This window comes from Variovorax sp. RCC_210 (assembly GCF_041355175.1).
GTDB lineage: Bacteria > Pseudomonadota > Gammaproteobacteria > Burkholderiales > Burkholderiaceae_C > Variovorax.
Map to the genome: position 1 here is coordinate 168900 of NZ_JBFUPJ010000003.1, position 55625 is coordinate 224524.

The window sequence follows — 55625 nt, forward strand, 5'->3', positions numbered from 1 at the left end:
GGTCAACCACCGCGAGCGCATGCAGCTCGGGGTGCTTCTGGAAGATGGCCGACACCTCGTCGATGGGCGTGTGCGGCGCCAGCGCGGGTGCCTGGATGACCGACAGGCTGCGCAGCACGTGCGGCTGCGAAGGCTGCGTGGCATGCGGCATCACCGCGATGCGCGTGTCGCGGATGAGCTGGGCCACGCTCGCGGGCAGGGCCGGCTGCAGCGTGGGCGCCGGCTGCCCCAGCAGGAAGCCCTGGCCGTGGGCAATGCCCAGGTCGCGCAGCACGCGCAGGTCCTTGGCGTCTTCCACGCCCTCGGCCACCAGCTCGGTGCCCATGGCGTGGCCGAAGGCGACCACCGCGCGTACCAGTTCCACGCTCTGCGGGCAGCTCGCGATGCCGCGCGTGAGCTGCTTGTCGAGCTTCACGAAGTCGGGTTTCAGCTCGCGCCAGCGCCGCAGGTTGGAATGCCCCTCGCCGAAGTCGTCGAGCGCCAGCCGCGCGCCCATGGCGTGCAGCGCCTGCACCGCGCGCGGCAAGGCTTCGGGGTTGCCGTTGGCCGGGTGCTCGGTGAGCTCGACCGTGACGTCGCGCGCCGGAATGTCGTGCTGCGCCAGCAGGCGCGCGAGCCAGCAGGCCGAGCCCACGCCGCCCATGGCCGCGGTGAGCGCGTCGGGGCTCAGGTTGACGAACAGGCGGCCGGGGGCTTTCAGGCGGCCCCACTCGGCCAGCACGATTTCCACGCACTGCAGCTCGAACTCGGTCAGCCTCGACTCGCTGGCCGCCAGCGCCAGCAGCGCCTCGGGGTGGTGCAGCGCCGTGCTGGCGGGGCCGCGAATGAGTGCCTCGTGACCGAAGATCGTGCCCTGCCGCAGGTCCACGATGGGCTGGAAGAAGGGGAGTATGGCGGGGTGCGATGCGTTCGCGTCGCTGGGCCGAGGTTGCCGGGGCATGCTGGGGAGTGGGTTCAACGGTGGCGGTTCCGCGCAAGACTCGTGGCCCATCCGGGGTGCAGCATGACGGGGTTATATGACAGTGGCGGCCTGGGGGGCAGGGCGGCTGGGCGCGGGGCGCTCGCCGCTCAGGCCAGCAGCGCCTTCACCAGGTCGAGCTGCCGGTCGGGCTTGCCGGTTTCCAGCGCCAGGCTGGCCTCGATGCGCAGCAGGTGCTCGTTCATGTGGGCCACGGCGCCTTCCACCTCGCCCTTGCGGCACAGGCGCAGGAACTCGGCGTGCTCGTCCGACGAGCAGTGCGGGTCGTTCGACGAGTGGTACAGCATGGCGATCAGCGAGCTGCGCGCCACCAGCTCGCGCACCAGCTCGGCCAGCGTGTGGTTGCCGGTGGCCTCGGCCAGCGCCACGTGGAAGTCGCCCAGCAGCTTCTCGCGCACCGTGCCCATGGTGGTGGACTGGCGCAGCGCGGTGCGCTCGAACTTGATGTGCTGCTCCAGCGCCTGGTAGTCGCGCGGCCGCGCCGCGGCGATGAACAGGCGCACCACCTCGCTCTCGAGAATGCGGCGCACCGCGAACACCTCGCGCGCTTCTTCCACCGAGGGCTGGCACACGAAGGCGCCCTTGTCGGGAATCATCTCGATGAGCTTGTCCTTCGACAGCATCAGCAGCGCGGCGCGCACCTTGGTGCGGCTCACCGAATACACCCGGCCCAGCGCCTCTTCGCGCAGCCAGGTGCCGGGGGGCAGGCGCTTTTCGACGATTGCCGTGGCAATGTCGTTGGCGATGCTTTCGATGGACGTGTTCCTGTCGGCCGGCGCCCCGGTCTCTGCCGGGGCGGCATCTGCGGGGCCGCCTGGGCCGACGGAACCGGAAGGGAGGGAAGATTTGGAACTTGCGCGGGGCATGCGCGGATTGTGGCCTAGCCCTGGGGCGGCGCGAGCGTGAAGCCCTCCAGCGCACCGATCATCCGCTTGGGCAGCGGCCGGGCGAGCTCGCCGCGCTTGCTGGTGCGCAGCCGCAGCGTGACCAGCGACTCGATCAGCTTGGTGCCCGCCGCCACGCCGTCGATCACCGGCACGCCGAGCACGCTCTCGATGTGCGCGCACAGGTCGGTCATGCCGGCGCAGCCGAGCACGATGCAGTCGGAGCCGTCTTCTTCGAGCGCGCGCCGGCATTCCTCGACGATGCGTTCGCGGGCGTTGGAGCCCGGCTCTTCCAGCTCGAGCACCGGCAGCTCGCAGGCGCGCACGTTGGCGCAGAAGCGCTCCATGCCGTAGATCTCGGCCAGGTGCCAGGCCTGCCCGATGGTGCGGCCCAGCGTGGTCACCACGCTGAAGCGGCTGCCGATCATGCTGGCCAGGTGCATGGCCGCCTCGGCGATGCCCACCACGGGCCCACGCGCGAGCTCGCGCGCCGCCTTCAGGCCCGGGTCGCCGAAGCAGGCGATCACGTAGCCGTCGACACCGTCGCGCTCGCCCGCCGCAATTTCCTGCAGCAGGCCCGGCACGGCCAGCGCCTCGTCGTAGTGGCTCTCGATGGACACCGGCCCCATGGCCGGGCTGACCGCGACGATTTCCGTGCCGGCGTGCGCCACCGCGCGGGCGCAGGCACCGATCTTCTCGGTCATGCTCCAGGTGGTGTTGGGGTTGATGAGCTTGATGCGCACGGGGCGGCCCTTTCTGTTTCAGTTCAAAGCTTGTTGTTGCGGTTCAGCAGCACGTACAGGACGAAGCCCAGGCCCATGCCGATGAACCATGCGTAGTTGGCGGCGCCGCGCAGCGTCGGCACCATCACGCAGAGGATGGGCACCAGCGCGGCCGGCACCAGCGCCATGATCGCCTTCGGGTTGTAGCCGCCGCTGTACCAGTACTCGCCCTTCGGGCTCATGGTGTACAGCGCGTCCACGTCGATGCGCTGCTTGCGCACGATGTAGTAGTCGGCAATCAGGATGCCGAACAGCGGGCCGATGAACGAACCCAGCACGTCCAGCGTGTAGTGGATGACTTCGGGGCTGTTGTAGAGGTTCCATGGCGTGAGAAACACCGAACCCACAGCAGCAATCATGCCGCCCGTGCGCCAGCTGATGTGCTGGGGCGCCACGTTGGAGAAGTCGAAGGCCGGCGAGACGAAGTTGGCCACGATGTTGATGCCGATGGTGGCGATCATGAAGGTCAGCGCGCCCAGCACCACGGCGGTGGTGCTGTCGATCTTGCCCACGGTATGCACCGGGTCGGTGATGAGTTCACCGAAAACAGGCAGCGTGGCCGCCGTGGTGATGACCGTCAGCAGCGAGAAGAAGACGAAGTTGACGGGCAGGCCCCAGAAGTTGCCCTTCTTCACCGCGTCGAAGCTCTTGCCGTAGCGCGAGAAGTCGCCGAAGTTGAGCATCGGGCCGCTGAAGTAGCTCACCACCAGCGCAATGGCCGAGAGCATGACCGGCAGCGCGTCCCAGCCCTGGAACTTGATGCCGCCCAGGTTCAGGTCGATCTTGCTCCAGCCCGCCTTCCACACCAGCCAGCCGCACAGCACCGCCATGACCACGTACACGGCCGGGCCGGCCCAGTCGATGAACTTGCGGATGGCTTCCATGCCGTGCCAGAACACGAAGGCCTGCAGCACCCACATGACCATGAACGCCACCCAGCCCAGCGTCGACAGGCCCACGAAGCCGTGCTGCGCCACGTCGGCGTACGGTGCCAGGCCCGGGAACATGTGCAGCGCCAGCACCATGAAGGCGGCAGACGCGAGGTACGTCTGCACGCCGTACCAGGCCACCGCGATCAGCCCGCGGATGATGGCCGGAATGTTCGCGCCCAGCACGCCGAAAGGCGCGCGGCACACCACCGGGTAGGGCACGCCGGTCACCTGGCTGGGCTTGGCCACCAGGTTGCAGAAGAACTGCACGATCACGATGCCCACCAGCAGCGACACCAGCACTTGCCAGCTCGACAGCCCGAGCGCGAACAGGCTGCCGGCGGTGATGTAGCCGCCCACGCTGTGCACGTCGGACATCCAGAACGCAAAGATGTTGTATTGACCCCAGGTCTGCTTCTTCAGCGGCGCGAGGTCCTCGTTGGTCAGGCGCGGGTGGTAGCCGGGCTTGATGAGGGCGTTCGATTCCGCGTGCGGCGCAATGCCGGCTTCGCTTGCCCCCGCGGGGGCCTGGCTGACGACTGTGCTCATGGTCTTTCCTCGTGCGAGTAGGTAGGGATCGGAACCCGTTTCGACGCGAATTCGGCGCCTTCTTTCGAGTGCGTTATTTGTATACAAAAACTGCACGCAATCAAGACCATTCGGGGAATCATATATCCGTAGATTCCCTGATTGCCGGGCGCCTGAGCAGGCTCGCCACGCTCCCCGCCAACGCTGCCGCCGCCGCTGTCGCCAACCCCCAATGCACCGCGCTGTGCGACGGCAGCAGCCCGAACATCAGGCTCATCAACAGGCTGCCGAGCGTCAACCCGGTGAGTCGCGCGGTGCCTTGCGCGCCGCCGGCCGCGCCGCTGCGCTCCCTGGGCGCGGAGAGCAGCATGTTCTGGTTGTTCGGCGTCTGGAAGAAGCCGAAGCCCAGGCCGGCGAGGCTGGTGAACAAGGCGATCGGCAGGGCGGAGTCGCCGTGCAGCGGCCACAGCGCGCACAGGGCCAGGCCGGCAGCGAAGCAGGCGCTGCCGGCCGCGCACAGCCAGGCGCTCGGCAGGCGCTGGGCCAGGCGCGCCGACAGCGGCGCGGCCAGCATCACCGCCAGGGGCCAGGGCGTCATCAGGAGGCCGGCCGTCACGGCGCTTTGCCCGAGCTCGTGCTGGATGTAGAACGGCAGCGCCACAAGGGCTGCCATCTGGCCGGTGAAGCAGCACACCGAGGCAATGACCGAGATGCGGAACGAATGCACGCGCAGCAGGTCGAGCGGGATCAACGGCGCCGCCTTCGGCAGCTCGCGCCGGACCAGCAACACCAGGCTGGCCACCGACCCCGCGAGCAACGCGCCGCCCTGCAACGGGTGCGCCACGACCCGGTCGGCTCCGAGCACGAAGGCTGCGAACATGCCCGCGTTGAGCGCGATGCTCCATGCATCGATGGGGCGCGCTGAACGCGCCGAGCGCGGCGCGAGCGTCGGGCCGGGCAAGCCCGCGCAGGCCGCGAGCACGAGCAGGCCGATGGGCAGGTTCACCGCGAAGAGCCACGGCCAGCTTGTCGCGGAGAGGATGAAGGCGCCCAGCGTGGGCCCCGCCGCCGAAGCGGCCGCGACGGCGAGCGCGTTCCAGGCGATGGAGCGCGCGAGCAACCGGCGCGGGTAGGTGAAGCGCAACAACGCCAGCCCGAGCGGCATCACCGCCGCGCTGCCCAGGCCCTGCAGGCACCGCGCGGCCACGAGCCACGGCAGCGAAGGCGACAACGCGCACAACACCGACGCCGCGGTGAACAGCGCGACGCCGCCGGCGAACACGCGCCGATATCCGAACCGCTCGCCGACCGCGGAAGCAGGCAACAGGAACATGACCACCGCCAGCTGGTAGGCGGTGACGATCCAGACCGCATCGGCGGGCGCTGCCTGCAACTGCCGGGCGATGCTGGGCAGCGCGATGTTGGCGATGGCGCCGTCGAGCACCACCAGCACGCCCGCGCCCAGGATCGCGGCGACGGCCGCGAAGCGTCGCGGCAACGGCAGGCCGTCGGCGTCGTGCACCGCGTTCGTGCCGTTCGGGGTGGTCCGGGAGATGGGGGAGATGGGAGGAGAAGGGTCAGGTCGAAGCGTGGATGTCAGCATGTTGGGAGTCCTGGAAGGCTGGAAGGAGCACGCTCTATGGCGCGAGTCCAGCTTAGGACTGGGCCCCGGGCTTGCACAGCGCGTGGCGCGCAACGTGTCCCTGCATGCGGCGCCTGTCGAAACCGTTGCGGCCGTGCTAGGTTCGGGCATGCCGACGGAAGCCGACCTGAACCTGCTGTTTGCGTTGAACGCACTTCTTGCCGAGGGCAGCGTCGCGAAAGCCGCCGAGCGCCTGGGCCTGAGCGAATCGGCGATGAGCCGGGCGCTCGCGCGGTTGCGGGACGCCACCGGCGACGAGCTGCTCGTGCGCGCGGGCCGGGCCATGGTGCTGACGCCGCACGCGCTCGCGCTGCGCGAGCGCGTGGGAGACCTGCTGCAGGCATCTCGCGCGGTGCTCCAGCCCGGCGACGCGCGCGTCGACCCGCGCGCGCTCCAGCAGTTGTTCACGGTACGGGCCAACGACGGCTTCATCGAAGCCTTCGCGCACCGCCTGGTGGCGCGCGCCGCGAGCGACGCGCCCGGCGTTCGCCTGCGCTTCGCGCCCAAGCCCGACAAGGACGTTCGCCCGCTGCGCGAGGGGCTGCTCGACCTGGACATCGGCGTGCTCGGCGAGTCGGGGCCGGAGGTGCGCGTGCAGATGCTCTTTCGCGACCGCTTCGTCGGCGTCGTGCGCCAGGGCCATCCCCTGCTCGACGAGCCCGGCATCAGTGCCGAGCGCTACGCCGCCTGCGACCACGTGGTCACCTCACGCAGTGGCCGCAACGGGGGACCGGTGGACGATGCGCTCGCGGCGATGGGCCTGGTGCGCAACACCGCGGCCGTGGTGCCCAGCTTCGGCACCGCCTTGTCGATCGCGGCGGCGACCGACCTGGTCGCCCTGATACCGTCCTCCTACTTCGAACACCTGCGCTCGCAGGGCACGCTGCGCGCGTTTGCGCTGCCCGTGGCCACGCAGCAGATCACCGTGTCGCAGATGTGGCATCCGCGGCTGGACCGGGATCCCGCGCACCGGTGGCTGCGGGGGCTGGTGCTGGAGGTTTGCCGGCCGCTGAACGAGCAAGCGAGGGCGTGACTTCGTTGCTGGGCAGGTTGTTCACCGTCTTCCTCCTGTAGCCGTTGCATCGACGATGGCGTCGACCACGTCGTAGCCGGCCAGCACCCCGCCCCGGTTCGTCAGCCAGGCAGCTTCGCCGCCAGCAAGTCGATCTTTTCGATGTTCGGCGGCGTGCTGAGCAAGGCCGCGGCGTTCGCCATCAACGCTGCGGCGATGGGCCCGTTCAGGTGAGCCTGGCGACCGGCCTCGTCGGCAAAGGCGTCGAACACGCCGAAGGTCGAGGGGCCGAACTTCAATGCGAACCACGCGGTGGTGCCCGATTCGGCATTGGCGAGCGGCAGCGCGCCGGCCAGGAAATCGGCGACGGCGCTCTCCTGGCCGGGCTTGGCTTCGAGACGGACGAACAGTGCGAACTTGGTCATGGAAATTTCCTTTGAATGGAACGGGTGGACGTTGATGCGAGTCCACAGTGTCGAGGCCGCCCGCCCCAGCTGCGAGTGGCAGGAACGCCAATATTGATACCATTCATGCCATGAGATTGCATGTTCTCGTCCTCGACGGCGTGTTTGACCTGGGCCTTGCAGCGCTGACCGATACGCTGAGCACCGCCAACGAACTGGCCGGCACGCTGGCGCAGGCGCCGCCGCCCATCGCGGTCACGTGCGTGGGCGTGCGGCGCCAGGTGCGCACGGCGCAGGGGCTCACGGTGCCGGTGGTGCCCGTGCACAGCGTGCAGACCCCCGACGTTGTGCTCGTCCCCGCGCTGGGCGTGAAGATGCCCGAGACGCTCGCGGCGCGGCTGGCGCGCGCTGACGTGGCCGATGCGGTCGCCGCGCTACAGCAGTGGTCCGGCAACGGCGCGGTCGCCGGCGCCGCTTGCACCGGAACCTTTCTGCTGGCGGAGAGCGCGTTGCTCGACGGCCACCGCGCCACGACGTCGTGGTGGCTGGCGCCGATGTTCCGGCAGCGCTATCCGCGCGTGGCGCTGGACGAGTCCCGCATGCTCGTGAACTCGGCCTCCTTCACCACCGCGGGCGCCGCCTTGGCCCATATCGACCTTGCGTTGAGCGTGGTGCGCAGCAGCAGCCCCGCGCTGGCCGCGCTCGCGGCGCGCTACCTGCTGGTCGAGGCGCGGGGCTCGCAAGCCGAGTTCGTGATTCCCGATCACCTCGCGCATTCCGACCCCGTGGTCGAGCGCTTCGAGGGCTGGGCCCGGCTGCAGCTGCAGCAAGGTTTCTCGCTCGCCGAGGCGGCCGCTGCGGTGGGCGCCAGCGAACGCACCTTGGCGCGGCGCCTGCACACCGTGCTCGGCAAGACACCGCTGTCTTATTTTCAGGACCTTCGCGTCGAGCGGGCGGTGCAGTTGCTGCGCACCGGCACAGAGAGCGTGGACCAGATCGCCGCGCAGGTCGGCTACTCCGACGGAGTGACCTTGCGCGCCTTGTTGCGACGCAAGCTGGGTCGCGGCGTCAAGGAGCTGCGCGCGCGCACGTGAGCGGTTGCGGGCCACCCGAGCGGTCCGAAGACACCTTTGTCTGCGCACGACCCTCATCGCGAGCAGCGGCCCGCACAATCCGCCAGCGCACCGTGTCGCTCACTTGCCGCCGGTGACATCGAGGAACGCGCCGGTGCTGAAAGAAGCCTCGGCGCTGGCCAGCCACAGGATCGCGCGCGCAACCTCTTCGGGTTGCCCGCCTCTTCCCATGGGAATGGAGTCCTTGACGCGGTCCACCCGCCCCGGCTCGCCGCCGCTGGCGTGCATGTCGGTGTAGATGTGGCCGGGGCGAATGCAGTTGACGCGTATGCCTTCGCGCGCCACCTCCTTGGCGAAGCCCGTCGTGAATGTCTCGACGGCGCCCTTGGACGCGGCGTAGTCGACGTACTCGTTCGGACTGCCGAGCCGCGCCGATGCCGACGAGACATTGATGACGACGCCGCCACGCCCCCCGTGCCGATGCGCCATGCGCTTGATCGCCTGCTGCGCGCAGAGGATAGGGCCGATCGAGTTGACCGCGAAGATGCGCTGCATGCGCGCGAAGTCGAGATCTTCCAGCCGCGATTGCGGCGCGAGCATTGCGGCGTTGTTCACCAGCACATCGATCCGGCCGAAGCGCCGGTCGATGGCGGCGAACAACTGCGCGACCTGCGCGGGATCCGCGTTGTCCGCGCGCACCGCCAGGGCCTGGCGCCCCGCAGCTTCCACATCGGCGACGACCGCGACGGCGGCAGGCTCGTTGCCCACGTAGCTGATCGCCACGTCGTAGCCCTGTGCGGCGGCAAGCCGTGCAGTTGCCGCGCCTACGCCGCGGCTTCCTCCGGTGACCAGAATCAGCGGCGGCTGCGAGACGGTGTCCATGGGTGGCCCTTCATGTGTGGTTGAGTGATCGGTAGAAGCCGGAGGCGGCGCGATGAATTGCGCCCGTGGCCTGCGTTCAGGGCTTGCCGGGGACCAGGTGCGCGCGCAGAGCGATGGCCAGCGGGTAGATGGCCAAGGCGGTCAGCGCCGCGGCCAGGGTGGCGCCTTGCACCCCGATGTGGTCGCCGAGAAAACCGTAGATCACCGGCGCGATCGCGCCCGCGCCGATGGTGCCCGTGTAGAACAGCGCGAACGCTTTCTCGGTGCCCATGCCGGTGTGGTCGGCGGGTGCCAGCTCGGGCACCGTGCCGTAGAGCACTGAAGACGTTCCATTGAGCATGACGCCGAGCAGCGGAAGCAGCACCAGCGCCGGCACGAGCGGGCACAGCATCACCGCGACGATCAGAACCGCGGTGCAGCCTTCGGTGGCCAGCACGGTGCCGATCACGCCCACGCGCGCGCCGAGCCAGCCGCAGGCGAACTTGCCTGCCGCGCCGCCGATGAACACCAGCGCCAGCGCCGTGCCGATGACCGGCGTGGAGGCGCCCTTGGCCGTCAACAGGAACGGCAGGAACATCAGCAAGCCCATGCGCACCGCGGTGTCGAGCACGCCGATGGCGAACAGCAGGTTGAAGCCTGTGCGCGCGTTGTTGCCGGTCGCGCTGGTCCCGCTGGTTTCGCGACGCTTGCGGTCTTGTCCCGATGCCGGTCCTTTCGCCGGTGCGTTGCCGGGCGCAATCGAAGGCATCCACAGCGCAAGGGCTGCCGCCACCACGCAACCCAGCGCCGCAATCACCCACAACGCATGGCGCCATGGCATGAAAGCCACCAGCAGCGAGACGGCCGCCGGCAACGCCGCCTTGCCCAGGTCGCCCGAAAAGTTGTAGATGCCCAAGGCATTGCGCGCACGGCGTGCGTCCAGCCCATAGGCCCTGGACACCGCGCCCGAAGCCAGCGGATGCTGTGTGCTCGAGCCGCTGCCCGACAACGCCAGCGCCAGGCACAGGCCAACCAGGCTGCCCGACGCGCCCGCCGCCGCGTACCCGATGGCCGCCAGCAAGGTGCCCGAGGCCAGCACGGCCTTGTGGCCGAACCGTTGCGCCAGCCACCCCGCGGGAAGCTGCAGGCTGGCCATCGTGCCCCCGTAGATGCCCCGCAACAGGGCCAGCGCGCCGTAGCTCAAGCCGAACTCGGCCTGCCACATCGGCAGCAGCACGTAGATCATGTCGGTGTAGCCGTCGTGCAGCGCATGCGCCACGCACGAGAACCACAGCACGCGCGAGCGCGACCTAGGCGTCGGCTGCCCGGCTTGTTCCGCTTGTGGACGGCTAGAAAGGGTCGACGACGGGCTTCTCGTTGCGCTCATCGCGCGGGGTTCGGTCACGGGCATGGGGCAACTCTAGGTGCGCGCTTCAGGGCCAGCAACAGACCAAAAATCGGGCGGGCCGAGAGATAAAGTCACGCCATGGTCACCAACGACACCCCCACCGCCCCCCGCGACAGGCTCCCGCCGCTCAATGCGCTGCGCAACTTCGAGGCGGTGGCGCGCCGGGGCAGCTTCGCCGCCGCGGCCGCCGACCTGCACGTGACCCACTGGGCGGTGGGCAAGCAGATCAGGCTGCTGGAAGACTGGTTCGGCGTGCCCCTGTTCGAGCGCCAGGCGCGTGGCGTGGTGCTGACCGACGAAGGCGCCGCCTTGCTGCACGACGTGTCCCACGCCTTTGACCGCCTGGCGGCCGGGGCCGGCCGGCTGGGCCATCGCGATGCGGTTCGCCGCGTGTCGGGCATCGTGCGCGTGAACGCGATGCCCAGCTTCGCGCTGTGCTGGCTGCTGCCGCGGCTGTGCGATTTTCAGGCGCGCTACCCCGACATCGACGTGCGCGTGACGACCACATCGCGCAAGCTGCGCTACGTGGGCGATGCCTTCGATGTCGGCGTGCGTTCCGGCAGCGAAGAGGGTGCGGGCGTGGTGTCGCGCCCGCTCATGCCCGACCAGCGCCTGCCCGCCTGCAGCCCCGCGCTGTTGCGCCGCAGCCCGGTGCACAGCGTGGACGACCTGCGCCATCACACGCTGCTGCACTCCACCACCACGCGCACCGCCTGGGCGCAGTGGCTGCAAGGCGCCGGCGCGGCGGACTTGCGGCCGGCCCGGCACGCCGAGTACGACCACACCTACCTGCAGCTTGCCGCGGCCGTCGAAGGGCTGGGCGTGACGCTGGCGTCGCTGCCGCTGATCGAACGGGACCTTGCCGCGGGGCGGCTGGTGTGCCCGATTGCGGCGCCCGCCTGGCGCGCGCTCGACTACACGCTGGTGGTGAACGCGGACCGGGCCGAAGACGGCGCGGTGTCGGCGTTCGAGCGCTGGATCACGGGCATGGCGGGCCAGGCGAGCGGCAGTTCAGACGCGTTTCAGCGCAGCTAGCGCAGCCCATCGACGTGCAGCGCGACCAACCGCTTCGCTTCTCCGGGCCGCGACGCGCTGGCCGACATGCACAAGGTTGCAGCGGCGTCGAGCAAGTCGTCGGAACACGGCCGCAATCAAATCGGCTCGCTGCGGAAAGTGTCTGTACACGGTGATTGCCGTCCACGGCGGTGGCTATCTAAGCGCCCCGAGGCACATACCTGCCTGCGCCCGCCGAGCGACTATCTTCGGCACATCTGGCGCGCACCATGCGTTACCTCATCGAGGTCCATGGCGCCTCGCAGCTGCTCGTGGGCACGGACTGTCCATTCGGCATGGGCATGGAAGATGTTCATGCGCCATCTCGGCCATTCCAGACATCAGCGATGAGGAGCGCCGGGCGATCCTGGGTGGCAACGCGTTGCGGCCGCTCAGCCTCGAGAGCCTGTTCGATCTGGCGCAGGCAAGGAGCGGTTCGTCGGCGTGATGACCACTGCGTGCGCCGGGGCCTGCCAGCCCAAAGTGATGGTGCAACGGCCCGAGCAGGTCGCCGGCAAGAGCCTTGCCGAAGTCACCGCGCATTTCGCCGAGCTGATCGCACGGCTGCCGGCGCCACCCGTCATCGTCGGTCACTCCTTCGGCGGGTTGATTGCGCAGAAGCTGCTGGGCGAGGGCATCGGCCGCGCGGCCGTCGCCATCGATCCGGCGCAGATCAAGGGCGTGTTCCGGCTGCCGCTGGCGCAGTTGCGCGCGGGCTTGCCGGGGCTGGGCAACCCGATGAATGTGGGCAAGGCCATCTCGTTGACGAAGGCGCAGTTCCGCTACGGTTTCGGCAACGCCATCGAGCAGGCGGAGTCCGATGCGCTGTTCGAGAAGTGGTGCATCCCGTCGCCGGTGCGCGGCCTGTTCGAAGTCGCGTTCGCGAACTTCACCGGCAACCAGGCCTCGCAGGTGGCGACCGCGAACGACGGGCGCGGCCCGCTGTTGATGATCTCGGGCACGGCGGACCACACCGTGCCCGACGTGACCACGCAGGCGGCCTTTCGCATGTACCGGCATTCGAAGTCGCTGACCGAGCTGCGGCAGTTCGAAGGCCGCGGCCACTCGCTGACGGTGGACCATGGCTGGCGCGACGTGGCGCAGCTGTGCCTGAACTGGCTCGAGCGGCAGGGCATGGGCGCGGAAGCCGGCGTGAGCCGCATGGTGGCCTGAGCACACTTTCGGCGGCGAAGCCCGGGCGACACCGGTGCCGGTGCGCGCTCAGCGCGCGTGAAAGGGCGACGCGGTGCTAGGCGGCGTGCGAAAACGCCTCAGCTCGGCTTCAGCCCCGCCGCCTTGATCAACCGCCCCCACTTCTGCTTCTCCGTCTCGGCAAAGGCCTTGAGTTCTTCGCGCGACCGCGTCTGCGGCTCGATGCCGAGCTCCATCAGCCTGTCGCGCACATCGGTTCGGGCCAAGGCGCTTTCCAGCGCGGTGGACAGCGCGCGTAGCGTGTCGGGCGGCGTTCCCTTGGGTGCGTAGAACACGGTCCAGCCCACCAGCTCGTAGTCGGCGATGCCCTGTTCCGCCAGGGACTTCACGCCCGGCAGCAACGGGCTCGACCTGCTGGACGTGACGCCCAGCGCCTTCACCTGCCCGTTCTGGATGGCGCCGTGCAGCGAGGCGATGGTGTCCACCATGAACTCGACCTGCGTCCCCATCACGGCCGTCAGCGCCTGCGCGCTGCCCTTGAAGTCGACTGGGTACATGGCGGCGCCGGAGCGCGCCTTGAAGAGTTCATGCGCCATGCGGCAGGTGGTGGTCGACACGGCGACGTTCAGCGCATCGGGCTTGGCGCGCGCGGCGCGCACCAGGTCCTGCATGGTGTTGACGTTGCTGGTGGGCTGCGTCACGTACACCAGCGGCAGGATGCCGACCATGGCGATGGGCTCGAAGTCGGCCTGCGGGTCGTAGCCGGGGTTGGCATAGAGGAACACGTTCGCCGCATGCGTGGCGTTGGTACCGATCATGATCGTGTAGCCGTCGGGCGCCGCGCGCGCCGCCAGCTGCGTGCCGACGTTGCCGCCCGCGCCCGGGCGGTTGTCCACGATGATGGGCTGCTTCAGCTCCTTGCCGAGCTGGTCCGAGATGTAGCGCGCCGCAATGTCGGTGCCCTGGCCGACCGCGTACGGCACGATGAGCCGGACCGGCTTGGTCGGCCAGGCCGGTGCCTGCGCCCGGGCAGGGCCGGCGGCGAAAACGGCGGCGGCCAGCCATGCGGCAAGGGCCAGGATCGACGGGCGCATCGGAGTTCCCCAGTGGTGTCAATATTGGTATGCTAGCAAACCTTCTTGTAGCAAACCAATTGGCGAACCCCGTACATCCCCTATGAACGAGCTTCCTCTTGATGGCATTCGCGTGCTCGACCTGTCGAAGGTGCTGGCCGGCCCGCTGTGCGCGCAGTACCTCGGCGACATGGGCGCGGACGTCGTCAAGGTCGAGGCGCAGGGCGCCGGCGACGAAACGCGCGGCTGGCCGCCGTTTCGCGAAGCGGCCGGCGAGCGCGTGGGCGCTGTGTTCCTGAGCGCCAACCGCAACAAGCGCAGCGTGGCGCTCGACCTGGCCAGCGACGAAGGGCGCGAGGCCGTGCACCGGCTCGCGGCCAAGGCCGACGTGGTCATCGCCAGCTTCGGCCCGGGCGTGGCGCGCAAGCTGGGCGTGGATGCGCAGGCCCTGTTCGCCGCCAACCCGCGCCTGGTGTACTGCGACATCTCGGGCTTCGGCAGCACCGGGCCGATGCGCGAAGGCAAGGGCTACGACGTGATCCTGCAGGCCTTCTGCGGCATGCTGGCCATCACGGGCGAGCAGGAGGGCCCGCCGGTGCGCAGCCCCTTCTCGCCGGTGGACCAGGCCACGGGGCTGCACGCGCTCATCGGCATCCTCACGGCGCTTTTCCGGCGCGAGAGAACCGGTCGAGGCGGCACTGTGGAAGCGTCGCTGTTCGACAGTGCCACGGGGTTCCTCGGCTACTTCCTGCAGAGCTTCTGGGAGCGCGGCACCGAGCCGCAGCGCCCGGGCTCGGGCCACGAGTCGCTGTGCCCCTACCAGGCCTTCGACACGCAGGACGCGCCGCTGATCCTGGGCGTGGCCAACGATGCGCTGTGGCGCCGCTTCTGCGCGATAGCCGATCTGCAGGACGTGGTGGACGACCCGCGTTTTCGGACCAACGCAGACCGCGTGCGCCACCGCACGGAGACGGTCGAGCTGGTGGCCGCGACGATGCGCTCGCGCCCGCGCGATGCATGGCTGAAGGCGCTCGAAGAGGCGGGTATTCCGAGCTCGCCGCTGCACACGCTGGGCGAGCTGTCAGAGCACCCGCACACGCGCGCAAGCGGCATGCGCTTCGACTACGAACACCCGACGCTGGGCGCGCTCAGCGGCATCGCGCAGCCGCTGCGCTTCGATGGCGAACGCATGGCGCTTCGCCGGCCGCCGCCGCTGCACGGCGAGCACAGCGCCGAGGTGTTGCGGGAAATCGGCTACAGCGAAGAAGAGATTGCTCGCTTGCTGGGTGGCGCGAACAAGGAGGCATAGGCGGCACAGGCGGTCGCCATCCTCGGTCGATCAGCGCGCCGGTGTTCAGCGCGCGTTGCCGGCGGGTGCGCCGGGCTTGAGGCTGTCGCGCAACTCGCGCCGCAGCACCTTGCCGGTCGCGGTGCGCGGCAGGCTGTCGATGACGTGGATCTCGTCGGGCTGCTTCATGCGGCCCAGCCGCTGGCCGTTGTGCGCCCGCACGCGCGCGAGCAGCGCGGCCGTGTCGTGCGCCGCATCGCGCGCCGGCACGACGAAAGCCACCGGCCGCTCGCCGAAGCGTTCGTCGGGCACGCCGACCACGCTGCATTCCCACACGCCGGGCACCTCGAGCATCGCGGCCTCGATCTCCTGCGGGTAGATGTTCACGCCGCCGGAAATGATCATGTCGTCCTGCCGGTCGGTAAGAAACAGCCAGCCCTCGTCGTCAACGTGGCCCATGTCGCCGAAGGTCTGCCAGCCCAGCGCATGCGTGCGTGCCAAGGTCTTCTCCGGTGCCTTGTAGTACGCAAAGGGCTTCACGCCCGAGAAGTAGACGATGCCGGTCTGGCCGGCCGGCAGCTCGGCCCCTTCGGCGTCCACGATGTGCAGCACACCCTTGCGCGCGCGGCCGACGGAGCCTGGCTTGGCCAGCGCCTCGCGCGAGTCGATGAGGGTCAGGCCGACGCCTTCGCTGCCCGAGTAGTACTCCAGCAGGATGGGGCCCCACCAGTCGATCATGGCGCGCTTCAGTGCCGCGGGGCAGGGCGCGGCGCCATGCACGGCGATGCGGTGCGCCGGCGCCGAGAAGGCCGCGCGGCGCTCGGCCGGAAGGGCCAGCAGCCGCTGGAACATGGCGGGCACCCACTGGCTGTGCGTGATGCCTTCGTGCGCGATGAGGCGCAGCGCCTCTTCGGCATCGAAGCGCTCCATCACGTACACGGTGCCGCCGCCGGCGGTCACGGCCAGCGCCACGCGCAGCGGCGCCGCGTGGTACAGCGGCGCGGTCGACAGGTAGCGCACGTCGACTCCGCCGACCTGGAAGAGGTCGAGCAAGTCGGCCGCGAACGGCGGTGTGCCGCGCCATTCGGGCGGCAACAGCGGCCGGATCACGCCCTTGGGCGCGCCGGTAGTTCCCGACGTGTACATCATCAACGCGCCCGGTGGTTCGTCGGCGTGCGGCGCCGGCGAGGCGGCTTCCAGCAACGGCTCCAACGCAGCGAAGCCCTCGACATTGCCGCCCAGCGACAGCCAGTGCACGGGCCGAGCGATGGCACCCGGCAGCGTGGCGACCAGCTCGCGCAGCTGCGCATCGACCAGCACCGCCTTCGTGTCGCAGTCTTCCACCAGGTAGCGCAGCTCGGGCGTTGCGAGCGCTGTGGACATGGGCGTCAGGTACAGCCCCGACCGCCAGGCGGCCCAGGCCGCTGCCAGCCCCTCGGGCCGGTTGCTCAGCAGCGTGGCGACATGATCGCCGCGCACCAGCCCGAGCTGGCGGAACACTTCGGCGAAGCGGTTGGCCAGTGCTTCGAGCTCGCCGTAGCTGAGCCGCACGTCGCCGCACACGATGGCGGGCCGCTCGGGCGCGGTGGTGGCGTGCACGCGCAGGTCCAGGGCCGGCGGCGATGTCGGCGTCGGTGTGAAAGAACTCGACACGCTCACTCCTTCTTCAGCAGGCCGAGCCGTGCCAGCGTGGTGCGCTCGGTGGCGACCGTGCGGCGCGCGAAGGCCTCGTACTCGGCGGGGTTCATGGGAATCATCGGCAGCATGAAGCGCGCGTAGACCGACTTCACCATCGGGTCGTCCAGCGATGCGCGAAAGGCGTCGTGCAGCGTGCGCACCACCGAGGCATCGGTGCCGCGCGGCGCGCCGATGCCGAAGGGCGATTCGTTCACGATGTCCACGCCCGATTCGCGCAGCGTCGGCACATCGGGGAACGCCGCGGCGCGCTGGGCGCCCAGCGTGGCCAGCACGCGCAGCTTGCCCGACTGCACATGCGGCGCGAACTCGGTGGTGCCGCTCATCACGGAGATCTGTCCGCCGAGCAGGGCCGCCAGCGCCTCGTTCGAGCCCTTGTAGGGCACGGCGGTGAACTGCACGCCGGTCTTCTGCGCCAGCTCTTCCACCGCGAGGTGCGGCGTGGAGCCGATGCCGGCATGGCCGTAGCTCACCTCGCCCGGGTGCTGGCGCGCGTGGGCGATCAGCTCGGCCAGGCTGCGGAAGGGGCCGTCGGCTTTCACGGCCAGCCCGAACACGAAGCCGCCCAGGCCCGCCACGTAGGCGATGTCGCGCAGCGGATCGAACGCCATCTTCTGCATCAGCGGCATGCGGAAGGTGGCCAGCGGCAAGAGCGCCACCGTGTAGCCATCGGGCCTTGCGGAAGCCAGCGCCAGCCCGCCCAGCGAGCCGCCGGCACCGGCCTTGTTTTCCACCACCACGGCCACGCCGAGGCGCCGGCCGACCGACTCGGCCATCGCGCGGCAGACCACGTCGGTCGAGCCGCCCACCACCGAAGGCGCGATCAGCGTGATCGGCCGCGATGGAAAGCCCTGTGCGCGAACGATGCCCGAGGGCAGGGCCGATGCAAGCGCCATCGCGCCGAGAAGGCTTCTCCTTCTGTTCACGGTGCGGCGCCGCTCAGCCCGCGCTGCGTTGCGCCTTTTCCTGCTCGGCGCGGCCGCGCACGATGCGCTTGGCCTCGGCCCAGTCGTCGGGCGTCATCGCGTTCATCTCGGCGAAGGTGCTTGGCGCGGCCAGGTGGTGGCCGCCGTCGATGGCGATGTTCTGGCCGGTGATGTAGTCGCAGCCGTCGGACTGCAGGAACATCAGCAGGTTGCACAGCTCGTTCATCTTGCCGAAACGGCCCATGGGCACCTTCTCGGACGAGGCCGCGCCCACGTTGGCCTTTGGAATGGGGGCGAGCTTTTCCCAGGCGCTTTCGGTCGGAAAGGGGCCGGGCGCCACCGCGTTCACGCGGATGTTGTGGCGGCCCCATTCCACGGCCAGCGACATCGTCATCGCATGCACGGCCGTCTTGGCCATGACAGAAGGCAGCACGTAGGGCGAGCCGGTCCACACCCAGGTCACGAGCATGCTCACGACCGAGCCGGGCAGGCCTTGCGCGATCCAGCGCCGGCCGCAGGCCAGCGTGGCATACAGCGCGCCGTCCATCACGGTGGAGCGCACCGCCTCGAAGCCGCGCGGGCTGATGTCGATGGAAGGCGAGATGAAGTTGGCCGCGGCGTTGTTCACCAGCCCGGTGAGCGGCCCGCCCTCCCAGATCCTGTCGACCATGGCCTCCATCTGCTCGGCGCTGCGCACGTCGCAGATGTGGTGTTCGATGGTGCCGCCCTGCGCCGCCTGCCCGGCGTGCTCGCGCAGCTCGGCCACAGTCTCCTGCAGCACGCCTTCGCGCCGGCCGCAGATGTGCACCGACGCGCCGTGCGCCACGAAGCTGCGCGCCAGCTCCTTGCCCAGGCCGGTGCCGCCGCCGGTGATGAGAATGCGCTTGCCCGCAAGGGCGTCGTCGCGGATCGGTCCGCTGGCCATGGTCGTCATGGAATCGTTCCTTCGAATGCCGGGCGCGCGCGCCTCAGGCGGGGTTGATGCCGGCAACGCCGTTGTAGCGGTCGCCGCCCTTCTGGTAGCTGGAGAACATCTGGCGCCCGATGATGTGCTTCATCACCTCGATCGAGCCGCCCGCGATCTTCACGATGCGCGCGTCGGCATAGGCCCGCGCGATGGGATATTCCCACATATACCCCCAGCCGCCGAACAGCTGCAGGCACTCGTCGACGATCTTGCAGTGCGTGTTAGACAGCCACATCTTGGCCATGGCGGCGTCCACCGCGTCGAGCTCGCCCTGCATGAAGCTCTCGATGCACTTGTCGGTGAACTGGCGCCCGACCACGGCCTCGGTCTTCAGCTCGGCGAGCTTGAACTGCGTGTTCTGGAAGTCGCCGATGGTCTTGCCGAAGGCCTTGCGGTTGGCGACGTAGTCGACCGTCCACTCCACCACCGTCTCGGCCACCGTGGCCGAGCGAATGGCCTGCGCCAGGCGCTCCTGCGCAAGCTTGGTCATCATCAGCTCGAAGCCGCGGCCTTCTTCGCCCAGCATGGCCGAAGCGGGCACGCGCACCTCGTCGAAGAACAGCTCCGAGGTGTCCTGCCCCTTCATGCCCAGCTTCTGCAGGTTCTTGCCGCGGCGAAAACCCGGCAGGCTGGTGTCGACCAGGAACAGCGTGACGCCCTTGGCGCCGGCGGTGGAGTCGGTCTTGGTGGCCAGCACGATCACGTCGCACAGCTGGCCGTTGGAGATGAACACCTTCTGCCCAGAGATCACGAAGTCGTCGCCGTCGCGAACCGCCTTGGTGCGGATCGCCTTCAGGTCGGAGCCCGCGTGCGGCTCGGTCATGCCCAGCGAGCCGATGGCCTCGCCGCTTACCATCTTCGGAAGCCACTGCTTCTTCTGCGCCTCGCTGCCGAAAGACTTCACGTAGGTGGCCACCAGGTCGCAGTGGATCATGAAGCCGGGCCCGGTGTAGCCCGAGCGCGCCATTTCCTCGAACACCACCACGTCGAACAGGTAGTCGGCACCGGCGCCACCGTATTCCTCGGGCACGGTGCAGCACAGCATGCCGGCCGCGCCGGCCTTGCGCCACAGCTCGCGCGGCACGATGCCCTGGCCCTCCCACGCCGCGTGGTGCGGCGCGATCTCGTTCTCGATGAACTTTCGCACCATGTCGCGGAAGGCATCGTGCTCCTCGCTGAACAGTCCGCGTTTGATCACATTGGTTCCTTCACAAGGCAGTCGTTACGGTCAGTACGACTTGGGCAGGTCCAGCACCTTCTCGGCGATGAACGACAGGATGAGTTGCTCGGTGATGGGCGCGATGCGGGTGATGGTCACCTCGCGCAGCAGCCGCTCGACGTGGTATTCCTTCGCGTAGCCGAAGCCGCCGTGCGTGAGCACCGCCTGCAGGGCCGAGTCGTAGCCCGCGCGCGCGCCCAGGAACTTCGCGCTGTTGGCCTCGGCGCCGCAGGGGCGGTGGTTGTCGTAGAGCCAGGCGCCCTTCATCGTCATGGCCCAGGCGGCTTCCAGCGCCATCCAGCGTTCCGCGAGCGGATGCTGTATGCCCTGGTTCTGGCCGATGGGCCGGCCGAACACCACGCGGTCGCGGGCGTACTGCGTGGCGCGGCGCAAGGCGTCCTGCCCGATGGCGATGGCCTCGGCCGCCACCAGCAGGCGCTCGGGGTTCAGGCTGTGCAGGATGTAGCTGAAGCCCTTGCCTTCCTCGCCCACGCGGTCGGCGTCGGGAATGAACAGCCCGTCGATGAAGATGGCGTTGGAGTCCACCGCCTTGCGGCCCATCTTGGGAATGCGGCGCACCTCGATCTTGCTGCGGTCGAGGTCGGTGTAGAAGATGGTGATGCCGTCGGTGGGGCGCTTGCAGTCTTCGAGCTTCGTCGTGCGTGTGAGCAGCATGATCTTGTTGGCCACCTGCGCGGTCGATGTCCACACCTTCTGGCCGTGCACCACGTAGCCGCCGGGCACCTTCTCTGCGAAGGTCTTGATGGCGGTGGTGTTCAGGCCCGCGTCGGGTTCGGTGAAGCCGAAGCAGCACTGGTCCTTGCCCTCGACCAGCGGCGGCAGCCAGCGCTTGCGCTGCTCCTCGGTGCCGAACACCACGATGGGGTGCGGGCCGAACAGGTTGATGTGCACGGTCGATGCCGCCGCCATCGCGCCGCCATGGCTGGCCACCTCGTACAGCATGATCACGGCCTCGGTCACGCCGAGGCCGGCGCCGCCGTACTCCTGCGGCATCGTGATGCCGAGCCAGCCGGCATCGGCCATCGCGCGATGGAACTCGCGCGGAAATTCGCCGTCGTCGTCGCGTGCCAGCCAGTATTCGTCGTCGAACGACTTCACCACGGCGGCAACGCCGTCGCGGATGGCCGTGTGGTCCTCGGTGATCGAGAAGTCCATCTGCAGGGTCTCCGTTGCTTGTGGGGTGGTGCGCGGCGCGTCAGCCTTCGAGGCCGAGCGTGCGACGCGCCTGTTTCAGGTGGGGCATGTCGAGCATCGCGCCGTCGAGCCCGACGGTGCCCGCGTCGGGTTGCGCCGCAAAGGCCTCGACCACGCGGCGGGCGTGCGCCAGTTCGGCCTCGCTGGGCGAAAAGGCGTCGTTGATGACCGCCACCTGGTCGGGGTGGATCGCGATGCGGCCGCGAAACCCGCGGCGCCGCGCCACCGCGCACGAAGCGGCCAGGCCCGCGGGGTCGCGAAAGTCGGCGTACAGCGTGTCGATGGCCGGCACGCCGGCCGCGGCGGCGGCGCACAGGCACAGCGAGTTCGCCAGCGTGTACAGCGGCGACAGTTGCCCGTCCGCATCGCGGTTCGATATGGCGCCGATGGCCGCCGACAGGTCTTCCGCGCCCCAGGTGATGCCTGCCAGCCGCGGCACCTCGCGGGTGTAGCTGGCCATGGTGAGCATGGCGGGCGCGGTTTCGGTCGCGACCGGCACGATGCGCACGGTGCCGGGCGCCATGCCGGCGCGCGCTTCCAGCGCATCGAGGCAGAAGGCGACGCGGCGAATGTCGTCGGCGCTGTTCGTCTTGGGCAGCATGATGCCGGCCAGGCCGGGCGCGACGGCGGCGGCCAGGTCCTGCATGGCCATGCCCGAATCGAGCGGGTTGATGCGCACGTAGAGCTGCGCGCCGCCTCGTGCCTGCAAAGCCGCGGCATGCTCGGCGATGAACGCCGCCGCCGTGCCGCGCGCCGCCACCTTGTGCGCGGGCGCCACGGCGTCTTCGAGGTCGAGGATCAGCGCGTCGGCCGGGCTCGTCAGGCCCTTGGCGAGCTTGCGTTCGCTGTCGGCCGGCACGAAAAGCATCGAGCGCTGGGGCCTGGCGGCTGCCATCACGCGGCCTCCGGCTTGCGCAGCATCAGGGCCTGGCGTCGCAGCGTGGCCACTTCTTCGTCGCGCTGGTTGAAGCCCTGGTGCAGGAAGGTGACGATGCCAGCGTTGGGCCGCGACTTGCTCGCGCGCACCTCGAGCACCGTGGTGCGCGAGCGCAGCGTGTCGCCCGCGAACACCGGCGCCGGAAAGCGAACGTCTGTCATGCCCAGGTTGGCCACCGTGGTGCCCAGCGTGGTGTCCTGCACCGACAGGCCGATGACCAGGCCGAGCGTGAAGATGCTGTTCATCAGCGGCTTTCCAAACTCGGTACCTTTGGCGTACTCTGCGTCGATGTGGATGGCCGCCGGGTTGCAGGTGGCGTTGCTGAACCACATGTTGTCCGACTCGAGCACGGTGCGCCGTATCTCGTGGTCGAACTGCGCATCGACCACGAATTCCTCGAACCATTTTCCTGCCATCGAGTCGTCTCCTGTCCTGTGTCGTTGAGCGTATGGATGTACATCATACGCATGTGTACTATAGCGGATTTGAACCAGCGGCATACAGCCCGCACCCCCGGAGAAACCCACATGTCCCCAGCGTCCACGCTCGTCAACCGACAGGTTCTTCTTATCTCCAGGCCCCCGGGCATTCCACAGGCGGAACACTTCGAGATCGTCTCGGCTCCGGTGCCCGCGCTGCAGCCCGGCGAGGTGCTGGTGCGCAACCTGTACCTGTCGGTGGAGCCCGCGATGCGCGGCTGGGTGGCGGCGGTGGCGAACTACTCGGAGCCGGTCGCCATCGGCGCGGTGATGCGCTCTTTCGCGGCGGGCCGCGTGGAGGCCTCGCGCGACGCGGCATGGCCCGTCGGCACGAAGGTGACGGGCCTGTTCGGCTGGCAGGACTACGCGGTGGTGCAGGGCACGGCCATCGAGCGGCGCGTGGAAGAAGACGACCTGCCGCTGTCGACCGCGCTGGGCGTGATGGGCATCAACGGGGTCACCGCGCATTACGGCCTGCTCGAGCTGGGCCAGCCCAAGGCCGGCGACACCGTGGTCGTGTCGACCGCCGCCGGCGCCGTGGGCTCCTGCGTCGGGCAGATCGCGAAGCTGCACGGCTGTCGCACGGTCGGCATCGCGGGCGGGCCTGACAAGCGCGCGCTGTGCACAGAGCGCTTCGGCTTCGATGCCGCGGTCGACTACAAGGCACCCGACTTCACCGACCAGCTCGCCAAAGCCTGCGAGGGCGGTGTCGACGTGTACTACGACAACACCGCCGGCGCCATCAGCGACGCGGTGATGGCGCACCTGAACGTCGGCGCGCGCATCGTCATCTGCGGCACGGCATCGGTGGCCAGCTGGAACCCGCCGCCGCAGGGGCCGCGCGTGGAACGCCACATGCTGGTGAAGCGCGCGCGCATGCAGGGCTTCGTGATCTTCGACCACGCCGACCACTACCCCGCCGCGCGGCGCGACCTGGCGCAATGGCTGCGCGAGGGCAAGCTGGTGTACCAGGAAGAGGTGCTCGACGGCATCGAACGCGCGCCCGACGCCATCGCCGGTCTCTACCGCGGCGAGAACCTCGGCAAGCGCCTGATCCGCCTCGCCGGCGGCTGAGCGGGCTCAGTCGCGCTGCGGCATGCCCGGCAGCCGCAGCGCCTGGTCCCCTTCGGACTCGGCCAGCAACGGCCCGCGCCTGAAGACGCCGCTCACGCGCAGCACCGTCTCGCCGTCGGCCTGCACCAGGCCTTGCGAGAACACGAGGTTGCGCGTGACCTTCAGCACGTCGGCACGCCCCTGCACCCAGCTGCCCTTGGGCGCGATGGCCAGGAAGTCGGTCTGCAGGCTGATGGTGGGCAGGAACTGGCGCGGAATGTCGGCCTGGTACTGCGCCGCCGTGGACACCAGGATGTCCGCGAAGGTGCACAGCATGCCGCCATGGCAGCCGCCGCCCGGGTTCACGTGCTGCGGCCCCACGCGAAAGCCCATCAGCAGATGGTCGTCGTGCCAGCGCGCGTAGAACGGGCCGTTGTTCAGCGCGAACACGCCGCCCAGTTCGACGCGCTGGAAGCCTTCGGGCGGCGGTGCGATGTCTTGGTTCATGCGGTTCGGCGCAGGGCCGACCAGGCGGCCTGCAGGGTGTCGCGATGCTCGGGCGCCGCGATGGCGATCAGTGCCTCGGCGCGCGCGTCGAGCGACAGGCCACGCAGCTCGGCCACGCCGTGCTCCGTGACCACCGCGTCGGCCAGGTGGCGCGGCAGGGTGCACAGGCCCTGGTCCGTCAGCGCGGGCACGATGCGCGACACCGTGCCCTTGCGCGCGGTCGCGGCCAGGCAGATCAGCAGCCGGCCCCCGCGCGAAGCCTGCGCCCCCAGCGCGAAGGCGGGAAGGCCGCCCGCACCGGCCTGGATCACGCCGCCGGCGCGCTCCGCATTGACCTGGCCGAACAGGTCGACCTCGATCGCCGAGTTGATCGCCACGAAGCGCGGAATGGCCGCGAGCACGGCCGGGTTGTGGGTGTGGGCCACGTCGCGCACCGAGAGCGTCGGTAGCCGCGTGGCGAAGTCGTGGAAGGCCGCATCGCCGAGCACCACGCCGGTGGTGACGGGCGCGCTGGTGTCGAGCGCGCCCGCTTCCCACAGCGTGCGCAGCGCGCTCGACACCAGCCCGCCATGAAAGCGCAAGCGCCTGTGCGATGCCAGCGCCCGGCCCAGCGCGAGCGGCACCGAGCCGATGCCGAACTGCAGCGTGTCGCCGTCGCGCACCAGCGCCGCGGCATGCGCGCCGATGCGTTGCTCGGTGTCGCCGGCCGGAGCTTCGGTGAACTCGAGCAGCGGCGTGTCGGCCTCCACCGCCGCGTCGATCTTCGAGATGTGCACGCGAAAACCGCCCTGCGTGCGCGGCATGCGCGGGTTGATGTGCGCCACGCGGCGGGCGGCGCGCGACCACACCAGCGGCAGGAAGTCGCCCGTGAGCCCGGGGCTGCACCAGCCTCCGGCATCGGGCGGCGTGAGCTGCGCGATGGCCACGTCGGGCGGCGCGCTGTCGCGCAGGTGGCGGGTGATGCCGATGTAGTCCAGGCCCAGCAGCTCGGCCCGGCCCTGGGCGATGCCTTCGCGCACCGCGCGCGACATGAAGAACGCAGCCAGCCGCGCTTTCGGGTGAAGTGCAAGGTAGTCGGCGCGGTCGATGCCCGGAAACTGCACGCCCGTGAAGGTGACGCCGCTCGCGCGCTCGGGGTCTGCCTGCAGTTCGCTTTGCAGCAGTGCCGATTCATTGCTCAGCGTGGGCACGAACACGCGCAGGCCGGGGCGCAGCGCGTCGGTAAGGCGCGGGGCGCTCATGCGGCGCTCCAGCGCTCGATGCGTGCGGTGCCGGCCATCAGCTCGCCGCCGCCCTCGGCACGTGCGCTGAGGTCGTACACGGCCTGCGCGCCTTCCATCCGGGCCAGCCTGGCCTCGAGCTGCACGGTGTCGCCCAGCTTCGCCACGCCGGTGAAGCGGGTCTGCAACGCACGCACGCTGCCCGCGCCGAAGTGGCTGCTGCACAGGCGCGCCGTGTAGGCCATCGTGAGCATGCCGTGCACCACCGGGCGGTCGAAGCCCGCGGCCTGCGCGACGGTCGGGTCGAGGTGCAGCAGGTTGTGGTCGCCGGAAGCGGCGGCGAACAGTGCCAGGTCGAGCGAGCTGACGGGGCCGCACGTCAGTTCGATCTGCGCTGGGTAGGTGGCAAGGGTCATGACGGTTGCGGCGCGTTCACCGCGTTCACTGCATTCACCACATTCCGCACCAGGATGGTCTGCCGGCTGGTCGCGACAGGCGTGCCGCCGACGCGGTAGTGGGTGTCGACCACGATGAAAGTGAAGGCGCCCGCCTTCTTGTCATGGATGTCCGTGACGGTGCGGCTGACCTCCACGCTGTCGCCCACATGCACGGGCGCAAAGTGCTCGAAGGCCTGCTCCGCGTGCAGCACGCCGCGCAGCGGCACATCGAGCAGGTTCATCAGCTGCGCGCTGCTGAAGTGCTCGCCTTCGATCGCCTTCAGAAAGGTGGGTGGCACCGGGCATGCCGGGTGCCCGGCCGCGCGTGCGGCCTCGGCGTTCCAGTAGACCGCATCGGTCTCCCCGGTGGCCTCGCAGAACAGCTTCACGCGCCACGCGTCGACGGGCACCGTGGTGGGCGCGGTCTTCAAGCCGATGCGGCTGCGGTCGGTCATGCGCCGGCTTGCGAGAGCGCGGGTTGGAGGCGCGACCAGGCATTGCGCGCGTCGCTGTCGAAGGTCGGCACCAGCGTGTCGCGCTCGGCCCAGGCCTGCGTGAGCGGGCCGCCGCTCCATGCGGGCGTCACGCCTGCCAGGCAGGCCGCCACATCGATGAAGGCCGGATCGCCGGCGGCGGGCGACGCGGCATAGCGCACGGCGGCTTGCGCCTGCGCGGGCAGCGTCGCGCCACGCAGGCGTTGCAGCACGCTGGTTTCCTCGACGCTGCGCCAGGGCAGCGACCACAGGCGCGCGGCGAGGCTGGCCATCGCGGCGGCCGCTGCGTCGTCCGCATTCACGATCTCCAGCACGCGGCCGTACGGCCCAGCCGGCGACAGCACCGCCACCGGCAAGCCTCCGCTGTCAGGCGATGGCGCCTCGTCGAGCACGCGCAGCGCGATGCGCGTACGCCGGCCTTGCGTGTCGGTCAGCTCCAGCGTATCGGCCGGCAGGGCAAGGTCGGCCGCCTGCGGCAGCTTGACCTTGGCGAGCGCGTCGGTCCATGCACGGCGTGCCGCGCCGATGGCACCGACGCCGATGTGCTCGATGCGCAACTTTTCCGGCGCCGCCAGTTCGCGTTCGGCCCGCAGGCGCTCCAGGAACAACGTACGCACCATGTTGCCCGCCACCGGGTTGAACATGAGGCGCAGGAATTGCGTCATCTCCACATCCGTCGCTTCCGACAGCGGCAGCCGCGCGCCCTTGAGCACGCTGTCGACGATGGCGCTGTACGCGGGGTAGAGCGCGAAGTCCGCTTCGGCCACGCCGTGGCGCAGCGCAATGGCGCGCGCCGTGTCTTCGCTCCACGCCGGCACATCGGCCTGGGCGAGCCGCGCGAACTTGGCGTTGGCGTCGTAGGGCTTGCCATGCATCGCGCGTGCTTCGGCCTTGGCCTTGTCGAGCAACTGTGCCGCGGGCACCGCGCGCGCGAAGATGCCGAGCCGCACCGCGTCGGCGGGCGCAATCGAGCGGCCGCTCAGCAGCATGTCCATCGCCGGCTCGAAGCCTGCCAGCCGCGGCAGACGCTGCGTGCCGCCAGCGCCGGGCAGCAGGCCCCAGCGCACTTCGGGCACGCCCAGCTGGGTGCGCGGCTCGTCGGTCACGAGCCGCACGCGGCAGGCCAGTGCCAGCTCCAGCCCGCCGCCCAGCGCAATGCCGTTGACGGCCGCGACCCAGGGCTTGGCCGAGGCTTCGAGCCGCACGAACTGGCGGCCGAGCCGGCCGCACAACGCGAACATTTCCTCGCGTGTGCCGGTGCGCGCGCGGTCGGTAAAGCCGCGCACCATCACCAGGTCGGCACCTGCCAGGAAGCTGGTCTTGGCCGAGGTGACGACCACGCTGCGCACCGCGTCGTCGCTGTCGGCACGGTCCATCAGCGCATCGAGCGCGTCCATCAGTTCGGCCGAGAACACGTTCATCGAACGACCCGGCATGTCAAGCGTGGCGACGAGCACGCCGTCGGCGTCGAGCGCGGTCTGGATCAGCGTTTGCACGTAGGGGTCTCCTGCGGCGCGCTCAGACGAACTTCTTGAAGTCGGGCTTGCGGCGCTCGTTGAACGCCTTCACGCCTTCCTTCGATTCGTCGGACTGGTAGTAGTGCTTCACCGTCTGGATGCCCAGGAAGCCGATGCCGCGGATGTTCTCGGTGTCGGCATTGAACGAGCGCTTGGCGATGGTGAGCGCGGTCGGGCTCATCTCGTTGATTTCCTTGCACCACTGCGTGACCTCGGCGTCGAGCTGGTCGTGCGGCACCACCTTGTTGACCAGGCCCATCTTCTCGGCCTCGGCGGCGGTGTACTTGCGGCACAGGAACCAGATTTCGCGCGCCTTCTTCTCGCCCACGATGCGCGCGAGGTAGGCCGTGCCCCAGCCCGGATCGACCGAGCCGACCTTGGGGCCGACCTGGCCGAAGGTGGCCTTCTCGCTGGCAATCGTCAGGTCGCACATCGTCGCGAACACGTTGCCGCCGCCGATCGCGAAGCCCTGCACCTTGGCGATGGACACCTTGCGCAGGTCGCGCAGGGCGGTCTGCATTTCCTCGATGGGCATGCCGACCGTGCCGCGCGGGCCGTACAGGCCGTCTTCGCTCAGGTGCACCTTCTGGTCGCCGCCGGTGCAGAAGGCCTTGTCGCCGGCACCCGAGAGCACCATCACGTTGGCGCTCTTTTCCTCGTCGGCGCGGCGCAGGCCGTCGATGAGTTCTTCCAGCGTCTGGTTGCGAAAGGCGTTGTACACCTCGGGCCGGTTGATGGTGATGTTCACCACGCCGTCGCGCACTTCGTAGAGGATGTCCTTGTACTGCTTGCTCATGTCGCTTTGCTCCTGTGCTTTGTCTGTTGTTCGGTGAATGGATCAGCCGTGCATGCTCAGCCCGCCCGAGACGCTGATGGTCTGGCCGGTGATGAAGGCGGCGTCGTCGCTGGCCAGGAAGGCCACCAGGCCCGGGTAGTCGTCGGGCACGCCGATGCGCCCCAGCGGCACGCCGCGCACCATGGCGTCGCGAATCTTCTGGCCTTGCTCACCGGTGCCGACGAAGGCATCCATGGCCGGTGTGTCGGTCGGGCCGGGGCACACGGTGTTCACGGTGACGTTGCTGCGCGCCACCTCGCGCGCCAGCGCCTTCGCGAAAGCGATGGTCGCGCCCTTGCAGCCCGAATACACGACCTCGCCGGTGGAGCCCACGCGGCCCGCGTCGGACGCGATGTTGACCACGCGGCCGCTCTTGCGCGCAGCCATGCCCTGTGCCACGGCATGCGTCATGTGCAAGGGGCCGAACCAGTTGATGGCCGTCACCTTCTTCCAGAACGCCTCTTCGGTCTTCAGGAAGGGCATGGGCGTGTCCCAGCCGGCGTTGTTCACCAGGATGTCGGTGCCCGCGGCGGTCGTGTCCTCGAAGCGCTTCACCGCGGCGGTGACCGCGCCGTAGTCGGTGATGTCGCAGGCCACGGCCACGGCCTTGCCGTCGGCCGCCTCGATGGCCTTGACGGTGTCGCCGGCGCCGGCCTCGTTGATGTCGAACACGCCGACCGTCACGCCTTCGGCCGCCAGCCGCAGCGCAATGGCGCGGCCGATGCCGCTGCCCGCGCCCGTCACGATGGCGGTCTTGCCTTTGAGTCCTCGCATGGGGATGTCTCCTGTGGAAAAGGGAAAAACGAGAGAAGAAAAAGCGGTGCGGTCAGGCGCCGTGGCGCCCGATGATCGACACCGCGCAAACGTTCTGGTGCGGGTGGCCGCCCAGGTTCTCGGTGAGGCCGAGGTCGACATGCTTCAGCTGCCGCTCGCCCGCGCGGCCCTGCAGCTGCAGGTACACCTCGTAGACCATGCGCAGCCCCGAGGCGCCGATGGGGTGGCCGAAGCACTTCAGCCCGCCGTCGGTGCCGATGGGCAATGCGCCTTCGCGGTCGAACACGCCGTCGAGCACGTCGTGGATCACGCGGCCAGGCGCGCTGAAGCCCAGGTCTTCCATCGTCACGGCCTCGGCGATGGAGAAGCAGTCGTGCACCTCGGCCATCTGCAGTTGGCGCCGCGGCTCGGTGATGCCGGCAGCGGCGTAGGCGCGCGCGCCGGCCGTACGCGCAGTGGCGATGTGGGCGCCGTCCCAGTTGCTGAAGCTGGCCTCTTCGCCATTGCTTACGGAAACTTCCAGCGCCTTGATGGTGACCAGTTGCGCATCGGGCCGCAGCGCGCGCGCGATCTCCGGCGTCGTCAAAATGGCGCAGGCCGAACCATCGCTCACGCCGCTGCAGTCGTACAGGCCGAGCGGCGCGGCGATGGTCATCGCCTTCAACACGTCTTCTTCGGAGATCTTGTTGCGCAGGTGCGCCTTGGGGTTGAGCGCGGCGTTGGCGTGGCTCTTCACCGAGATGTGCGCCATCGCGCGCTTCAGGTCGGCCATGGGCGCGCCGTGCTTCGCGGCATAGGCGGAGGCCAGTTGCGCGAAGGCGCCGGGCGCCGTCGAGTTGGGCAGCCACAGGTCGTTGGCCACGCCGCGCGTGCGCACGGGCAGGCCGCCGTAACCGGTGTCCTTGAGCTTCTCGACGCCGAGCGCCAGCACGATGTCGTAGGCGCCCGACGCCACTGCGTACGCCGCGCCGCGCAGCGCCTCGGTGCCGGTGGCGCAGGCGTTTTCCACGCGGGTGGCGGCAATGCGTGGCAGGCGCAGCGCCTGCGCGAGCGGGCCGGCGGTCTTGCCGACGTTGTTCTCTTCGAGGCACACGCCGAACCAGGCGGCCTCGATCTGCTTGAAGTCGATGCCGGCGTCGGCCACGGCCTCGTTGAAGGCCTCGAGCATCAGGTCTTCGGGGCCGCAGTCCCAGCGCTCGCCGAAGCGGGAGCAGCCCATGCCGAGGATGGCGACCTTGTCGCGGATACCGGTGGCCATCAGCGTGCTCCCGTCGTCGAAAGCGAAAGCGAAGGCGAAGACGCAGTTGCACGCACCGGCGTCGCCTTCCAGAAATAGCGCCGGAACCCGCGCTGGTGGTCGAACTCCTTCACGCGGTAGACCATGCGCAGCGGCAGGCCCACTTCGAGCTCGCCCACGTCGGTGTCGGTGAACTCCATCAGCACGCGGCCGCCGCCCTCGAAGTCGATGTGGCCGAATTGGAAGGGCGGGTCGGGCGTGTAGCCCAGGAAGTCGGTGGTGTGCGACATGACGCGGGCCGGTGTGTCGGCGAGGTAGGTGGGTGCCTGCGTGTCCTGCGCGCGGCACTCGGGGTTCACGCACAGGCGCGCACGCGGAAACTGCACCGTGCCGCAGGCGCTGCAGCGGCCCGCCTCGAAGCGCGAGGCGCGCGCGTGGTCGCGCCAGGCGGCGGTGAGTGCGGTCTTGTTGTCCATCTCGGCGCGCATGCCCCAGGCAAGGTCGATCTGCCGGGTGAACGACAGGTACTTCATGTAGCTGGTTTCGGCGTGGCCTTCGTCGGGCACCGGGCCGGGGCACGGCACGCCGGTGCGGCGCAGCAGCAACGCGTCGCAGCCGCTGCCGAAGGCCGCGACCAGCACCAGCGCGCCGGGCGCCGCCGCGCGCAGGGCGATGTCCAGCATGGCGAGCGGCTGCGCGCAACCCAGGTCGCCCACGCTGTCGTGCTCGGCCGAGACCAACGCCGCGGGCGCGATGCCGAGCTTTTTCGCGACCGCATCGTTGATGCGCGCGAGCGGCGCGGGCATGGCGAACTGGCCGATGTCGCCGGCCGACACGCCGCCGTCCTTCAGGCATTGGCGCAGCGTGGCGACCGCGATCTTCATGTAGCCCTCGTCGCGCACCCAGCGTTCTTCCCAGCCGTATTCGTGGTCCTCGCCGGCCTGGCGAAAGTGGTCGACCAGGTCAGCGTGCGTGCTGGCGCTGGCCACCAGCGTCGCGATGGCGGCGCCGCTGCCGACCAGTGCACCGGCCGCGCCGTCGCCGAAGATCATTTCCTGCGTGCTGGCGGGGCGCGCGACGCGGCGCTCCGACGCCAACAGCATCTGCGCAGCGGTGTTCGCGGGCCGACGCAGCGCGGCAGCCAGCTCGGTGAGCGCGGCGCGTTGGCTCGAGGCGGTGTCGCGCAACACCGCGTCGGGGGCGATGCCGAGCGCGGAGGCCACGATGCCGGCGTTCAGGCGTTCGGCGAAGGGCAGGGTGGTGGAGGCAAGTGTCAACTCCGCGACAGCCGCATCGGGCGATGCGGCGCGAAGCTGGCGGGCGGCTTCGATGGCCATCGTCACGCTGTCTTCGTCCCAGTTGGCCATGGCGCGCCGGCCCTTGGCGAGCGACTTCAGGCCGGGTGCCATCCAGCGGTGCTGGGCCAGCACGTCGCCGCGCTCCAGGCGCAGCCGCGGCACGTAGCGCGTGGTTGCCAGCAGGCCGAATTCGTTGCGTTCTTCTGTCATGGATATTCGCTTCGGCGCGCCGGCCTGCTGTACATCATCATGTGGCACATGGTACGCTAGCGCACGATATTTCTGCAAGCCGGATTCGAGACGGTGGACAGGGGTTTACCCTCGACGGCGGCGAAAAAAGGAGACAGACGTGAGCAAGCTTCTGGAAGGCAAGGTGGCCCTGGTCACAGGCGGCGGCCGCGGGCTGGGGCGTGGCATTGCGCTGGCCATGGCGCAAGCCGGCGCCAAGGTGGTGGTGAACGACCTGGGCGCATCGCTCGACGGCCAGCTCGACCACGAGCGGCCCGCCGACGAGGTGGTGGCCGCCATCAAGTCGATGGGCGGCGAAGCCATCAGCGACGGCGGCTCGGTGAGCGACTGGAATGCTGCCGCGAAGATGGTGGAGGCGGCCGTCGATACCTTCGGGCGCATCGACATCGTGGTGAACAACGCGGGCATCCTGCGCGACGTGATGTTCCACCGCATGAGCGAGCCCGAGTTCGACGCAGTGATCGCTGTGCACCTGAAGGGCAGCTTCAATGTGAGCCGCGCGGCGGCGCCGCATTTCAAGGCGCAGGGCAGCGGCGCCTACGTGCATATGACGTCGACCTCGGGCCTGATCGGCAACTTCGGCCAGGCCAACTACAGCGCGGCCAAGCTGGGTATCGTCGCGCTGTCGAAATCGATCGCGCTCGACATGCAGAAGTTCGGCGTGCGCTCCAACGCCGTCGCGCCCTTTGCGTGGACCCGCATGATCGACTCCATTCCCAGCGAAACGCCCGAGCAGAAGAAGCGCGTAGAGGGGTTGAAGAAGCTGGTGCCCGAGCGCGTGGCGCCCTTCGTGGTCGGGCTGTGCGCCGATGCCGCGAGCGACGTGAGCGGCCAGGTCTTCGGCGTGCGCAACAACGAGATCTACCTGTTCAGCCAGCCGCGGCCGATTCGCAGCGCGCACTGCGGCGAAGGCTGGACGCCCGAAGGCGTGCTCGAAACCGCGCTGCCGATGCTGCGCGCCTCCTTCTTTCCGCTGGACCGCTCGGGTGACGTGTTCACCTGGGACCCGGTCTGAGCGGCATCCCTTCAAACGTTGTCCACACAGAGGAACCACGCATGTCCGCACAGAAGAAAGTGATCATCACCTGCGCCGTCACGGGCGCCATCCATACGCCGTCGATGTCGCCGCACCTGCCAATCACGGCGCAGGAAATCGCCGATGCCGCGGTGGGCGCGGTGGAGGCGGGCGCCGCCATCATCCACCTGCACGCGCGCGACCCGGTCACCGGCAAGCCCGACCAGCGGCCCGAGGCCTTCGTGCCGTTCCTGAAGGACATCAAGGCGCGCAGCGACGCCGTCATCAACCTCACCACGGGCGGCTCGCCCTACATGACGGTGCAGGAACGCATGATGCCGGCCAAGGTGCTCAAACCCGAGGTGGCGTCGATGAACATGGGCACCATGAACTTCGGCCTGTTCCCCATGCTGGAGCGTTTCAAGGAGTTCAAGCACGACTGGGAGCGGCCCTACCTGGAAGGCAGCAAGGACCTGATCTTTCGCAACACCTACGGTGACCTGGAAACGGTGCTGACCGAGCTGTCGGCCAACCAGACGCGCTACGAGTTCGAGTGCTACGACACCTCGCACCTGTACAACCTGGCGCACTTCGTCGACCGCGGGCTGGTGAAGGCGCCGTTCTTCGTGCAGACGGTGTTCGGCATCCTCGGGGGCATCGGCAGCCACCCGGACGACGTGATGCACATGAAGCGCACGGCCGACCGGCTCTTCGGCGCGGACTACCGCTGGTCGGTGCTGGGCGCCGGGCGCAGCCAGATGCCCATTGCCGCCATGTCGGCCGCCATGGGCGGCAATGTGCGTGTCGGGCTGGAAGACAGCCTGTGGATCGGCGCGGGCAAGCTCGCCGAATCGAACGCGCAACAGGTGCGCAAGGTGCGCGAGATCATCGAAGGCCTGGGCCTTGCGGTGGCCACGCCCGCGGAGGCGCGCGAAATCCTCGCGCTCAAGGGCAAGGACGCGGTGGCGTTCTAGTTCCGGTTGCGTCGAAGACGGCACGCCTTGCCCTCGGGTTCGCCATCCGAGGGCCTTTGGTGCTCGCCGCGCTTGCACCATTTGCGCCGGGCAGTTGGTGCGCCGCTAGAATGTACGCATCATTACAGTAAAAGGTCGTCGGCATACGGCGGCCCACGAACCCATGGCAACTGAAGCGCACTCGATCGACTGGGAGCTGCGGCTCGGTTTTCTGATTCACGACGTGTCCCGGCTGCGCCGCAGCGCATTCGACCGCTGCCTGAAGCCGCTGAACGTGACCCGCTCGCAGTGGTGGGTGCTGGCCTACCTCTCGCGCGAAGACGGCATGACGCAGTCGCAACTGGCGGAGGAACTCGACCTGGGCAAGGTGGCCGTGGGCGGCCTGATCGACCGGCTCGAAAAAACCGGCCTGGTGCGCCGCGACGCGGACGCCAGCGACCGCCGCGTGAACCGCGTCTTCCTGGAACCCAAGAGCAAGCAGCTCATCGCCAAGATGCGCAAGGTGAGCCACCGGCTGAACGAGCAGATTCTGGACGGCCTGACCGATCCCAAGCTCGAAGCGGCCGCCACCACGCTCGACGCCATGAAGCGCAACCTGCTCACCTACCTGCAGTCGTCCGAGATCTGACCGGAGAAAAAGGCGCTTCTCACATTTGGTGAGCGGCGCGTGTGATCGCTTTCCCGGGGTTTTCCAGGGGCCCGCGGGCTTGCGATAGTTTGTCATCCAACGTATCGTACGGTAGTGAACGATATTCACCGCCGAGGAGACACCTGGACATGACGAACAACGCATTCGACCCCGCTGCCCATGCCCGTGCCATGCGCGCCGCGGGTTACTGGCTCGACAAGACACCCGACGACTTTCTGGCCGCCTCCATCGACCGCACGCCCGACAAGGCGGCCCTGGTGGGTTACCGCGCCGACCGGAGCGAGCCGGTGCGCCTGAGCTACCGCGAACTCGGCGACAAGGTGGCGCTGGCCGCGGGTGCTTTGCGCGGCCTGGGCGTGCAGCCCGGCGACGTGGTCGCGGTGCAGGTGCCCAACTGGTGGGAGTTCGTCGTGGTCTCGCTGGCCTGCGGGCGCATCGGCGCGGTGGTCAACCCGCTGATGCCGATCTTTCGCGAGCGCGAACTGGAATTCATGCTCGGTTTTGCCGAAGCCAAGGTGCTGGTGGTGCCGGCCATTTTCCGCGGCTTCGACCATGCGGCCATGGCCGCCAGCCTGAAGGGCCGGCTGCCCAAGCTGCAGCAGGTGCTGGTGGTCGACGGACAGGGCGACGACGCCTTCGACCGCGTGTTGCTCGGCGGCACGGTGCGGGTCGAGCCTCCTGCCATGGCGTCGCGAACGCCTTCCGTGCTGCAACCAGGCGATCTCTCGGTGATGATGTTCACCTCCGGCACCACCGGCTCGCCCAAGGGCGTGATGCACACGTCGAACACGTTGCTGGCCTGCAACCGGGCCCTGTCGGAGCGCTTCGGCCTGACGACCGACGACGTGCTGCTGGCCTGCTCGCCGGTCGGCCACATGACCGGCTACGCCGCCGTGATGATGCTGGGCATCTACCTGGGCTCGACCGTGGTGTTGCAGGACATCTGGGACGGCAAGCGCGGCGTCGCGCTGATGGCCGCCGAAGGCGTGACCTACACCGCTGCCTCCTCGCCCTTTCTCTCCGACATCTGCAATGCCGTGGCCGAAGGCGCGCCGCGCCCCGACCGGCTGCGCGCCTTCCTCTGCGGCGGCGCGCCCATTCCGCCGGTGCTCATCGAGCGTGCCGCACGCGAGCTCGACCTGAAGGTGTGCTCGCTCTGGGGCATGACCGAGTCGCTGTCGAGCACGCTGACCGAGCCGTCGCGCGCAGCCGATAAGTCCGCCAGCACCGACGGCCGCGCGCTCGACGGCGTGGGCATTCGCATCGTCGACTTCGACGGCAAGCCGCTGCCGCCGGGGGAAACCGGGCGCCTCATGGTGCGCGGCGCGCAGATGTCCCTGGGCTACTACAAGCGCCCCGACATCGCCACCTACGACGCCGAGGGCTGGTTCGACACCGGCGACCTCGCCTACATGGACGCCGAGGGCTACATCCGCATCAACGGCCGCACGAAGGACGTGCTGATCCGTGGCGGCGAGAACGTGCCGGTGGTGGAGATCGAGGCGCTGCTGTACAAGCACCCGGCCGTGGCCATGGCCGCCATCGTGGGCTTTCCCGATGACCGCCTGGGCGAGCGCGCCTGCGCCTTCGTGGAGCTGCGCCCTGGCGCCACGCTCGACCTGGCGGACGTGCAGGCCTACATGGAAGCCTGCAAGGTGGCCAAGCAGTACTGGCCCGAGCGTGTCGAGGTGCTCGACATGGTGCCGCGCACGCCCAGCGGAAAGATCCAGAAGTACCTGCTGAAGGAGCGGGTGAAGCACTTCCGCATCGACAGCCCTGCCGGCGCCTGAGCCTGCCTGCCGGGCCGTCCCCTGGCTTGCCCCGAGGTTGCCCCGACGACCTCCGCCGCCGCGGCACGGGAAAGTACCAAGGTTCTGTACAACATTATGCGGTAGCGTACGGTATGCATCAAGGCCAAGACCGACGACAACAGGCCCGGATGCCTGCGCAGCCCTGCCTTCCCCTTGCGATGCGCTGGCGCACGCTGCTTCCGACTCTCGACCTCTGACCCCTGGAACGACCTTGAGCACTGCCGGAACCTCCCTCTCACAGAGCGCCGCCACCGGCGGCCTCGCGCTGTCGGTCGAAGGCGTGGACCTTCGCTTCGGTGGCATCCACGCGCTGCGAGGCGTGTCCTTTGCCGCCGCGCCGGGGCAGGTCACCGCCGTCATCGGCCCCAACGGCGCCGGCAAGACCAGCGTGTTCAACACCATCTCGGGTTTCTACCGGCCCGCGGCCGGCCGCATCCTGCTGGGCGACGAAGACATCACCCACACGCCCGTGCACGCACGCGCCGGGCGCGGCCTGGCGCGCACCTTCCAGAACATCGCGCTGTTCCGCGGCCTCACGGTGCTCGAGAACGTGAAGCTCGGCGGCCACCACACCATGCAGGCCGGCGTGTTCTCCGCGCTCGTCTACGGCCGCGCCGCGCGTGAGGAAGAGCTGCGCCTGCGCGCCGAGGTGGAGCGCAAGGTCATCGACTTCCTGGAGATCGACCATGTGCGCCACCTTTCGGTCGACGTGCTGCCCTACGGCCTGCAGAAGCGCGTGGAGCTGGCGCGCGCGCTGGCCATGCGCCCGCGCGTGCTGTTGCTCGACGAGCCCGTGGCCGGCATGAACCGCGAGGAGACCGAGGACATGGCCCGCTTCATCCTCGACGTGCAGGAAGAGTGGGGCGTCACCGTGCTGCTGGTGGAGCACGACATGGGCATGGTCATGGACATTTCCAGCCACGTGGTGGTGCTCAACTTCGGCCAGGTCATCGCGAGCGGCACGCCCGCCGAGGTGCGCCGCCATCCCCAGGTGATCGAGGCCTACCTCGGCGCGGAAAGCGAGGCCCTGGCATGAGCGAGTTCCTGGAATACAGCCTGCTCGGCCTGCTGTCGGGCGGCGTCATGGCGTTGATTGCGCTGAGCTTCGTGCTCATCTACAAGGGCACGGGCGTCGTCAACTTCGCGGTGGGCGAGGTGATGATGCTCGGCGCCTACATCTATTACGCGGGCGCCGTCACCTTCGGGCTGCCGCCGTGGGTGGCCTTCGCGCTGGCGCTGGCGGTCATCGGGGTGCTGGCCATCGCCATTGAGCGAGCGGTGCTGCGGCCCCTGTCGGGCCAGCCGGCGGTGGCGGTGCTGATGGCCACCATCGGCATGGCGAGCATCGTGCACGGCGGTGTCGAGGCGGTGTGGGGCGGCGACACGCTCTCGCCGCCCACGCTGCTGCCGCGCACGCCGCTGCTGCTGGGCGAGGTGCTCATTCCGGGCACGGTGCTGGGCAACTTCGCGGTGGCGGCGGTGCTCATCGGCGGCTTCCTGGCTTTCTTCCGCTATTCGAAGACCGGCATCGCGCTGCGCGCCACGGCGAGCGACCCGGTCACCGCGGCCACGCTGGGCATCAACATCAACTACGCGCAGCGGCTCACCTGGCTGCTGTCGGGCCTGGTCGGCACCTTCGCGGGCGTGCTCATCGCGAGCTCGGCGGGCCTGTCGCCGCTGCTGGCATCTGCCGCGCTGAGCGTGTTCGCGGCCATCATCCTCGGCGGGCTCGACAGCATCCTGGGCGCCATCGTGGCGAGCTTGCTGATCGGCTGGGTCGAATCGGTGTCGGCCGGCTACCTCGGCGGCAAGTCGCGCGACGTGGTGCCCTACGTGGTGGTGCTCGCGATCCTGGTCGTCAAGCCCTACGGCATGTTCGGCACCCGCACCATCGAGAGGCTCTGACGTGAGAACCGGTGTCTTCCATGAAAACTTCGCCTCCGAGGAGCGCCTGTGGGACTCGCCCACCTCGCGCACCTGGATGGCCGCCTTCGTGCTCTCGCTGTTCACGCTGCCGCTGTGGGGCAGCGACTACGTGCTGGCCATGGCCTGCATCGTCGGCATCCACGTGATCGCCGCGCTGGGGCTCAACCTCACGACCGGCAACGCGGGGCTCATTTCGCTGAGCCACGGGGCCTTCATCGGCGTGGGCTGCTACACGGTGGCGTGGCTGGGCAAGCAGGGCGTGCCCTTCTACATCGCGCTGCCGGTGGCGGGCTTTGTCGCGGCCTTCCTGGGCGTGATCGTGGGCCTGCCCAGCCTGCGCGTGAAGGGCCTGTACCTGGCCATTGCCACGCTGGCGGCGCACTTCATCCTCAGCTTCGTGTTCCGCGAGTGGGACACGCTCACGGGCGGGGTGTCGGGCACGTCGATTCCGCGCGCCAACCTTTTCGGCTTCGAGCTGGTGGGCGACCGGCGCAACTTCTACCTGATCTTCGTCTGCGCCTTCGCCATGGCGGTGGCCGCGCGCAACCTGGCGCGCACGCACATCGGCCGGGCCTTCGTCGCGGTGCGTGACCGCGACATTTCCGCCGAGATACTGGGCGTGCACCTGCTGCGCACCAAGCTCACCGCCTTCGCCATCGGCGCGTTCTACGCGGGCGTGGCGGGCGGGCTGCTCGGGTACTTCTACGGCTCCATCACGCCCGACTACTTCGTGCTCACCCTCTCGGTGTTCTACCTGGCCGCCGTCATCGTGGGCGGGCTGGGCACGGTGCTGGGCAGCGTGCTGGGGGCGGTGTTCATGACCTTCGTGCCCGAGGGGCTGCGGCTGCTGGCGTCGGTCAGCTCGCAGGCCTTTCCGGGCGTGGCCGGGTTGCTGCTGCCGATGGGGCAGGTGGTGTTCGGCCTGCTGATCATCGTATTCCTCATCTTCGAGCCGCACGGGCTGGCCGCCATCTGGGCCCGCGTGCGCCGCACCTTCCACCTCTGGCCGTTCAAGACCTGAGGCCGCACCCAGTCCGCTTCTTCCCGCAGCAAAAACAGGAGACAAACCATGACCGACTTCATCCGACGCAAGCTGGTGCAGGGCATTGGCGCCGCCGCCACCATCGGCCCCTTCGCGGGCGGCGCCGCGTTCGCGCAGGCGCACAAGGGCGACATCGTGATCGGCGCGGCCCAGCCCATCACCGGCGTCTTCGCCTTTGCCGGCCTGGCCATGAACAACGGGCTGGCCGACTACGTCGAATGGAAGAACGCCAACGGCGGCATCGCCGGCCACAAGCTGCGCTACGTGGCCGAAGACAGCGGCTTCAAGGTCGACCAGTCGGCCGCCATCTTCAAGAAGATCATGGCCAGCGAGAAGCCCTCGTTCTTCTACTGCGACGGCACGCCGTCGGTAAAGGCCGTGGCGCAGGACGCCATCGCGTCGAACCACGTGATGACATCGTCGACCTCGCTCGCCATTTCGGTGGCCGACCCGGTGAAGATGCCGCACCACTTCGTGCCCGGCGCCACATACCCGCGGCTGCATGAAATCCTGATGGAGCACATCGCGCGCACCTCGCAGGGCGCCGCCGCCAAGCCGCGCATCGCCTACGTGTACGCAGACACCGAGTTCGGGCGCGACGGCATCCCCGGCGGCAAGGCGCGCGCCGAGAAGCTGGGACTGCCCATCGTGGCCGAGATCGTCACCAAGCAGTCGGGCGTGGACGTGACCACCGAGGTGGCGCAGCTGCGCCGGGCCAAGCCCGACATCGTGATCTTCCAGGGCTACATCCTCGCGCCCATGCCGGAGTTCGTGCGCCAGATGCGCGAGGCCGGGCTAAACCCGCAGATCATGGGCACTGCCTGGGGCCTCGACAAGCCCGCCTACGACGCACTGGCCGCGCTGGGCGTGCGCCTCACGGGCGTGAGCATGTACCGCTACGGCCACGAGACCGATTCGCCCATGATCAAGGCCATGCGCGACCACGCGGCCAAGGCCCGGCCCGACATGAAGTTCATCTCGCCCTTCTACGTGTCGAGCTGGCTGTCGGGCATGGTGTTCGGCGAAATCGCAGAGCGCTGCCTGAAGGCCAACAAGCCGCTGGTGCTGCCCAACATGAAGGCGGCGCTGGAGTCGATGAAGGACTGGGACAGCGGCGGCGTCTCGGGCCTGCTGGTCGACATCAGCAGCCACCAGATCCCGGCCGGGCGCATGTACGCCTACGACCCCGACAAGAAGACGATGGAGCCGGCCGGCTCGTGGATCAAGGTGTGAGATGACGGCGGCGCTGAGCATCGAGAACATCGAGGTCGTCTACAACCACAGCGTGCAGGCGCTGCGCGGCCTGTCGATCGAGGTGCCCGACGGCAAGATCGTCGCGCTGCTGGGCTCCAACGGCGCGGGCAAGACATCGACGCTGAAGGCCGCCTCCGGCGTGCTGCCCTTCGAGAAGGGGCGCATCGCCGCGGGGCGCATCGGCTTCTTCGGCGAAGACATTGCCGGGCGGCCCGCCTACCAGCTGGCGCGCCAGGGCATGGCCCACGTGCGCGAGGGCCGCCACATCTTCGGCGACCTCACGGTGGAAGAAAACCTGGTGGCCGCCGCCAACGCCCTCACCGGGCGCGACAAGCGCGAGCGCGGCGACGTCGACCCCGAGCTGGTGTTCGGCTACTTTCCGCGGTTGCGCGAGCGCCGCAAGCAGGTGGCGGGCTACCTGTCGGGCGGGGAGCAGCAGATGCTGGCCATCGGCCGCGCCATCGTCGGCAAGCCGCGGCTCATATTGCTCGACGAGCCTTCGCTCGGGCTGGCGCCGCTGGTGGTGCAGGACATCTTCGGCATCATCGCGCGCATCAACCGCGAGCAGGGCGTGGCCATGCTGCTGGTGGAGCAGAACGCGCACGTGGCGCTGCGCGTGGCGCATGCGGGCTACATCATGGAAAGCGGGCGCATCGTGATCAGCGGGGAAACGTCCAAGCTGCTGGGCGACCCGGATGTGCAGCGCTTCTATCTCGGCAGCGATGGCGGGAGCGGAAGCGGCGCCGGTGCCGGCGAAGGCCACGTGAGCTTTCGCGACGTCAAACACTACAAGCGGCGCAAGCGCTGGTTGTCATGAGCAAGAACCCGTCCCCATCCTCCATTGATGCCTTGAAGGCCTTGCCGTTGCCGCAGCAACTGCTGCACTGGGCCGCGCACCGGCCCGATGCCGTGGCCTTGCGCCAGAAGGAGTACGGCGTGTGGCAGCCCATTAGCTGGTCGGCCTACGCGCAGCAGGCGCGCTGGTTCGGCCTGGGGCTGCTGCGGCTCGGCCTGCGGCCCGGCCAGGCCGTGGCCGTGCTCAGCGAGAACCGCAAGGAATGGGTGTTCGCGCAACTTGGCGCGGCGCTGGTGCGCGGCGTGACGGCCGGCGTGTACCCGACCTCGCCGGCGGAAGAAATAGAGCACATGCTCGCACTGTCGGATGCGCCCGTCATCGTGTGCGAAGACCAGGAGCAGCTCGACAAGGTGCTGTCCATTCGCGACCGGCTGCCGCACCTGCACACCATCGTGCTGATCGATTCGCGCGGCCTGCGGCGCTACGACCGCACCGGGATGATCGACTTCGACGAGGTGGTTGCGCTGGGCCGCAAGTTCGAGGCCGACGAGCCCGCGGTCGCTGCCGCCGCCACCGTGGGCCCCGCGCTGGACGACATCGGCCTCATCGTCTTCACCTCGGGCTCCACCGGGCGCCCCAAGGCCGCGATGATGAGCTGGCGCGGGCTGGGCACCGCCGCGCGCGGCCTCAACTCGGTGCTGGGTTGCCGCGAGGGCGATTCGCTGGTGTCCTACCTGCCGCTGTGCCACATGGGCGAGCAGATGTTCTCGCTGCACATTCCGGTGGCCTTCGGCGCGGTCGTCAACTTTGCCGAGAGCCTGCGCACCGTGCAGGACGACCTGCGCGAGCTGTCGCCGCGCATCTTCTTCGGCGTGCCGCGCATCTGGGAAAAGTTTCATGCGGCCATCCAGAACAAGCTGCGCGAGGCCGGTGGCCTGCGGCTGTGGCTGTACGAGCACGCCATGCGCTCGCTGGCGCACGGCGCCGGCGTGCCGCGCGCGCAGTGGAGCTGGCTGCAGCGTGCCCGCTGGGCCGTGTGGTACGTGCTGATACTGCGCTCGCTGCTCAACTACCTGGGCCTGCGCGGCTGCCGCGTGGCGGTGTCGGCGGCGGCGCCCATCGCGCCAGAGGTGCTGCGCTTCTTCCGCGTGCTGGGCGTGCCCATTCGCGAGGCCTACGGCATGACCGAGGCCTCGGGTGCGACCACCATGCAGCCCGGCGACGATTCGCCCGTGGGCACCGTGGGCGTGCCCTACCCGGGCGTGGAGGTGCAACTGGCGGAAGACGGCGAGATCCTGATTCGCGGCGAGGTCGTGTTCCGCGGCTACCTGAAGAACGACGAGGCCACGCGCGAGGCCATCGACGCCGAAGGCTGGCTGCACACCGGCGACATCGGCCGCTGGGAAGACTCCCCGTCGAAGAACGCACCGGCGGGCCGCGAGCTGCGCATCGTCGACCGCAAGAAGGACATCATGATCACCGCCGGCGGCAAGAACATCACGCCGTCGGAAATAGAGAACGCCATGCGCTTCTCGCCCTTCATCAAGGAGGCGGTGGCCATCGCGGACCGCCGGCATTTCGTTTCCGCGCTGATCCAGATCGACTTCGAGACCGTAAGCAAGTGGTCTGAAGAAAAAGGGCTGGTCTACACCACCTTCCGCAGCCTGGTCGAGCTGCCGCAGGTGCGCGAGCTGGTGCAGCGCGAGGTCGATACCGCCAACGCACGCATGCCGCAGGTGCAGCAGGTGCGCAAGTTCCACCTGCTCACCAAGGAGCTGGACCACGACGACGGCGAAGTCACGGCCACGATGAAGGTGCGGCGCAAGGCGGTGTTCGAGAAGTACGCGCAGGTCATCGAGGAGATCTATGTCTGAACACGAGGTATCAGACGACGGCGTGCGGCTCGAACACCCCGAGCCCGGCATCGCGCTGCTGCGCCTCGCGCGCCCGCGGAACCTGAACGCGCTGGGCGACGACACCGTGGCCGCCATGGCGCGGCTGCTGGAGCGCATCGGCGCCGATGCCGCCACGCGCGTGCTCATCCTCACCGGCGAAGGCAAGGGCTTCTGCGCCGGCTTCGACCTGGGCCTGGCGGCCGATGCGCCCGGCAGCGCGCAGCTGGGCGAAACCACCGCGTGGATGCTCCGGCAAGAGGCCTTCGCCTCGCTGGTCACGCGCCTGCGCGCCTTGCCGCAACCGGTGATCGCGGCGGTGAACGGGCCGGCCAACGGCGCGGGCCTGGGCCTGGCGCTGGCGGCCGAAATTCGCATCGCGGGCAGGTCCGCGAAGTTCAACGCCGCCTTCGTGCGAGTGGGCATGTCCAGCTGCGACATCGGTGTGAGCTGGCTGCTGCCGCGCTGCGTCGGCCTGTCGCGCGCCTTCGAGATCATGCTGACCGGCCGCATGGTCGACGCGGCGGAGGCCGAGCGCATCGGGCTGGTGTCCGAAACGGTGGACGACGCCGCGCTGCTGCCGCGCGCGCTCGACGTGGCGCGCGCCATTGCCGCCAACAGCGCCTTCGGCGTGTGGATGACCAAGCGCGGCACCTGGGCCAACGCCGAGACCGGCAGCCTGCAGGCCGCCATCGAGCTGGAGAACCGCACCCAGATCCTGTCGCGCACCACCGGCGAGCTGGCGCTTGCCGCCGAACAGCTGCTGGCGCGGCGCAAGCGAGGCGCCGACGGCCAGGGCAATGCCTGAAGACAAGGCGACTGAACACAGACGACAGACGCCATCGCAGAAGCCATCGCAAAGGAAAGTACCGTGCCCTATCAATCCATCTACCGCCCCGACCTTTTCGCGTGCCAGACCATCATCGTCACCGGCGGCGGCAGCGGCATCGGCCGCTGCACCGCGCACGAGCTCGCCTCGCTGGGCGCGCACGTCGTGCTGGTGGGTCGTTCCATCGAGAAGGTGGAGGCCGTGCGCGCCGAGATCGAGCAGGACGGCGGCAGCGCCGCCGCGCTGGCCTGCGACATCCGCGACGAGGCGGCGGTGGGCGCCACCATCGACACCGTGCTGCAGCAGCGCGGCCGGCTCGATGCGCTGGTCAACAACGCGGGGGGGCAATACCGCTCGCCGATGAAGTCGATTTCCACCAAGGGCTTCGAGGCCGTGGTGCGCAACAACCTCACGGGCGGCTTCATCTTCATGCGCGAGGCCTACAACCGCTACATGGAGGCGCACGGCGGCGCCATCGTGAACATGATTGCCGACATCTGGCACGGCTGGCCCGACATGGCGCACTCCGGCGCCTCGCGCGGCGGCATGCTCACGTTGAGCGAGACGGCCGCCTGCGAGTGGGCCGGCTCGGGCGTGCGCGTGAACACCGTGGCGCCGGGCGGCATCGCCTCCAGCGGCTTCGACACCTACACGCCGGAGGCGAAAGCGAAGATCCTGGAGTTCACCGATGTGGTGCCGCTCAAGCGCTTCGGCACCGAGGCCGAGGTGTCGGGCGCCATCGTGTACCTGCTGTCGCCGGCGGCGGCGTACATCACGGGAACGTGCATTCGCATCGACGGCGGCACGCCCAACCTGCGCAACAACTGGAAGCTGGAGCCCAGCAGCCGCAACCGGGCGTTCATGGGCTTTCACCGCGCCGAGTTGCCGGAGCTGCTGCGCCAACGCGACTGAGGGTTCGGGCTCAGGCCGTTGGCTCAGCGGCCTTCTGCGTCGACTGCTTTTCGGCGCGCAGCCGCAGCAGCGCGTAGACCGTGTCGATGGTCGGCGTGGGCGTCTGCGCCAGTTCGCGCATCGCCTCGATGGAGTCGAACAGCACACCGAGCTCCAGCGGCCGGCCGCGCTCCAGGTCCTGCAGCATCGACATCTTGTGGTCGCCCGCGTTGCGTGCCGCGGCAATGCGCTGCTCGATGCCGATGGGCGTGCGCTCCACGCCCAGGCGCTGCGCGAGCGCGTCGGCCTCGGTCATCATCGCGCGCACGATGGCCACCACCTCGGGCCGCGCGTTCATCTCCGACAGCGTGCCCAGCGTGAGCGTCGCGACCGGGTTCCAGCACAGGCTGCTGATCATCTTGGCCCAGATCCAGCCGCGAATGTCGGGCACCACGGGCGCGTCGAGCCCGCCCGCCTTCATGGCGTCGGCAAAGCGCAGCACGCGCTCGCTGCTGGTGCCGTCGGGCTCGCCCACCGGAAAGCGCGACAGCGCGCCGTCGTGGTGGATCACGCCCGGCGCCGTGACCTCCGAAGCCACCCAGTAGACGCAGCCGATCACGCGCTCGGGCGCCATCGCGCGCCACTGCAGGCCCTGTGGGTCGAGCCGTTCGATCTGCCGGTCGCGCAGCGCGCCGGGCAGGCCGTGAAAGTACCAGTAGGGAATGCCGGTGGTCGGCGGCAGCACGGCGGTGTGCGGGCCGAGCAGCGCGTGCACGCCCCCGAGCGCATCGGCCACCTGGTGCGACTTCAGCGCCAGCACCACATAGTCTTGCGGGCCCAGCGTGCGCGGGTCGTCGGTGGCCTGCACGCGGGCGCGCAGCGTGCCGCGCGGCGACTCCACCGCCAGCCCGTTCGCGCGAATGGCCGCCAGGTGCGCGCCGCGCGCCACCACGCTCACCTGAACACCGTCGGCCTGCGCCAGGTGCGTGGCCAGGTAGCCGCCGATGGCGCCGGCGCCGTAGATGCAGATCTTCATGTCGGACCTCGTCTGGCTTCAGTTGGCTTTTCAGTTGGGCCTCAGTTGGGTGTTAGCACCGCGCCGCCGCACACCGAAATGACCTGCCCCGTCACGTACTGCGACAGGTCCGTCGCCAGGAACTCGAGCACGCCCGCGCAGTCTTCCACCTGGCCCAGCCGGCGCAGCGGCACCTTGGCCGCCTCGGCGTCGGTGCCGATGCCGCGCGCTGCCGCCTGCGCCGCCACGCGCGCGGTCAGCATCACGCCGGGCGCCAGGCAGTTGGCGCGAATGCCGTGCGGGCCCAGCTCGGCCGCCAGGTAGCGCGTGTAGTGCGTAACGGCCGCCTTGGCCGCGGCGTAGACCGCGAGCAGCCCCTGGTTGTAGGTGGTGATGCCCGACTGCGAGGAGATGTTGACGATCACCCCGCCGCCCTGCGCCTTCATCAGCGGGGCCACGGCCTGGCAGCAGTGCACGGTGCTCATGAAGTTCACGTCCAGCAGCAGGCGCGTGTCTTCCTCGGGCGTGGCCGAGGCGTGGCTGCGCTCGGCGGGCGTGATGGCGCCGCCCGCGTTGTTGACCAGGATGTCGATGCGCCCGAACGCCTCGTGTGCGGCCTGCACCGCGCCGAAGGCCGCGTCGCGCCGCGTCAGGTCGGCCTGGATGCCCAGGCCGCGCCGGCCCAGCTGTTCGACTTCGGCCGCCACGCTGGGCGCACCCAGCCGTTCGCCGAACTCGGCGGCGCCATCGAGGTTGAGGTCGACGATGGCGACATCGGCGCCCAGCGAAGCCAGGCGAAGCGCATAGGCGCGGCCCAGGCCGCGTGCGCCGCCGGTGACGAGGGCGGTCTTGCCTTGGAGTTTCATGCGGGTGTCCTTGTGGGAAGCGTGGGAGGCGTGGAAGGCGTCGAAGCGGGTGAACCTGGAGAAGGCAGCGAAGGCGGCGACGGATCAGCGCTCGCCGCAGCGCCGAGATAGGCCTGCCGCAGCAGCGCGCTGTGCTGCAGCTCGGCGGCGGGGCCGTGGCCGATCACGCGTCCGTTCTGCAGCACGTAGGCGGTGTCGGCGATCTGCAGCGCGCGCTCCACCATCTGCTCGACCAGCAGGATGGCGGTGCCGTCGCGGCGCAGTTGCACCACCGCGTCGAGCAGCTGGTCGATCACCGAGGGCGCGAGGCCCAGCGAGGGCTCGTCGAGCATCAGCAGCCGCGGCGCGTGCATCAGCGCCTGCGCCACGGCGAGCATCTGTTGCTGGCCGCCCGACAGAATGCCGGCGCGCGCGCCCTGGCGCTCGTGCAGCACCGGAAACAGCGTGAACACGCGCTCGAAGCGCAGCGCCACCTCGGCCTTCGGCAGCTTCGCGCCCCACAGGCCCAGCTGCAGGTTGTCGCGCACCGATTGCGCGCGAAACAGCCGCCGGCCTTCGGCCACGTGCAGCAGCCCGCGCCTGACGATGCCGGCCGGCGACACGCCCGCGATGCGCTGCCCGTCGAACAGCACCTCGCCCTCGGTCGCGCGAAGCAGGCCCGAAAGCGCGCGCAGCAGCGTCGACTTGCCCGCGCCATTGCTGCCGACCAGCGCCACCAGCCCGCGCGCCGGCACGTCGAGCGACACGCCTTCGAGCACGCTCACTCGGCCGTAGCCGGCGTGCAGGTTGCGCACCTGCAGAAGCGGGGGCGGGACGGGCGCCGATGCCTCGGAGGCTGCGGAAGCATCGGAGGTATCGGCTACAGCGGCGCTCATCGCGCGCCTCCCGTGCCTTCGCGGCCCATGTAGGCGCGCTCCACTTCGGGGTGGCTGAACACCTGCTGCGGCGTGCCGGCCGCCAGCACCTGGCCGCGGTCGAGCACTGTCACCGAGCGGCTGATGCGCGCGATCAGCTCCAGGTGGTGCTCCACCACCAGCACCGTGGTGCCGAGCGCGGCAATCGCCTCGATCAGCGCGCCCAGGCGGTCCAGCTCGTCCATCGACAGGCCGGCCGCCGGCTCGTCGAGCAGCAGCAGCGACGGGCGCCCGGCTATGGCCCGTGCAATTTCCACCAGCCGCTGCTGGCCGTGCGGCAGGTCGCCGGCCAGGTCGTCGGCGCGCTCGGCCAGGCCGACGAAGCGCAGCAGCGTCATCGCGGCGGCGGAGCCGTCGCGTTGGTCTTGCCGCGCGCGCGGCAGGCCGAAAAGAATCTCGAAGGCGCTGGCCCGCTCGCTGGCGAAGCCGCCCAGGCGCACGTTGTCGCGCACGCTCAGGTCGTGCAGCAGCTTGGGTGTTTGAAAGGTGCGCCCCACGCCCAGCCGCGCGATGCGGTGCGGCGCGCGGCCCGACACGTCGGTGCCGCCTATGAGCACCGCGCCGCTGTCGCTGCGGATGAACCCGCTGATCACGTTCAGCGTGGTCGTCTTGCCCGAGCCGTTGGGCCCGACCAGCGCGTGCGTGCTGCCCGCCTCGGCCACCAGCGCACAGCCCTGCAACGCGGCCACGCCGCCGAACTGCTTGTGCAGGCCTTGCACGGCCAGCGACAGGCGCTGCACCGGCGGCGCCTGCACGCCCGGCGCCGGCGCATCGCTTTCAACCGGGCGCCTGCGCCAGCGCTGCCACACCGGCATGCCCATGATGCCGTGCGGCGCGAACACCATCAGCACCAGCAGCACCACGCCGTAGATCAGCAGGCGCCAGCTCTGCAGCGGCCCCAGCAGCTCGGGCAGCAGGAAGAACACCAGCGTGCCCACCACCGGCCCCCACAGCCGCCCCAGCCCGCCCACCACGATGATGAGCAGGAAGAAGATCGAGAAGTCCGCCGTGAAGTCTTCCGGCGTGATGACCGTCTTCTGCACCGCGTAGAACGCGCCCGCCAGCCCGGCCAGCGCCGCGCTCACGGCAAACGCGAACAGCTTGATGCGCAGCAGCGACACGCCCGAGGCCGTGGCCGCCAGCGGGTTGTCGCGCGCCGCCACCATGCCGCGGCCATAGCGCGAGCGGCTCAGGTTGCGCACGCCCAGAAAGGCGAGCACCACGCAGGCCGCCACCGCCAGGTACACATCCACCGGCCCCAGCACATGCGCACCGATGGCCGGCGGCGGAATGCCCACCAGCCCCGAGAAGCCGCGCGTCAGGCTGCGCCACTCCACCAGCAGGTCGGTCACCACCTGCGCGAAAGTCAGCGTGACCAGCGCGAAGTACCAGGTCGACAGGCGCAGCGCGGGCAGCGCCATCACCAGCCCGGCCAGCGTGGACACCGCCATGCCCGCCAGCGCCGCGAGCCAGAACGACCAGTGCGCGTCGATCATCAGCAAGGCCGTGGTGTAGCTGCCCACCGCCACCAGCGCGCCGTGGCCCAGAGACACCTGGCCCGCGTAGCCGGTCAGCAGGTTCAGGCCGATGGCCACCAGCATCATCACGCCGGCCTGCGTGGCCATGAAGAGAATGAAGTCGCCGCGGAACCACAGCGGCACCGACAGCGCGGCGAGCACGGCGGCCACGGTGGCGAGGCGGCCGGCCCAAGGGCGCACGGGTGGTGCCGTTGCCAGCAGGGCAGACGTGGTGGTGTTCATCGCGTTACACCGTGCGCGCCTCGAGCGAGCTGAACAGCCCGCCCGGCTTCGCCAGCAGCACCGCGAGCACCAGCACCAGCATCACCGCGTTGTGATAGCCCGGCGACAGCAGCAGCGCGCTGGCCGCCTCGGCCATGCCGATGAGGTAGCCCGCCAGCAGCGCGCCGCGGTTGCTGCCCAGCCCGCCGATGGCCGCGGCCGCGAAGCCCTTCAGCAGCAGCATGGCGCCCAACCCGGTCGATGCGCTCAACACCGGCGCGGCCAGCGCACCGGTGAGCGCGGCAAAGGCGCCGCCGAGCGCGAAAGACCAGCGGCTGATCGCGACCGGGTCGATCCCGCGCAGCAGCGCCGCGTCGCGGTCCTCGGCCACCGCCAGCGTGGCCTTGCCCCACAGGCTGGCGTACAGCAACTCCACCACCGCCACCAGCGCGATGGTCAGCACGATCAGCGCCACCTGGTAGCTGGAGATGTTCACGGCCGACAGCCCCAGCATGTCGTTCGACAGCGGCGCCGGCGCGGGCACCACGATCGGGTCGGCGCCCCAGACCTTGCCGACGATGTTGGTCATGATCATCGCGACGGCCAGCGTGGTGATGATCCAGCCGGTGCCGCTCGCGCTGCGCCGCAGCACGGGCGCCACGGCCACGCGCTCTTCGAGCAATGCCAGCAGCGCCACTGCCGCCGCAGCGGCCGCAAAGGCCGGTACCCACGGCCAGTGCCACTGCGTCATGAGCAGCGCGCTGGCCATGGCGCCCACCATCACCAGGTCGCCCTGCGCGAAGTTGAAGACCTTGGTCGGCCGGTACAGGATGTTGAAGCCCACCGCCACCAGGCAGTAGAGGCTGCCGGCGGTGAGGCCGGAGACGACGACGTCGATCCACATGGCAGGGCGCCCGGGTGCGCCTCAGGCGCGCTCGCGGAACACGCCCATCGAGCGCGCGTCCTTGCCCGAGAGCAGCGTGGCCATCACCATCTGGTCGCCCGTGAGCGCGCAGTGGTTCTCGGGGCTGAAGCTGATGCTGCCGATCATGCCGTCGTAGTTCTTCGTCGCGTCGAAGGCCTTCTTGATGCGCTCGGTGTCGAAGCGCTTCTCGTTGTCCACCACCACCTTCAGCAGGTGCAGGTAGTCGTAGAAAGGGCTGATGGCCGCGTTGATTTCCCAGAACTTCGATTCCGGAAAGGTCACGACCCGCTTCGCGTACGCCACCTGGCGCGCGCCCGGCGCCTCGGTGGCGCTGTAGGTCATGGTCTTGATGAGCGTGCCGTAGGCGTTCTTCAGCACCTCGGGGTCGGTGTTTTCCAGCACCGTGTTGGAGAACAGCGAGTTGCCCCCGAGCAGCGCGGGGTACCACTTCATCGCCTGCAGGCCGGCGGCCGTCAGCAGCATGCCCTGCACCGGCGAGTTCCACAGCACGATGGCATCGGCGCCCGCCGCGCGCAGCTTGTTCAGGTACACCTTCAGGTCGGTCGCGTTGGGCGGGTACACCTCGGTGCCCACGGGCTCCAGCCCGCGCTTCTTCAGCGCGCGCACCGTGGCCGCGCCGCCCGATTCGCCCAGCCCGCTGTTCTCCTGCAGGATGCCGACCTTTTTCAGCTTGAGCTTCTCCACGATGAGCCGCGCGATGGCCTCGCCCTGGTGGCCGGTGTTGTAGGTGAACTGGTAGTGGTAGGGGTACTTCAGGCCGTCGGCCAGTTCCTCGGCCCAGCCGCCGCCGGCGTGGATCACCTTGGCCGCCGTGGTGGTGGTCGCGGCCGCGATGGTGTGCGAGCTGCCCACCGGCCCGAGCAGCGCCTGCGCGCCGCTGTCGATCAGCTTGCGCATCACGGCGGGCTCCTTGGCGGGGGAGCTCTCGTCGTCGGCCTCGACGATCTCCACCTGCCGACCCAGGATGCCGCCTTTGGCGTTGATCTCTTCCACCGCGATCTTCACCGACACGTACAGCGGCGCGAACGACGAGGCGACCAGCCCCGTCATCGCGCGCGCCGAGCCGATCTTGATGGTGTCGCCGCGTTGCGCGAACACGTTCTGCGCGCCCGCCAGCAACGAGGCGCCTGCGAGCAAGACGTTGCGGCGTGAGGGGTGGAGGTTCTGGGTGGTCATGGTCTGCGTCCTCGCGATGGGTGGGTCAGTAGGTGGCGCGGCCGCCGGAAAGGTCGAAGGTGAAACCGGTGGTGAACGAGCAGTCGTCGGACGCCAGCCACGCCGCCATGGCGGCGGCCTCGTCCGAGCGGCCCATGCGCCGCATCGGAATCTTGTCGATCACCGCCTGCATCGCGGCGGGCGCGTTGGCCATGGTGGCCAGCGCCAGCGGCGTTTCGAACAGCGTGGGCGCCAGCGCGTTCACCGTCACGCCGGTGGTGGCCAGCTCCTTGCCGAGGCTCTTGGTGAAGGCGATGACGCCGCCCTTGGCCGCCGAATAGGCGCTTTGCATCGCGTTGCCGTCCTTGCCCGCCATCGACGACACATTGACGATGCGGCCCCAGCCGCGGCTCACCATTCCGGGCACGAAGGCGCGGCAGCCGTAGAACACGCCGTTCAGGTTGATGGCGATGTTCTGGTGCCACGCATCGAGCGACATCTCGGTCATGGGGCACACCTCGAGCGCCACGCCGGCGTTGTTCAGCAGGATGTCGACATGGCCCATGGCGGCCTGCGCCTCGTGCGCCGCCTGCTGCACCGCGTCATGGTCGGCCACGTCGACGGCGCGCCATGTCACCGGGGCGATGGCGGAGAGTTCTTCGGCCGCGGCGGCGAGCTTGGCCGCGTCGCGCCCCCATATTTCCACTTGCGCGCCAGACTGCAGAAAGCGCCTGGCGCACGCCAGCCCGATGCCGCTGCCGCCGCCCGTGACCACGGCGGCGTGGCCGTGCAGATCGATCGAGTTCATGGTGTTGCTTGTCTCCTTGCCTCGGCAGGGCCGGGCTGGTGCCGGTTTCGAGCCGGCCTCGCTCAGCGATTGACGCACCTCGTACCGGTGCGTATCGTACGCAAGCGAATCAAAAACGCGAGCCCTGCGCCGTACGTGCTTTCCCTCGGTTGCAGCGACTGAAACACCTGAGACATCCACCGCATTCATGACCATCCACTCGACCGGCGCCGAACCTGTTCCTGCCACCCTCGGCGTCGTCGGCCCGGGCCTGATGGGCCTGGGCATCTGCCATGCAGCCGCGCTGGCCGGCGTGCATGCGGTGCTCGTCGGGCGCGATGCCGACGCGGCGCTGCGCGGGCGCGAACGTTGGTCGGGCGAGTTGGCGCAGCGCGTTGCGCGCGGCCGGCTCGAAGCGTCGGCAGCCGACCAGTTGCGCGACGCCGTGACAGCCGCTACCGACGACCGCGCGCTTGCCGGCTGCGCGCTGGTGGTGGAGGCGGTGGCCGAAGACCGCGAGGTCAAGCAGGCCGTGCTGCGCCGCATCGAAGCGGCTGTGCCGCGCGGCGCGCTCATCGGCACCAACACCTCGGGGCTGCCGGTGAGCGGGCTGGCCGGGTCGCTGGCGCACCCCGGCCGCTTCATTGGCCTGCACTTCTTCTCGCCGGTCGACCGCATGGCGCTGGTCGAAGTCGTCGTGGGGCGCGAGACCAGCCCCGCCACCACCGAGGCGGCGCTGGCCTGGGTGCGCCGCCTGGGCAAGCAGCCGGTCGTCGTGCGCGACAGCCCGGGCTTCTTCACCTCGCGCGTGTTCGCCGCCTACCTCGACGAGGCCGCGGCCATGGTGGGGGAGGGCGTCGCACCCGAGCGCATCGAAGCCGCCGCCGCGGCAGCCGGCATGCCCATCGGCCCGCTGGCGATGCTCGACGAAACCGGCCTGGCGCTCAACTGGCAGCAGGCAAGGCAGGCGAGAGCCGACGGCCTGGCGGAGCGCTTCTGCCGCCCGTTGGCCTGGCCGGTGCTCGACCGCATGGTCAGCGTGCTGGGCCGGCGCGGGCGGCGCGACGGCGGCGGCTTCTACGACTACCCGGCGGCGCAGTTCCGCAACCTGTGGCCCGGCCTGGCGCAAGCCTTTCCCCAGCGCGCCGAACAACCTGCGCCCGAGCAGGTGCAGCACCGCCTGATGCACGCGCAGGCGCTGGCGGCCGTGGCCTGCCTTGAAGAAGGCATCGTCGCCAGCGCGCAAGACGCCGACCTGGCCTCCGTGCTGGGCCTGGGCTTTCCCAAGGCGCAGGGTGGCGTGCTGGCGCAGGTGGAGCGCCACGGCCTCGCGCGCTTCGTGGCCGAGTGCGACGCGCTGGCCGCGCAGTGCGGGGAGCGCTTTCGCCCGAGCGACTGGCTGCGCGGGCGCAACGCGCTGCGCTAGGGGATTCCCCGGCTTCCGCCTGATAGTACGGTAGCGTAACGTATGCAGGCATATCTGATGCGAGCCAACCCACCGAGGAACCACCATGCAGGGTACCCAACTGCTCAAGCGGGCAGTGCAATGCAGCGCACAGCGCATCGCCACCATCAGCGGCGACCGCCAGCGAACCTGGAAGGAGGTGGGCGAGCGCGTGCCGCGCATGGCGGCCGCGCTGCGCTCGCTGGGCGTGCGCGACGGCGCCTTCGTCGCCATCCTCGCGATGAACTCCGACCGCTACCTGGAGCTGTTCTTCTCCGTGCCCTGGGCCGGCGGCGCGCTGGCGCCGCTGAACATCCGCTGGTCGGCGGTGGAAAACGTCTACGCGCTCACCGACTCCAATGCCGAGGTGCTGTTCGTGGACGACAGCTTTCTCGACCAGATGGAGTTCCTGCGCGCCGAGCGCCCCAGCATCCGCCATGTGATCTACATGGGCGACGGCCCCACGCCGGCCGGCATGCAGGCCTATGAAGCGCTGGTGGCGCAGCACGCGCCCATGCCCGATGCCGACCGCAAGGAAGACGACCTGTACGTCATCTTCTACACAGGCGGCACCACGGCCCACCCCAAGGGCGTTGCCATGTCCCACCGCGGCGTGTACCTGGCCACCTGCTGCTACCTGGCGCTGCTGCCCAGCGTGGAGGACCTTACGTTTCTCTACGTGGCCGGCTACTTTCACTTCGCGGGTGCGAGCGCGCTCTGGTACATCACGCTGGCGGCGGGCACGCACGCCATTCTTCCCAAGTTCGAGGCGCTGCCGGTCATGAAGGCCATCGGCCAGCACCGCGTGACCAACGCCGTGCTGGTGCCCACCATGGTCAACATGCTGCTGAGCCACCCCGACTTCAAGCAGTACGACCTGACCAGCCTGAAGACCTGCATCTACGGCGGCTCGCCCATGCCCGAAGGGCTGATGCTGCGTGCCATGGAGATGGTGCCGAGCTGGGGCTTCTACCAGATCTACGGCATGACCGAGACCGGCGGCTTCGCCACCATGCTGCGCTGGCGCGACCACATCGTTTCGGGCGAGAAGGCCTCGCGCCTGCGCTCGGCCGGCCAGGCCGGCTTCGGCAACGAGGTGCGCGTGGTGCGCATCGAGGGCGACGACGCCGACGTGGGCGAAATCGGCGAGATCATCGTGCGCAGCGACTTCCTCATGATGGGCTACCTGAACAACCCCGAGGCCACCGCCGCCTGCCTGCGCGACGGCTGGATGCACACCGGCGACGCTGGCTACCTGGACGCCGACGGGTTCCTGTACGTGGCCGACCGCGTGAAGGACATGATCGTCAGCGGCGGCGAAAACGTGTACTCCATCGAGCCCGAGCGCGCGCTCTTCCTGCACCCCGCCGTGCGCGAGGCCGCCGTCATCGGCATTCCCAGCGAGCAGTGGGGCGAGTCGGTGCACGCGGTGGTGGTGCTGAAAGACGGTGCCAGCGCCACGGACGAAGAACTCATCGCGCATTGCCGCACCCTCATCGGTGGCTACAAGTGCCCCCGCAGCATCGAGTTCCGCGCCGATCCGCTGCCCGTCA

52 protein-coding genes (2 of these 52 cut by a window edge) are annotated in these 55625 nt (G+C 69.4%); 20 read left to right on the forward strand and 32 right to left on the reverse strand.

Annotation, left to right across the window (positions count from 1 at the left end):
• From AB6807_RS12835 to AB6807_RS12855, 5 genes are all read right to left on the reverse strand, one after another.
• Positions 1-940: the 5' portion of an EAL domain-containing protein gene (locus tag AB6807_RS12835; protein WP_371084855.1), read on the reverse strand. Its footprint begins 845 nt before the window's first position; 940 of the gene's 1785 nt are visible here — the first part of the coding sequence; the start codon lies at positions 938-940; the stop codon falls past the left edge of the window.
• Between the two features lie 128 nt (positions 941-1068).
• Entirely contained in the window at positions 1069-1845 is a 777-nt protein-coding gene (locus tag AB6807_RS12840) for a GntR family transcriptional regulator (RefSeq protein ID WP_371084856.1), read from the reverse strand.
• A 14-nt stretch (positions 1846-1859) separates the two neighbouring features.
• Positions 1860-2606 carry an aspartate/glutamate racemase family protein gene (locus tag AB6807_RS12845; protein WP_116912114.1) on the reverse strand — a complete coding sequence of 249 codons (747 nt, stop codon included), beginning with the start codon at positions 2604-2606 and terminating at the stop codon, positions 1860-1862.
• A gap of 23 nt (positions 2607-2629) precedes the next feature.
• Positions 2630-4123 carry an NCS1 family nucleobase:cation symporter-1 gene (locus AB6807_RS12850; RefSeq protein WP_116912113.1) on the reverse strand — a complete coding sequence of 498 codons (1494 nt, stop codon included), beginning with the start codon at positions 4121-4123 and terminating at the stop codon, positions 2630-2632.
• Positions 4124-4241: 118 nt separating this feature from the next.
• Positions 4242-5705, reverse strand: coding sequence for an MFS transporter (locus tag AB6807_RS12855; RefSeq protein WP_371084857.1), 1464 nt, complete (start codon positions 5703-5705; stop codon positions 4242-4244).
• Positions 5706-5853: 148 nt separating this feature from the next.
• Here AB6807_RS12855 and AB6807_RS12860 point away from each other — a divergent pair, with 148 nt between their 5' ends.
• The gene (locus AB6807_RS12860) at positions 5854-6777 is read left to right on the forward strand and encodes a LysR family transcriptional regulator (RefSeq protein ID WP_371085181.1); all 924 of its coding nucleotides are present in this window, start codon (positions 5854-5856) and stop codon (positions 6775-6777) included.
• Between the two features lie 101 nt (positions 6778-6878).
• On the opposite strand, the gene AB6807_RS12865 is transcribed toward AB6807_RS12860, so the two are convergent.
• On the reverse strand, positions 6879-7181 hold the full coding sequence (locus AB6807_RS12865; RefSeq protein ID WP_371084858.1) for a putative quinol monooxygenase: 303 nt from the start codon (positions 7179-7181) through the stop codon (positions 6879-6881).
• A gap of 110 nt (positions 7182-7291) precedes the next feature.
• Here AB6807_RS12865 and AB6807_RS12870 point away from each other — a divergent pair, with 110 nt between their 5' ends.
• Entirely contained in the window at positions 7292-8254 is a 963-nt protein-coding gene (locus tag AB6807_RS12870; protein WP_371084859.1) for a GlxA family transcriptional regulator, read from the forward strand.
• Between the two features lie 99 nt (positions 8255-8353).
• Here AB6807_RS12870 and AB6807_RS12875 read toward each other — a convergent pair whose 3' ends face one another.
• Both AB6807_RS12875 and AB6807_RS12880 read right to left on the reverse strand, forming a co-directional pair.
• Positions 8354-9115 (reverse strand): SDR family oxidoreductase, encoded by a 762-nt coding sequence (locus AB6807_RS12875; protein WP_371084860.1) that lies wholly within the window; start codon positions 9113-9115, stop codon positions 8354-8356.
• A gap of 76 nt (positions 9116-9191) precedes the next feature.
• Positions 9192-10481: an MFS transporter gene (locus AB6807_RS12880; protein ID WP_371085182.1), complete on the reverse strand. Its 1290-nt coding sequence runs from the start codon at positions 10479-10481 to the stop codon at positions 9192-9194.
• Positions 10482-10580: 99 nt separating this feature from the next.
• On the opposite strand from AB6807_RS12880, the gene gcvA reads away from it, so the two are divergent.
• Both gcvA and AB6807_RS12890 read left to right on the forward strand, forming a co-directional pair.
• Positions 10581-11537 (forward strand): transcriptional regulator GcvA, encoded by a 957-nt coding sequence (gcvA, locus tag AB6807_RS12885; protein WP_371084861.1) that lies wholly within the window; start codon positions 10581-10583, stop codon positions 11535-11537.
• Positions 11538-12002: 465 nt separating this feature from the next.
• Positions 12003-12728, forward strand: a complete 726-nt coding sequence (locus AB6807_RS12890) for an alpha/beta hydrolase (protein ID WP_371085183.1) — start codon at positions 12003-12005, stop codon at positions 12726-12728.
• Positions 12729-12826: 98 nt separating this feature from the next.
• Here the strand turns inward: AB6807_RS12890 and AB6807_RS12895 are convergent, their stop codons facing one another.
• Positions 12827-13801: a Bug family tripartite tricarboxylate transporter substrate binding protein gene (locus AB6807_RS12895; protein WP_371084862.1), complete on the reverse strand. Its 975-nt coding sequence runs from the start codon at positions 13799-13801 to the stop codon at positions 12827-12829.
• 82 nt (positions 13802-13883) lie between these two features.
• Between AB6807_RS12895 and AB6807_RS12900 the strand changes: the two genes are divergently transcribed.
• Positions 13884-15089 carry a CaiB/BaiF CoA transferase family protein gene (locus AB6807_RS12900; RefSeq protein ID WP_371084863.1) on the forward strand — a complete coding sequence of 402 codons (1206 nt, stop codon included), beginning with the start codon at positions 13884-13886 and terminating at the stop codon, positions 15087-15089.
• Positions 15090-15134: 45 nt separating this feature from the next.
• Here the strand turns inward: AB6807_RS12900 and AB6807_RS12905 are convergent, their stop codons facing one another.
• From AB6807_RS12905 to AB6807_RS12935, 7 genes are read right to left on the reverse strand one after another with little or no spacing between them, the layout of a single operon-like run.
• The gene (locus AB6807_RS12905) at positions 15135-16721 is read right to left on the reverse strand and encodes an AMP-binding protein (RefSeq protein WP_371084864.1); all 1587 of its coding nucleotides are present in this window, start codon (positions 16719-16721) and stop codon (positions 15135-15137) included.
• A 2-nt stretch (positions 16722-16723) separates the two neighbouring features.
• Positions 16724-17659, reverse strand: coding sequence for a tripartite tricarboxylate transporter substrate binding protein (locus tag AB6807_RS12910; RefSeq protein WP_371084865.1), 936 nt, complete (start codon positions 17657-17659; stop codon positions 16724-16726).
• A gap of 43 nt (positions 17660-17702) precedes the next feature.
• Entirely contained in the window at positions 17703-18623 is a 921-nt protein-coding gene (locus AB6807_RS12915) for an SDR family oxidoreductase (RefSeq protein ID WP_371084866.1), read from the reverse strand.
• Between the two features lie 34 nt (positions 18624-18657).
• Entirely contained in the window at positions 18658-19854 is a 1197-nt protein-coding gene (locus AB6807_RS12920; protein WP_371084867.1) for an acyl-CoA dehydrogenase family protein, read from the reverse strand.
• A gap of 30 nt (positions 19855-19884) precedes the next feature.
• Positions 19885-21051 (reverse strand): acyl-CoA dehydrogenase family protein, encoded by a 1167-nt coding sequence (locus tag AB6807_RS12925; protein WP_371084868.1) that lies wholly within the window; start codon positions 21049-21051, stop codon positions 19885-19887.
• A gap of 40 nt (positions 21052-21091) precedes the next feature.
• Complete coding sequence (locus AB6807_RS12930; protein WP_371084869.1) at positions 21092-21985, reverse strand: CoA ester lyase; 894 nt, start codon at positions 21983-21985, stop codon at positions 21092-21094.
• On the reverse strand, positions 21985-22443 hold the full coding sequence (locus AB6807_RS12935; protein WP_371084870.1) for a MaoC family dehydratase: 459 nt from the start codon (positions 22441-22443) through the stop codon (positions 21985-21987). The genes AB6807_RS12930 and AB6807_RS12935 overlap by 1 nt, the downstream gene beginning before the upstream one ends.
• Before the next feature lie 111 nt (positions 22444-22554).
• On the opposite strand from AB6807_RS12935, the gene AB6807_RS12940 reads away from it, so the two are divergent.
• Positions 22555-23580, forward strand: a complete 1026-nt coding sequence (locus tag AB6807_RS12940; RefSeq protein WP_371084871.1) for an NADP-dependent oxidoreductase — start codon at positions 22555-22557, stop codon at positions 23578-23580.
• Between the two features lie 6 nt (positions 23581-23586).
• Here the strand turns inward: AB6807_RS12940 and AB6807_RS12945 are convergent, their stop codons facing one another.
• Genes AB6807_RS12945 through AB6807_RS12985 form a run of 9 tightly spaced genes read right to left on the reverse strand, consistent with a single transcriptional unit; the run spans position 23587 to position 32088 of the window.
• Complete coding sequence (locus AB6807_RS12945; protein WP_371084872.1) at positions 23587-24066, reverse strand: PaaI family thioesterase; 480 nt, start codon at positions 24064-24066, stop codon at positions 23587-23589.
• Complete coding sequence (locus AB6807_RS12950; RefSeq protein WP_371084873.1) at positions 24063-25307, reverse strand: acetyl-CoA hydrolase/transferase family protein; 1245 nt, start codon at positions 25305-25307, stop codon at positions 24063-24065. Before AB6807_RS12950 ends, AB6807_RS12945 begins: the two co-directional genes overlap by 4 nt.
• Positions 25304-25702, reverse strand: coding sequence for a MaoC/PaaZ C-terminal domain-containing protein (locus AB6807_RS12955; RefSeq protein WP_371084874.1), 399 nt, complete (start codon positions 25700-25702; stop codon positions 25304-25306). Before AB6807_RS12955 ends, AB6807_RS12950 begins: the two co-directional genes overlap by 4 nt.
• Positions 25699-26178 (reverse strand): MaoC family dehydratase N-terminal domain-containing protein, encoded by a 480-nt coding sequence (locus AB6807_RS12960; RefSeq protein WP_371084875.1) that lies wholly within the window; start codon positions 26176-26178, stop codon positions 25699-25701. Before AB6807_RS12960 ends, AB6807_RS12955 begins: the two co-directional genes overlap by 4 nt.
• Positions 26175-27713 carry an enoyl-CoA hydratase-related protein gene (locus tag AB6807_RS12965; RefSeq protein WP_371084876.1) on the reverse strand — a complete coding sequence of 513 codons (1539 nt, stop codon included), beginning with the start codon at positions 27711-27713 and terminating at the stop codon, positions 26175-26177. The genes AB6807_RS12960 and AB6807_RS12965 overlap by 4 nt, the downstream gene beginning before the upstream one ends.
• A 22-nt stretch (positions 27714-27735) precedes the next feature.
• Positions 27736-28530 carry an enoyl-CoA hydratase-related protein gene (locus AB6807_RS12970; RefSeq protein ID WP_295173488.1) on the reverse strand — a complete coding sequence of 265 codons (795 nt, stop codon included), beginning with the start codon at positions 28528-28530 and terminating at the stop codon, positions 27736-27738.
• A 42-nt stretch (positions 28531-28572) separates the two neighbouring features.
• Positions 28573-29343 carry a glucose 1-dehydrogenase gene (locus AB6807_RS12975; RefSeq protein ID WP_371084877.1) on the reverse strand — a complete coding sequence of 257 codons (771 nt, stop codon included), beginning with the start codon at positions 29341-29343 and terminating at the stop codon, positions 28573-28575.
• A gap of 52 nt (positions 29344-29395) precedes the next feature.
• Positions 29396-30601, reverse strand: coding sequence for an acetyl-CoA acetyltransferase (locus AB6807_RS12980; RefSeq protein WP_371084878.1), 1206 nt, complete (start codon positions 30599-30601; stop codon positions 29396-29398).
• A complete protein-coding gene (locus AB6807_RS12985) occupies positions 30601-32088 on the reverse strand; it encodes a 3-oxoacyl-[acyl-carrier-protein] synthase III C-terminal domain-containing protein (RefSeq protein WP_371084879.1) in 1488 nt (495 codons plus the stop codon). Before AB6807_RS12985 ends, AB6807_RS12980 begins: the two co-directional genes overlap by 1 nt.
• A gap of 139 nt (positions 32089-32227) precedes the next feature.
• Between AB6807_RS12985 and AB6807_RS12990 the strand changes: the two genes are divergently transcribed.
• The 12 genes from AB6807_RS12990 (at position 32228) to AB6807_RS13045 (ending at position 45227) form a co-directional block, all read left to right on the forward strand.
• The gene (locus tag AB6807_RS12990) at positions 32228-33142 is read left to right on the forward strand and encodes an SDR family NAD(P)-dependent oxidoreductase (RefSeq protein WP_371084880.1); all 915 of its coding nucleotides are present in this window, start codon (positions 32228-32230) and stop codon (positions 33140-33142) included.
• Between the two features lie 41 nt (positions 33143-33183).
• The gene (locus AB6807_RS12995) at positions 33184-34116 is read left to right on the forward strand and encodes a 3-keto-5-aminohexanoate cleavage protein (RefSeq protein ID WP_371084881.1); all 933 of its coding nucleotides are present in this window, start codon (positions 33184-33186) and stop codon (positions 34114-34116) included.
• 163 nt (positions 34117-34279) lie between these two features.
• On the forward strand, positions 34280-34744 hold the full coding sequence (locus AB6807_RS13000; protein WP_295173501.1) for a MarR family winged helix-turn-helix transcriptional regulator: 465 nt from the start codon (positions 34280-34282) through the stop codon (positions 34742-34744).
• A 149-nt stretch (positions 34745-34893) separates the two neighbouring features.
• The gene (locus tag AB6807_RS13005; RefSeq protein ID WP_371084882.1) at positions 34894-36555 is read left to right on the forward strand and encodes an AMP-binding protein; all 1662 of its coding nucleotides are present in this window, start codon (positions 34894-34896) and stop codon (positions 36553-36555) included.
• A 232-nt stretch (positions 36556-36787) separates the two neighbouring features.
• Positions 36788-37612: an ABC transporter ATP-binding protein gene (locus AB6807_RS13010; protein ID WP_371084883.1), complete on the forward strand. Its 825-nt coding sequence runs from the start codon at positions 36788-36790 to the stop codon at positions 37610-37612.
• A complete protein-coding gene (locus AB6807_RS13015; RefSeq protein ID WP_295173507.1) occupies positions 37609-38481 on the forward strand; it encodes a branched-chain amino acid ABC transporter permease in 873 nt (290 codons plus the stop codon). The genes AB6807_RS13010 and AB6807_RS13015 overlap by 4 nt, the downstream gene beginning before the upstream one ends.
• Position 38482: 1 nt before the next feature.
• The gene (locus tag AB6807_RS13020) at positions 38483-39523 is read left to right on the forward strand and encodes a branched-chain amino acid ABC transporter permease (RefSeq protein ID WP_371084884.1); all 1041 of its coding nucleotides are present in this window, start codon (positions 38483-38485) and stop codon (positions 39521-39523) included.
• Positions 39524-39571: 48 nt separating this feature from the next.
• Positions 39572-40777: an ABC transporter substrate-binding protein gene (locus tag AB6807_RS13025; RefSeq protein WP_371084885.1), complete on the forward strand. Its 1206-nt coding sequence runs from the start codon at positions 39572-39574 to the stop codon at positions 40775-40777.
• Position 40778: 1 nt separating this feature from the next.
• The gene (locus tag AB6807_RS13030) at positions 40779-41615 is read left to right on the forward strand and encodes an ABC transporter ATP-binding protein (protein ID WP_295173513.1); all 837 of its coding nucleotides are present in this window, start codon (positions 40779-40781) and stop codon (positions 41613-41615) included.
• Positions 41612-43468 carry a long-chain fatty acid--CoA ligase gene (locus tag AB6807_RS13035; protein ID WP_371084886.1) on the forward strand — a complete coding sequence of 619 codons (1857 nt, stop codon included), beginning with the start codon at positions 41612-41614 and terminating at the stop codon, positions 43466-43468. The genes AB6807_RS13030 and AB6807_RS13035 overlap by 4 nt, the downstream gene beginning before the upstream one ends.
• Complete coding sequence (locus AB6807_RS13040) at positions 43461-44294, forward strand: enoyl-CoA hydratase-related protein (RefSeq protein ID WP_371084887.1); 834 nt, start codon at positions 43461-43463, stop codon at positions 44292-44294. The genes AB6807_RS13035 and AB6807_RS13040 overlap by 8 nt, the downstream gene beginning before the upstream one ends.
• Before the next feature lie 63 nt (positions 44295-44357).
• Entirely contained in the window at positions 44358-45227 is an 870-nt protein-coding gene (locus tag AB6807_RS13045) for an SDR family oxidoreductase (protein ID WP_371084888.1), read from the forward strand.
• 10 nt (positions 45228-45237) lie between these two features.
• Here AB6807_RS13045 and AB6807_RS13050 read toward each other — a convergent pair whose 3' ends face one another.
• The 7 genes from AB6807_RS13050 to AB6807_RS13080 are packed head-to-tail and all read right to left on the reverse strand — an operon-like array spanning position 45238 to position 52649.
• Positions 45238-46242 carry a ketopantoate reductase family protein gene (locus tag AB6807_RS13050; RefSeq protein ID WP_371084889.1) on the reverse strand — a complete coding sequence of 335 codons (1005 nt, stop codon included), beginning with the start codon at positions 46240-46242 and terminating at the stop codon, positions 45238-45240.
• A 41-nt stretch (positions 46243-46283) separates the two neighbouring features.
• A complete protein-coding gene (locus AB6807_RS13055; protein ID WP_371084890.1) occupies positions 46284-47087 on the reverse strand; it encodes an SDR family NAD(P)-dependent oxidoreductase in 804 nt (267 codons plus the stop codon).
• Positions 47084-47962 (reverse strand): ABC transporter ATP-binding protein, encoded by an 879-nt coding sequence (locus tag AB6807_RS13060; RefSeq protein ID WP_371084891.1) that lies wholly within the window; start codon positions 47960-47962, stop codon positions 47084-47086. The genes AB6807_RS13055 and AB6807_RS13060 overlap by 4 nt, the downstream gene beginning before the upstream one ends.
• Positions 47959-49761 carry an ATP-binding cassette domain-containing protein gene (locus AB6807_RS13065; protein ID WP_371084892.1) on the reverse strand — a complete coding sequence of 601 codons (1803 nt, stop codon included), beginning with the start codon at positions 49759-49761 and terminating at the stop codon, positions 47959-47961. The genes AB6807_RS13060 and AB6807_RS13065 overlap by 4 nt, the downstream gene beginning before the upstream one ends.
• 4 nt (positions 49762-49765) lie before the next feature.
• Positions 49766-50644, reverse strand: coding sequence for a branched-chain amino acid ABC transporter permease (locus tag AB6807_RS13070; protein ID WP_371084893.1), 879 nt, complete (start codon positions 50642-50644; stop codon positions 49766-49768).
• Positions 50645-50665: 21 nt separating this feature from the next.
• Positions 50666-51862 (reverse strand): ABC transporter substrate-binding protein, encoded by a 1197-nt coding sequence (locus tag AB6807_RS13075; protein ID WP_371084894.1) that lies wholly within the window; start codon positions 51860-51862, stop codon positions 50666-50668.
• A 25-nt stretch (positions 51863-51887) separates the two neighbouring features.
• Positions 51888-52649, reverse strand: coding sequence for an SDR family NAD(P)-dependent oxidoreductase (locus AB6807_RS13080; protein WP_371084895.1), 762 nt, complete (start codon positions 52647-52649; stop codon positions 51888-51890).
• 187 nt (positions 52650-52836) lie between these two features.
• Here AB6807_RS13080 and AB6807_RS13085 point away from each other — a divergent pair, with 187 nt between their 5' ends.
• Entirely contained in the window at positions 52837-54054 is a 1218-nt protein-coding gene (locus AB6807_RS13085; RefSeq protein ID WP_371084896.1) for a 3-hydroxyacyl-CoA dehydrogenase family protein, read from the forward strand.
• An 85-nt stretch (positions 54055-54139) separates the two neighbouring features.
• On the forward strand, positions 54140-55625 hold the 5' portion of the coding sequence (locus tag AB6807_RS13090) for a long-chain-fatty-acid--CoA ligase (protein ID WP_371084897.1). It continues 71 nt past the right edge of the window; 1486 of the gene's 1557 nt are visible here — the first part of the coding sequence; the start codon lies at positions 54140-54142; its stop codon lies beyond the right edge, outside the window.

Excerpts from the sequence above, each read along its gene's own strand:
- AB6807_RS12840 (WP_371084856.1), bottom strand. The coding sequence starts at position 1,845 with ATGCCCCGCGCAAGTTCCAAATCTTCCCTCCCTTCCGGTTCCGTCGGC.
- AB6807_RS12850 (WP_116912113.1), bottom strand. The coding sequence starts at position 4,123 with ATGAGCACAGTCGTCAGCCAGGCCCCCGCGGGGGCAAGCGAAGCCGGC.
- AB6807_RS12855 (WP_371084857.1), bottom strand. The coding sequence starts at position 5,705 with ATGCTGACATCCACGCTTCGACCTGACCCTTCTCCTCCCATCTCCCCC.
- AB6807_RS12860 (WP_371085181.1), top strand. The coding sequence starts at position 5,854 with ATGCCGACGGAAGCCGACCTGAACCTGCTGTTTGCGTTGAACGCACTT.
- AB6807_RS12865 (WP_371084858.1), bottom strand. The coding sequence starts at position 7,181 with ATGACCAAGTTCGCACTGTTCGTCCGTCTCGAAGCCAAGCCCGGCCAG.
- AB6807_RS12870 (WP_371084859.1), top strand. The coding sequence starts at position 7,292 with ATGAGATTGCATGTTCTCGTCCTCGACGGCGTGTTTGACCTGGGCCTT.
- AB6807_RS12875 (WP_371084860.1), bottom strand. The coding sequence starts at position 9,115 with ATGGACACCGTCTCGCAGCCGCCGCTGATTCTGGTCACCGGAGGAAGC.
- AB6807_RS12880 (WP_371085182.1), bottom strand. The coding sequence starts at position 10,481 with ATGAGCGCAACGAGAAGCCCGTCGTCGACCCTTTCTAGCCGTCCACAA.
- gcvA (WP_371084861.1), top strand. The coding sequence starts at position 10,581 with ATGGTCACCAACGACACCCCCACCGCCCCCCGCGACAGGCTCCCGCCG.
- AB6807_RS12890 (WP_371085183.1), top strand. The coding sequence starts at position 12,003 with ATGACCACTGCGTGCGCCGGGGCCTGCCAGCCCAAAGTGATGGTGCAA.
- AB6807_RS12895 (WP_371084862.1), bottom strand. The coding sequence starts at position 13,801 with ATGCGCCCGTCGATCCTGGCCCTTGCCGCATGGCTGGCCGCCGCCGTT.
- AB6807_RS12900 (WP_371084863.1), top strand. The coding sequence starts at position 13,884 with ATGAACGAGCTTCCTCTTGATGGCATTCGCGTGCTCGACCTGTCGAAG.
- AB6807_RS12910 (WP_371084865.1), bottom strand. The coding sequence starts at position 17,659 with ATGGCGCTTGCATCGGCCCTGCCCTCGGGCATCGTTCGCGCACAGGGC.
- AB6807_RS12915 (WP_371084866.1), bottom strand. The coding sequence starts at position 18,623 with ATGACGACCATGGCCAGCGGACCGATCCGCGACGACGCCCTTGCGGGC.
- AB6807_RS12925 (WP_371084868.1), bottom strand. The coding sequence starts at position 21,051 with ATGGACTTCTCGATCACCGAGGACCACACGGCCATCCGCGACGGCGTT.
- AB6807_RS12930 (WP_371084869.1), bottom strand. The coding sequence starts at position 21,985 with ATGGCAGCCGCCAGGCCCCAGCGCTCGATGCTTTTCGTGCCGGCCGAC.
- AB6807_RS12935 (WP_371084870.1), bottom strand. The coding sequence starts at position 22,443 with ATGGCAGGAAAATGGTTCGAGGAATTCGTGGTCGATGCGCAGTTCGAC.
- AB6807_RS12940 (WP_371084871.1), top strand. The coding sequence starts at position 22,555 with ATGTCCCCAGCGTCCACGCTCGTCAACCGACAGGTTCTTCTTATCTCC.
- AB6807_RS12945 (WP_371084872.1), bottom strand. The coding sequence starts at position 24,066 with ATGAACCAAGACATCGCACCGCCGCCCGAAGGCTTCCAGCGCGTCGAA.
- AB6807_RS12950 (WP_371084873.1), bottom strand. The coding sequence starts at position 25,307 with ATGAGCGCCCCGCGCCTTACCGACGCGCTGCGCCCCGGCCTGCGCGTG.
- AB6807_RS12955 (WP_371084874.1), bottom strand. The coding sequence starts at position 25,702 with ATGACCCTTGCCACCTACCCAGCGCAGATCGAACTGACGTGCGGCCCC.
- AB6807_RS12960 (WP_371084875.1), bottom strand. The coding sequence starts at position 26,178 with ATGACCGACCGCAGCCGCATCGGCTTGAAGACCGCGCCCACCACGGTG.
- AB6807_RS12970 (WP_295173488.1), bottom strand. The coding sequence starts at position 28,530 with ATGAGCAAGCAGTACAAGGACATCCTCTACGAAGTGCGCGACGGCGTG.
- AB6807_RS12975 (WP_371084877.1), bottom strand. The coding sequence starts at position 29,343 with ATGCGAGGACTCAAAGGCAAGACCGCCATCGTGACGGGCGCGGGCAGC.
- AB6807_RS12980 (WP_371084878.1), bottom strand. The coding sequence starts at position 30,601 with ATGGCCACCGGTATCCGCGACAAGGTCGCCATCCTCGGCATGGGCTGC.
- AB6807_RS12985 (WP_371084879.1), bottom strand. The coding sequence starts at position 32,088 with ATGACAGAAGAACGCAACGAATTCGGCCTGCTGGCAACCACGCGCTAC.
- AB6807_RS12995 (WP_371084881.1), top strand. The coding sequence starts at position 33,184 with ATGTCCGCACAGAAGAAAGTGATCATCACCTGCGCCGTCACGGGCGCC.
- AB6807_RS13000 (WP_295173501.1), top strand. The coding sequence starts at position 34,280 with ATGGCAACTGAAGCGCACTCGATCGACTGGGAGCTGCGGCTCGGTTTT.
- AB6807_RS13005 (WP_371084882.1), top strand. The coding sequence starts at position 34,894 with ATGACGAACAACGCATTCGACCCCGCTGCCCATGCCCGTGCCATGCGC.
- AB6807_RS13015 (WP_295173507.1), top strand. The coding sequence starts at position 37,609 with ATGAGCGAGTTCCTGGAATACAGCCTGCTCGGCCTGCTGTCGGGCGGC.
- AB6807_RS13025 (WP_371084885.1), top strand. The coding sequence starts at position 39,572 with ATGACCGACTTCATCCGACGCAAGCTGGTGCAGGGCATTGGCGCCGCC.
- AB6807_RS13030 (WP_295173513.1), top strand. The coding sequence starts at position 40,779 with ATGACGGCGGCGCTGAGCATCGAGAACATCGAGGTCGTCTACAACCAC.
- AB6807_RS13035 (WP_371084886.1), top strand. The coding sequence starts at position 41,612 with ATGAGCAAGAACCCGTCCCCATCCTCCATTGATGCCTTGAAGGCCTTG.
- AB6807_RS13040 (WP_371084887.1), top strand. The coding sequence starts at position 43,461 with ATGTCTGAACACGAGGTATCAGACGACGGCGTGCGGCTCGAACACCCC.
- AB6807_RS13050 (WP_371084889.1), bottom strand. The coding sequence starts at position 46,242 with ATGAAGATCTGCATCTACGGCGCCGGCGCCATCGGCGGCTACCTGGCC.
- AB6807_RS13055 (WP_371084890.1), bottom strand. The coding sequence starts at position 47,087 with ATGAAACTCCAAGGCAAGACCGCCCTCGTCACCGGCGGCGCACGCGGC.
- AB6807_RS13060 (WP_371084891.1), bottom strand. The coding sequence starts at position 47,962 with ATGAGCGCCGCTGTAGCCGATACCTCCGATGCTTCCGCAGCCTCCGAG.
- AB6807_RS13065 (WP_371084892.1), bottom strand. The coding sequence starts at position 49,761 with ATGAACACCACCACGTCTGCCCTGCTGGCAACGGCACCACCCGTGCGC.
- AB6807_RS13070 (WP_371084893.1), bottom strand. The coding sequence starts at position 50,644 with ATGTGGATCGACGTCGTCGTCTCCGGCCTCACCGCCGGCAGCCTCTAC.
- AB6807_RS13075 (WP_371084894.1), bottom strand. The coding sequence starts at position 51,862 with ATGACCACCCAGAACCTCCACCCCTCACGCCGCAACGTCTTGCTCGCA.
- AB6807_RS13080 (WP_371084895.1), bottom strand. The coding sequence starts at position 52,649 with ATGAACTCGATCGATCTGCACGGCCACGCCGCCGTGGTCACGGGCGGC.
- AB6807_RS13085 (WP_371084896.1), top strand. The coding sequence starts at position 52,837 with ATGACCATCCACTCGACCGGCGCCGAACCTGTTCCTGCCACCCTCGGC.